The following is a 56,324-nucleotide window of genomic DNA, read 5'->3' as shown; positions in this document are numbered from 1 at the left end:
CGATGCGCCCACCGCGCTGGGAGCCCGGGGTCTCTGGCAACAACCCGCCCGGGCAGGTGCGCCTGTTCAATGCCAGCCTGGCGATGAGCGCGCATGTGGTGTCGGTGGTGGCGCCCGACAGTCTCGTTAAATGGCGCACTGGTGTGGCGCAACTTCATGCCGCGTCAACCGTGTCGGTCGCCGACATCAAAAAGGCTGCAACCTCGCTGCGCGGCACCTTGCCCGCGCTGATTGCAAAAGCGGAGTCGGCCAGCGTCAGCGGGCAGACGGCACGCACCATCCTGCAAGCCATGGCCGAGGCGGGGTTGCAACGCGACTCGGGTGACTACACCGCCGCGCAACAGATCGCGATGGGCATGGAAGGCCTCAACGTCTATCTGGCCAGCAGCGACGCCCCCCGCAGCAAGGCATTGCGCCCGGCGCTGGACCGTGTTTTCAGCGCCGTCGAAACCCCGAACAATTACGATGCCGAAACCTTCCGCGCCGGTCTGGCGCAGGCCCGCGAGGCACTGAAATAAGGGAACGCATCTGTTTTTCAGGCTGTCGGCGCGGGCCAGACGTGGGCGCTGGCAGCGCTAAGGAAGCGCCAAGCCGTACATGTCCGCAGCGCGGGGATTCAAGCTCAGGGCCGCTTGCTGATGGCCCTCGCCTTGCGCGTCCGCGGCCATGATCAGAAGCTCACCCAGCACCCATCGCCACTCGGCAGAGGCCCACCCCTCGGCCGAATGGCGCTTCAGCAGGTCTAGCGCCTTTGGCCATTGACCCGAGAGTACAAGCGCCCTGGCCAAGCCCAGGGCAGGCTCGGCATACGGGCGCTCAGCATAATTCGCGACCGCCAGCGCAAGCGCGCGTGAGGGGTCGAACTGAAGAAAATGGTCAAGCGCATGGCCCGCCGCCGCTTCGGGGAATCGGTTCAAGCGCTGGTCGTAGCGGTCACGGGCGCGGTCAATCCAGGTCTGCGCCTCGTCGTCACGGCCCTGGTCTGTCAGCAGCCCGGCCAACGAATCCATGAACTCGGGCAAGTCGGTGCGCTCGATGATCGACCGATAGCGGGCTTCGGCAGCGGCAGACTCGCCCATTAGCGCCTCGATCTCAGCAAGGTGTTCCTCGATCAGCCACCAACCCGGCAACGCCGAGTCGGCCGACAGATAGACCGCGCGAGCCTCCTCCCAGCGACCCTGATGCAAGGCGACATGCCCGCGCCGAAGCCGCAGCCATGCCCGCTGTGCCGGATCGCCGCTGTGATCGGCATCTTCGGCACTTCGGAAGAGCGCCTTGGCCTCCTCCGGCGCGCCTGCGGCCTCTTGCAGGGTGGCCATCTGCACCAGCAAGCTCACCGATGGATGCGCATTCAGCCGCCCACGAACCCGCGCCAAGGCCCCCGACAAATCGCCCCTCATGAACTGCAGATCGGCCTCAAGGCGTTCGCGCATCTGCGGGTCAGCAAAGGGCCCGCAGCGTTCCAGCGCGGCGGAGGCCAGGCCAAGACGATGCAGGGTGACCTTCAGGCGCGCCTCAACCAGGCAAAACGAGGGCGTCTGGCCTTGGGCATCACGCCCGCGCTGCAAGGCCTGGTCGGCGTCGACAAAATCGGTGTACTGGCCTGAAAGCCACGCCCGTTCGAGCAAAGCTTCCGTCAAGGCGACGGCATTGTCTGCGACCTCGGGGGCCGCTTCCAAAGCCAGGCTGGCGGCCTGAACGTCGGCATCGGCCTGTGCCAGACGCTGGGCAAAAGAAACCGTCGTCGCGCGGTCGATGTTCATTGAGGCCGCCGGCTGGCTCTGCGCCCCGCAACCCGCCAGCAGAAGTCCGGCGAGCACGATCGCCGGACCGAGGCCCAAGGGCGACATCAGCCGGGCGCCGGGGGCGGCGGTGACGGTTCCGGGAATGCAGGGCGCAGGTAGGGGAAGGTGGTGGGCGACTGATCGTCGCGATCACCTTCGTTACCCGGTGGATTCAGTGGAAGCTCGAACAGGGCATCCAGCGGGTGAACATCGAGATCGAGCAAGGCAAATGACAGCAGGCGATCCACCACGGGGTCATCAAAGCCACGACCGTTGGGCCAACCGGTTGGGCGGTCCAGGTCGAAGGTCACAACGTCGGGAACAATGATGGGGGCGACCTGCGACACACATTTATCGATGACGATTGAAGAACCCTCGCCCGTTGAACAGGGCGTCAATCCGGCGACACGCAGCGCGGGTCCGAGCTGTTGAAGCAGCGTCGTCAATGTCGCCAGCATTTCGGGGATGAATGTGGTGTCGTCCGCAGGGTCCGCGCGATTCAGGGCATCGCGCTGATTGTCGTCGCCGGGCCTCGATCCCGGCGCACGCGACAGCAGCGCGGTCCCGACCGCGGGCTGCCCCATGCGATCAACACGGACGAAGCGGGCGGCAGCTTCGGTTCGGACGTTGAAATCGCCCCCGGTCAAGGGCGGCTCAGGTGTCGATGTCGCGCCGCCACCGCCGCCACCGCAAGCGGCGAGACCGATGACCACACCGAGCAAGGCAAAGACGGAGAAGCGACTCAATAAGGCATGGTTGGTCATGGGGATCAATCCTGGAACCGGCTGGTGGTGGTCCAGAACCGCAAGCTGCTGGTGGGCGCGCCCTGGAGCAGCGCAGCCTCGTCCATTTCGAACACGACTGCGGTCACGTTGCGCGCGCCAAACCCGTCGCGTTGAGGGTCAAAGCGAATCTCACCCGTTGGATTATCGGGATCGGCACTGAACGTCATCAGTGTCATGGCCAGTCCCTGCGGATCGAAGAAAAACGGGTCGTCGCGTCGCCCTGAAAAGAACCGCAGCCCACTGGGACTGGTGAACACCGTTTCGGTGCGGCCATCGATGGCGCGCGCCTCGACGCCGGGAACATTCTCGAAGCGGACACCGCAGCGACCGCTGCTGTCGCGCCCGTAGCGGATCAACACGTCGGTGTCCGGGACATCGTCGGCGTTTTTATCGATGTGGACCGTGTAGAGCACATCCCGGTCGCAGTACTCAACATCGATCCGCGCTCTTGGTGCGGGTCGACCGCCGAACGTCACTGCACCAATGATCCGGTCAGGTCGGTCAGGGGCGCGAAACACGAATATGTCGGCGATGTCCGCCGCGCGGTCAAGATCGGCCGCGGGTGATTCCGCATGATCCGCCGCCCAACTTCCCCCTGCGCCCCCCAAGATCCCCGTGATCAGGGCCACTGGCCAAATCGTCCGCCGCATGACGCTCTCCCGTTGTCCGCTCGAAATATCAGCGCGCCCCCGGCGTTTGTCAATCGCAACTTGAAGCGGGACTCATGGGCGCTTGCGCGGCGGTCGAAAGGCGATTGCCCGGACCCGGCACCCATCCCGCCCGGACGAGCCACGCCCCCCGACCGTGGCATTTAGCCAACCGGTGCTGAAGGTTTGCAGGGGCTGCAACGCCATCGCTCTCGCGGCTGCTTCACGCACTGCGAGCCGCAGGTGATGCTGGGTTTCCGCTTCGCTGCAACCCAGCCTACGAGGCTGACATGGCGGGCGGTGCTGGTCGCGGTTGTAGGCTGGGTAGAGCTTGCGAAACCCAGCGTTGCAGCTTCCAGGAGGCCGCTGGGTTTCCGCTGCGCTGCAACCCAGCCTACGGGCTACATACGAGGCTTGCGAAACCTGGCCGGAGGTGCGTTTGAGGGGGTTGTGGGGCGTCCGAGAGGCACAAAAAACAAGGCCCCGAAATCGGGGCCTTGTTGTCACAACGAACCGCTGGGTTGGGCTTAGAAGCCGCCCATACCGCCCATACCGCCCATGTCACCCATGCCACCGCCGGCCGGCATGGCCGGGCCGTCGTTCTTGGCGGGGGCTTCAGCAATCATGGCTTCGGTGGTCAGCAACAGACCGGCCACCGAGGCGGCGTTCTGCAGCGCCAGACGGGTCACCTTGGCGGGGTCGATGATGCCGGCCTCGAGCATGTCACCGTAGGTGTTGTTGCCGGCGTTGTAGCCGTAGTTGCCCTTGCCTTCGCGGACCTTGTTGAGGACCACTGAGGACTCTTCGCCGCAGTTGCGGACGATCATGCGCAGCGGTTCCTGGATGGCGCGACGCAGGATATTGATGCCGACCGTCTGGTCGTCATTGGCACCCTTGAGGCTTTCCAGTGCCGCAGCGGCACGCACCAGCGCAACACCGCCGCCGGGGACGATGCCTTCTTCAACGGCCGCACGGGTGGCGTGCAGCGCGTCTTCGACGCGGGCCTTCTTTTCCTTCATTTCGATTTCGGTGGCAGCGCCGACCTTGATCACGGCCACACCGCCGGCGAGCTTGGCAACGCGCTCCTGCAGCTTTTCCTTGTCGTAGTCGCTGGTAGCGTCTTCGATCTGGCGGCGGATGTGGTTGACACGGTCTTCAATGGCAGCCGACTCGCCGGCGCCGTCGATGACGGTGGTGTTTTCCTTGTTGATCTGGACCTTCTTGGCGGTGCCCAGGTCGTCGATCGTCACCTTTTCAAGCGACAGACCGACATCTTCGGCAATCACGGTACCGCCGGTGAGGATGGCGATGTCCTTGAGCATTTCCTTGCGGCGGTCGCCAAAGCCGGGGGCCTTGACGGCAGCAACCTTGAGGATGCCGCGCAGGTTGTTGACCACCAGGGTGGCCAGTGCTTCGCCTTCGACGTCTTCGGCAATGATCAACAGCGGCTTGCCGGCCTTGGCCACGCTTTCGAGCACGGGCAGCAGTTCGCGAATGTTGGAAACCTTCTTCTCGCTGATGAGGATCAGCGGGTTTTCCAGCTCAACCTGCTGGCTCTGCTGGTTGTTGATGAAGTAGGGGCTGAGGTAGCCACGGTCGAACTGCATGCCTTCGACCACGTCCAGCTCGTTTTCGAGGCCGGAACCGTCTTCAACGGTGATGACGCCTTCCTTGCCAACCTTGTCCATCGCGGTGGCGATGATTTCGCCGATGGCTTCGTCGCTGTTGGCCGACACGGTGCCGACCTGGGCAATGGCCTTGCGGTCTTTGCAGGGCACGGCCAGCTTTTTGATTTCGGCGGTGACGGCTTCAACCGCCTTGTCGATGCCGCGCTTGATGTCCATCGGGTCAACGCCGGCGGTGACGCTCTTCTGGCCTTCGTTGAGGATGGCCTGGGCCAGTACGGTGGCGGTGGTGGTGCCGTCGCCGGCGGCGTCGGAGGTCTTGGAAGCAACTTCCTTGACCAGCTGGGCGCCCATGTTTTCGAACTTGTCCTTCAGTTCGATTTCCTTGGCAACCGACACGCCGTCCTTGGTGACGGTGGGGGCGCCGAAGGACTTGTCGATCACCACGTTACGGCCCTTGGGGCCGAGGGTAACCTTGACCGCGTTGGCGAGAATATTGACACCGGACACCATACGGGCGCGGGCGTCGTCGCCAAACTTGATTTCTTTTGCTGACATTTGAACTTCCTCTTGCTAATTCGGATTGACTTTGTGTGAACGCCGCGCAGGGTTCTTGTTTTCTGTAGGTCGGGCTTCAGCCCGACGAACGAGTCGGGCTGAAGCCCGACCTACAGAACCTCGCGCAGAGCCACTTAGGCGAATACGGCCATGATGTCGTCTTCGCGCAGGACCACGAGGTCCTGGCCATCGACTTTGACTTCGGTGCCGGAGTACTTGCCGATCAACACCTTGTCGCCAACCTTGACGTCAACGGCGTGGGTCTTGCCGTCGTCGGTGCGCTTGCCTGAACCCACGGCAATCACTTCGGCCTTGAGGGGCTTTTCGGCGGCGCTGTCGGGAATCAGAATGCCACCGGCGGATTTTTTATCTTCTTCGAGACGCTTGACGATCACGCGATCGTGCAAAGGACGCAGACTCATAGGGTTTCTCCCGTAATTAATGGTTTAAACAAACAAACGGACTTATCAACTCAACGGGGCAGTTGCCAACGGTTGTTAGCACTCTCCCCCTGAGGCTGCTAACAGTGTGGCACGGCCTTGCGCCTTTCAAGAGGCCCGCGCAAACTTTTTTGGCCTTGGGAAGCGCTGATCAAGTCGCGCGCCTGCGTTGCGAGTCCCAAATCGCGCCGGGCAAGGAAAGTGGCGTGAAGTTTGATCGGCGCTTACCTTGGGCGCTGTCGCTACAGCCAAACGCAGCAGCCGTTTCGAGGCGTATCCTTTTGGTGCACTGCATCATGGCCTGGTCGGCCTCGATGCTGCCCAGTTTCCCTCTTCGCCACCTGCTCAGGAGCATCTCATGGCCCAAGCCCGCAAAGTCGCCATCATTGGCGGCGCCCGCACCCCCTTCGCGCGCTCCAATACCGCCTACGCCACGCAATCGAACATGGCCATGCTGACAGCCTCGCTCAAAGGGGTGGTCGACAAATACCAGTTGCATGGCGAAGCCTTGGGTGAAGTGGCGGCCGGCGCAGTGTTGAAGCATTCCCGCGACTTCAACCTGACCCGCGAGGCGGTGCTGTCCTCCGGTCTGGCGCCGGAAACCTCGGCCTTCGACGTGCAGCAGGCCTGCGGCACCGGCCTGGAAGCGGCGATCGCCATCGGCAACAAGATTGCGCTGGGTCAGATTGATTCGGGTATCGCCGGCGGCGTGGACACGACCTCGGACGCCCCCATCGCCGTCAACGACAAGCTGCGCAAAATTCTGCTTGAAGCCAACCGCGCCAAGACCACCGGGCAAAAGTTGGCGGCCATTGCCAAGATTCGGCCGTCGATGCTGGCCCCGGCCACCCCCACCAACGGCGAGCCGCGCACCGGCAAGTCGATGGGCCAACACTGCGAAATGATGGCGCAGGAATGGGGCATCTCCCGCCAGGATCAGGACCTGCTGGCCTTCCAGAGCCACCAGAAGGCCGCCAACGCCTACGACGCAGGCTTTTACAGCGATCTGCTGGTGCCGTTTTCCGGGCTGAAGCAGGACAACAACCTGCGCACCAACCTGACCCTCGAAAAACTTGCCTCGCTGGGACTGGCTTTCGACAAAACCTCGGGCAAGGGCACGCTCAGCGCCGGCAACTCCACCCCGCTGACCGACGGCGCCTCGGCGGTGCTGCTGGGCTCGGACGCCTGGGCCAAGGCCCACGGCCTGAAAGTGCAGGCTTACCTGACGCATTGCGAAACCGCCGCAGTCGACTTCGTCGGCAAGAAAGAAGGCCTGCTGATGGCACCCGCCTACGCTGTGCCGCGCATGCTCGACCGCGCCGGCCTGACGCTGCAAGACTTCGATTTTTACGAGATTCACGAAGCCTTTGCCGCCCAGGTGTTGTGCACGCTCAACGCCTGGGAAAGCAAAGCCTTCTGCAAAGACCGCCTGAACCGCAGCAGCCCGCTGGGCCGCATCGACCGCGACAAACTCAACATTCGCGGCAGCTCACTGGCCCTGGGCCACCCCTTTGGCGCCACCGGCGGTCGCATTCTCGCCACGCTCGCCAAGATCATCGACGAGGCCGGTGGTGGGCGCGGCCTGATCTCCATCTGTGCGGCGGGTGGTGTTGGCGTCACGGCGATTGTAGAGCGCTCATAAGAGGGCCAAATGCCCCCGAATCAGCCGTGATCGACCCCGAGTCAAGCCCCACTGCTGTCCGGAACGTTTGTGGATCAGAAGTGGCCGTGCTTCCAAGGGCGAAATAATCGAAGTGTCTGGTCGTTTTTCTCCCCTCGCCCGCTTGCGGGAGAGGGGCAACGTATACGTTTGCGGGGAGAAGGCGGCACCCGAACGGGGCCGGTGTTTGCTGGCCAGTCCGCCGCGCCTGCGGCGCGCCCTCTCCCGGCCTTCGGCCACCCTCTCCCGCAAGCGGGCGAGGGGAAACAGCGCGAGCATGAAATCGAGTCTTTAATGGCCGCTCGTACCGCAGCCTTTATAACAGCAGGGTCGGCAGCATCACGAGCAACATTATTCTGGACACCAGTGGGGTCAAGTCCGGGGTGGCGGTGATTGAAGTTGCAAGCACCCTTCGCCATGACCCCCACCGTCATGCCGGACTTGATCCGACATACATGCACGGTTCGCTAAATCCGACAAGCTTCGTCACGCTCGCCGCCATCGGCATCACGTAAAGTTGCGCTCGGCCAATTCCGCTGGCCGGCTCATATCAGGACAGATTGCCCATGCCCCGCACGCTCGGCGTCGTGATGGACCCCATACGGGCCATCAAACCCTACAAGGACACCACCCTCGCCCTGCTGTTGGCCGCGCAACGCCACGGCTACGCACTCCGCTATTTCGAGATGGGGGACCTGTGGGTCCGCGACGGCTTGGCCTTGGGTCGCGGGCGTGCCCTGACGGTGCGGGACGACAACCAAGACTGGTTTACCTTGGGTGACGCCGCCACTGCGCCACTGGGCGATCTCGATGCGTTGTTGATGCGCAAAGATCCGCCCTTCGACATGGATTTTGTCAACGCGACCTACACGCTGGAGTTGGCCGAAGCGCAAGGCTGCCGGGTGGTGAATCGGCCGCAGAGCCTTCGCGACTGCAACGAGAAGTTCTTCATCAGCCGCTTTCCGCAGTGCTGCGCGCCGACGCTGATTGCCAGCGACCCGATAACGCTGCGCGCGTTTCATGCCGAGCATGGCGACGTGATTTTCAAACCGCTGGACGGCATGGGTGGCGCGGGCATTTTTCGCGTCGGCAGCGACGGCCTGAACCTGGGTGCGGTGATTGAGGCGCTCACTGCAGGGCGGCACCTGATCATGGCGCAGCGCTACCTGCCGGCGATCGTCGAGGGTGACAAGCGCATTCTCATGGTCGACGGTGAGCCGGTTCCGTATTGCCTTGCGCGCGTGCCGATGCAGGGTGAAACGCGCGGCAACCTCGCCGCCGGAGGCAGCGGTCGCCCGCAGCCGCTGACGGACCGTGACCGCTGGATCGCCGCCGAAGTCGGGCCGGCGCTCAAGCGTCGCGGCCTGCTGTTTGTCGGGCTGGACGTGATTGGCGATTACCTCACCGAGATCAACGTCACCTCACCCACCTGCGCACGCGAGCTCGACGCCGCTTACAACCTCGACATCGGCGGGCAATTGATGACGGCCATCAGCAAACTCATGGGCGACGCTTGATGGACGAGCGCCTCAAACAATTCTTCAAGCGCGCCGCGTGGGGCATCGCGCTTGCGCTGCTGTTCGTCTGGCTGGCCTTGCGCCAGCCCGACCATGACCGGGTGCACGTGGAAGAGTTTCTCGGCCTCGGCACACTGATCAACGTCAGTGTTTACCTGGAGCGCGGCCAAACGCACGATGATTTTGACGCGGCGATGCGGGACGTGCGGCCGACGATCAAGGCCTACCAGCAGCGTTGGAGCGTGCTGACCGATGGTGAGCTGACCGCGGTCAACCAGGCGCTGGCCAAGGGCGAGGCGGCGACGGTTGCCGCTGAATTGCAACCCCTGTTCGCCCGCGCCGCAGCCCTGTCGACGGCCAGCAAGGGTCTGTTCGACGTGCGTGTCGGGCAGCTCGTCGACCTGTGGGGCTGGAACCGCCAGGAAGCATTCGCCAGCCAACCGCCCGCGACCGAGGCCATCACCACGGCGCTGGCCGCCATCGCCAAAGCGCCCACCCTGCAGGCTGAAAAGGTGGGGCCGGCACCCGGCGTGCAGCTCAACTTTGGCGGCATCGCCAAGGGCGACGCGGCCCACGAGATCGCCGTGCTGCTCGACGCGGCGGGCTTTGAGCACTATCTGGTCAACATGGGCGGTGACGTGGTGGCCCGCGGCAGCAAGGGTGACAAGGCCTGGCGCATTGGCGTGCGGCATCCACGCCCGGCGAAGCCCGACCAGCCGCTGATGGGCATTCTCGAAACCGACGGCAGTGAAACGATTTTCACCAGCGGCGATTACGAGCGTTACTTCGAGTTTGAGGGCCAGCGCTACCACCACCTGATCGATCCCCGCACCGGCCAGCCGGCCGTCGGCATCACCTCGGCGACGGTGATCACGCCCGACGCCGTCCTCGCCGATGCCGCCAGCACCGCCCTGTTCGTCGCCGGACCGGAAGGCTGGCGCAACACGGCGCGGGCCATGGACATCGAACAGGCCATGGTGATGCTCGGCAATGGCGAGGTCTGGGCCACCCGCGCGTTTGCCGAGCGCTTCCAAGCCTCGACCGGCGTCGAGGTGAACGTGCTGCCGTGAGGCGGGGGCCCGTTCTCAATGGGCGCATCACCGCCGCCGACCGCGTGCTGCTGATGCTGTTGTTTGCGGCCATCGGCACCTGCTTTGCGGCACTCTGGACGCCCGGCGGCCCGGCCACCGAGGCCGAGATACGGGTGGGCGGCGAGCTGCGCCAGACGCTCAATCTCAGCCAGCCTGGCGAGCACCATATCGACGGGTATGCCGGCGTGAGTGTGCTGCGCGTCGAGCCCGGCAAGCTGCGCTTTGTTGAAAGCCCCTGCCGCAACCGCGTGTGCATTCACCGCGGCTGGCTCAACACCGCCGGCGACAGCACCGCCTGCCTGCCCAACCGTGTGTCGGTGAGCCTGCGCGGGCATGGGCCCGGCGCAGTCGATGCCGTCAACCACTGACCATGTCGCGCGCCACCCTTTCTGACGCGCAGATTGCCGGCTTTGCCGCCATCGCGGTGTTGGTGCACCTGGTTGAAGCCGGCATCCCGTCACCGGTGCCCGGCATCAAACCCGGCCTGGCCAATGTGGTGACGCTCATCGTCTGGGCACGCTGGGGGCTGGCCAGTGCCGTCTGGGTGACCGGCCTGCGGGTGCTGGTCGGCAGCCTGCTGGTCGGCAGCTTCATGGCGCCCGGCTTCTGGCTGGCGACGGCCGGCGCCGCGCTCAGCCTCGGCGCGTTGGCGCTGGCCAGCGGCTGGAACCGGGCCGTTCCGCGCCTGCCGCTGACGGTGGTCGGCGTGTCGGCGCTGTCGGCGGTGGCGCATGTCAGCGGCCAATTCCTGCTGGCCTGGCGGGTGTTCGTGCCGCATCCCGGCCTGCTCAACCTGCTGCCGCTGCTGCTGGTCATGGCGCTGGCGCTGGGCCTGGTGACCGGCTGGCTGGCCCAGCGGCTGCTGCTGCGGCTGCCGACATTAGCGACGGGCGGATACACTTCGCCTCATGAGTGAGTTCTTCAAAAACCAGTTCCTGATCGCCATGCCGGCGATGCTGGACGAACATTTTTCGCGCACCGTGTCGCTGCTCTGCGAGCACAACGACCATGGCGCGATCGGCCTGGTGATCAACCGCCCGATGGAGCTCAAACTGGTCGACGTGCTCAAGCAGATGGACCTTGAGAGCGACGCGCTGGATGAAGACGCCCCGGTGTTCTGGGGCGGCCCGGTACAGCCGGAACGCGGCTTCGTCATCCACGATGCGCCAGGCGGCTGGGAATCGACGCTGGACCTGCCAGGCGGGCTGCACATCACCACCTCGCGCGATGTCCTGCGGGCGCTGGGCACCGGCACCGGTCCCAAAAATTATGTCGTGGCCCTGGGCTTCGCCGGCTGGGACGAAGGTCAGCTTGAAGAAGAAGTGCTGAGCAATGCCTGGCTCAACACGCCGGTTGATCAGCAGATCCTGTTCCAGACGCCGATTGAAGAGCGCTGGCAGGCAGCCACCCGGCTGCTGGGTGTCGACATCACACAGCTCACCCAGAGCGCCGGACACGCTTGAAGCGATGCGAATCAAGTGATCAGGACCGATACCGAAACGCGCCTGACCCGCACCCCCTGCGTCACCCCGGACTTGATGCGGGGTCCAGCGCGGCCCGTTCGAACCGCAAACTTTGCCCCCGCCGACGAGCGGGCATGGATTTCGGGTCAAGCCCGGAATGACGGGGTGAGGGTGGCGGGCCGATCAGGTCATGGGCGCCGCTGATGGCCACCCTCGCCTTCGATGTCGGGCACAAGCGCATTGGCGTGGCGGTCGGCGAGGCCCTGACCGGCAATGCCCGCGCGCTGCCCACCTTGCATCCGGACGATGTGGCCGCGCTGGACCGGCTGTGGCGCGACTGGGCACCCGATACCGTGGTGATCGGCTGGCCACTAACCGAGGACGGCGAAACCCAGCCCGCCACCGCGCTGGCTGCCTCCTTCGCGCTCGAACTGCAGGCACGCTTTGGCGCGACCATATATTTGTGCGACGAGCGCTACAGCTCGCGCAGTGCCGATGACCGCCTGCGCAGCGCGCGCGCCAGCGGTCAGTTGAACCGCCGGGTGCGCAAGACTGACCGTGACGCCGAATCGGCACGAGTGATTCTGGAGCAGTGGTTTCAGGAGGCGGCCAGCGGTCAATTGAAGCGCTTCAGCGATTCCGCATCGCCCCCGCCTCCCGCATAATCCGCGCCATGAGCGCTGTCTCCCAACTCGATGACCAAGGTCGCCTGCAGCATCTACTGACCCTTGAAGGCCTGCCGGCCGCCACACTGACGGACTTGCTCGACCACGCCGACCAGTATCTGGACGCCGGCCGCAACGGCGACAAGAAGCACGCCAGCCTGCTCGGTCGCACCGTCATCAATCTGTTTTTCGAGCCCTCGACGCGCACCCGTACCACCTTCGAACTGGCTGCCAAGCGCCTGTCGGCCGACGTGCTCAACCTGCAGGTTGCCGCCTCGTCGACGTCCAAGGGCGAGACGCTGTTCGACACGCTGAAAACGCTGGAAGCCATGCAGGCCGACATGTTCGTGATTCGTCATGACGCGTCGGGCGCTGCACACTTTTTTGCCGCGCACGCCGCGCCGGGAGTGGCCATCCTCAATGCCGGTGACGGCCGCCACGCGCACCCGACGCAAGGCCTGCTCGACCTGCTGACGGTTCGCCAGCGGATGGGCCGCATTGCCGGACTCAAGGTGTGTCTGGTGGGCGACATTCTCCACTCGCGCGTCGCCCGCTCGGCGATCCACGGCCTGCGCACGCTGGGCGCGGCAGAGATTCGTGTCGCCGCCCCGCCCACCCTCATTCCCGCAGGCATTTCCGCCCTCGGCGCGCAGGTGTTCCACGACCTCGACGCGGCGCTGGACAGCGTTGACGTGGTGATGCTGTTGCGCCTGCAGAAGGAGCGCATGCTCGGTGCGTTTCTGCCCAGCCTGGGTGAATTTCACCGCGATTACGGCCTGACCCACCAGCGCGCCGCGCGGCTACCGGATCACGCCATCGTCATGCACCCCGGACCGATCAACCGCGGCGTCGAAATTGAAGGTGACATGGCCTACGGGCCGCGCTCGGTGATTCTCGAACAGGTCAACAACGGCATCGCCGTGCGCATGGCGGTGATGGACCGCATTCTCGGGGCCCGCGCATGAGCCGCACGCTGATCAGCAATGTCCGCATTCTCGACCCGGTCAGCGGCTTCGATGGCCCCGGCCACGTGCTGATCGACGGCGGCAAGATCGGCGCAGTGCTGGCCGCCGACGCGCCGCTTGACATGGCCGTCGACCAACATATTGATGCCGCAGGTGGCTGGCTGGTGCCGGGCGCGGTCGATCTGGCTGCGCGCTTCCGCGAACCGGGCCACACCGCCAAGGCCGACTTCGCCAGTGAGACCCGCGCCGCGTTTGCCGGCGGCATCACCCGTTTCGCCCTGCCGCCCGACACCCATCCGGTGCTCGACACCCCGGCGATGATTGTCCGGGTGCTGCGCATCTCCAAGGCGGCGCGCAGCCCCTGGGTGATGCCGCTGGGCGCGCTCACGCAAGGTCTGGCCGGCACGGCACTGGCCGAGATGAGCGCCCTCAAGACTGCCGGCTGTGTCGGCCTGTCGCAGGCCATGGCACCGCTCGACGATCCGCTGTTGGCACGCCGCGCGCTGGAATATGCACAAGGCCTGGGCATGACCGTGCACATCCAGCCGCTGGACGCGCGCATTGCCAACGGCGGCTGCGCCCACGAAGGCGCCACCGCGACCCGACTGGGGTTGTCACCCATTCCAGTGGCGGCCGAGGTGGCGGCGATGCGGTTCTGGATTTCGCTGGTCGAAGACACCGGCGCGCGGCTGCACTTCGGCCGCCTGTCGACCGCGCGCGGCGCCGAGCTTGTGGCCACCGCCCAGGCCCGCGACCTGCCGATCAGCGCCGACGTCGCCGCACATCAACTGTTTCTCACCGACGCCGCGCTGGATGGCTTCGACCCCGCCGCACACCTGATGCCGCCGCTGCGCAGCGAGGCGGATCGGCTGGCCCTGCGCGAGGCCGTCAAGGCCGGGGTGATCGAGGCCATCTGCTCCGATCACCAGCCGCACGAGGCCGACGCCAAGCGCAACCCGTTTCCGCTGACCGCCGCTGGCGCGAGCGGGCTGGAGCTGCTCTGGCCGCTGACGCTGAAGTGGATGACCGAGGATGGTGTCGAGCCGCTGACCGCCGTGCAGCGTGTGACGAGCACGCCGGCCCGGCGTCTGGGTCTTAACCCACCGGTCATCAGCGCCGGACAGCCTGCCGACCTCGCGCTGATCAGGCCGGAAACCTGGACCCTGGACCCGAAACAGTTGCTGAGCCGCGGCCGCAACACGCCGCTGGCGGGCATGAGATTCACGCACCGGGTCGCCGCCTGCTGGCATCTGGGTGTCGCACGCCACCGCCTTTCCGACTGAATCTCGCACGCCTGCCGCAGCCCCAGTTCAGTCCGGTATAGTCAGGTCGGTACAGGCTCGCACACGGGCCGAATGGCGGCGGCGACCGTCGGCGGCAAAGCAAAATTCAGATCGACAGGGGCTAGAAAGGGATGGCGAAGATCATGGTGGTGGATGACTCACCCACCGACGTGGCAAACCTGAAACGCATCCTCGAAAAAGCGGGGCACGTGGTGCTGGTGTCGGCCGATGCCGGCGACGCCTTGGCCCGCATCCGCGAGGAACACCCGGACGTGGTGCTGATGGACGTGGTGATGCCGGGCGTCAACGGTTTTCAAGCGACGCGTACCTTGTCACGCGACACCGCCACGGCACACATTCCGGTGATCGTGGTCAGCGCCAAAAATCAGGAAACCGACCGCGTCTGGGCGCTGCGTCAGGGGGCCAAGGAGTACCTGGTCAAGCCGTTCAAAGACGCTGAGCTGCTCAACAAGATCGCACAGGTGCTGGGCAGCGGCTGATCACCTTCCGGCATCGCGGATTGCGGCACCACATTGAGGCGGGGATAAGCAGATGGCAGAGGCAACCGGGCAGGACGTCGGGGCGGGTCTGCGGCGACGCGATTACATCTTGCTGGGCGGCGCAATCGCCCTGCTGGTGGCGGCGCTGCTGATGGCGCTGATCACGCAAACCGCTCAAACGCGTGGCAGCTACTGGTTGGAAACGGTTCGCGGCATTCCCGACAGCGTCGCGCGCATCGCCCTGGTCAGCGGCGAGATCAACCGCGGGGTGACCCCTGACCTGCAGGTGATCAGCACCCTCACCGCCGACGTTGACGAATTGACGCTGGGCCTGATCGAAGGCAACGAGATCTATGAACTGCCGGCCCTGCCGGCCTTGATGCAAGAAGACGCCGAAGCGCTGCGCGCCGCCTGGGGCCGGCTGCAAACACCCTTGAGCACCATCATTCGCTTGACGCCGGACTTTGACATCGGCGTTGGCGAGGCACGCGGTCTGGTCGAGGCAGTGCGCGGTCCCGAGGGGCTCTACCCCATGCATCTGGAGCTTGCGGAGAACCTGGTCGCCCGCCAGGCCCGGCCAGCCGCCAGCGTCATGCTCGCACAGCAGATGGCCAGCCTCGATCGCTTCGCCGGTACGGCAGCACGCCTGTTCACCGAAGGCCGCGAGGCGCGCAACTTCTACGAGCAACTGGTCGCCCTGCTGGCCGACATCACGGCGCGCAACGAAGAAATGCTGCGCGAAGCCGCCACCCGGGATCTGGCCGAGACGGTGGCACCCGATCTGGCGACACTGACCACCACGGTCAACGACATGATCGTTCGCGTCGGCAGCATCGCCACGCTTCAGGAACTGGTCGCCGACCTGCCCAAGGAAGTGCCCAACGTCACCGGGGCGGCCGGCGTGTTGGCCGGCCAGTTGGTTCAGCGTGACGCGCAGTTGGCGGCCTACCCGGTCATCAGCGCCATCGCCGTGGCCTTGGCCATCGCCCTGCTGGTCGCCTACGGCACGCTCGCCTCGCGCAACGTGCGCGGCCGCATGGTCAGGGCCGAATCTCAGGACGCCCAACGCCAGCAGGCGATTCTCGGGCTGCTGGATGAAATCACCAACCTCGCCGACGGCGACCTGACGGTCGACGTCACGGTGACCGAAGACTTCACCGGCGCCATTGCCGACTCGCTGAATTACACCGTGCAGAACATGCGCGAGTTGGTCGGCACCATTACCCGCACGTCCGAGCGCGTCGCCGCAGGCGCCGGCGCCACCCAGCAGCTGGCACAGAACATGTCGGCGGGCTCGGAGCGACAGGCCAGCGATATCGCGTCGCTGACCCTGCAGATGAACGAGACCGCAAACACCCTGACCGGCGTGGCCGAGCGCGCCGAGTCGGTGGCCGAACAGGCCGGTGAGTCGGTCGATGTCGCCCGTAGTGGTTCCGAGACCGCGCGCGGTACGATCAACGTCATGGCCGCGCTGCGCGAGCAGATTCAGGACACCTCGAAGCGCATCAAACGCCTCGGTGAGTCGTCGCAGGAAATCGGCAACATCATCGAGCTGATCAACGACATTGCCGAACAGACCGGCACCCTGGCCCTCAACGCGGCCATCCAGGCCGCCATGGCGGGCGAGCAGGGACGGGGTTTCGCGGTGGTCGCCGAAGAAGTGCAGCGCCTCGCCGAGCGCGCCTCGACCGCCACGCGTCAGGTCGAAACCCTGGTCAAGACGATTCAGGCCGACACCAACGAAGCCATCATTTCGATGGAGCGTTCGACCCACAACGTGGTCAATGGAGCCCGCAGTGCCGAAGAGGCCGGCGGTGCGCTGAGCCGCGTGCAGCTGAGTTCGCAGACCATGGCCGAGCTGATCGGCGCCATTGCCGGCGATGCGCGTCGCCAGTCGGCCAGCACCACCGATGCCGCCAGACGGATGCAGGGTGTTCGCGAAATTTCGACCCAAACCTCGCGCGCCTCGGCCGAAACCGCGAAGGCGGTCGAAGAACTCACGGCGCTGTCAGCGCAACTCCGACAGTCAGTAACCGGCTTCAAGTTGCCTGAAGGAAGCTGAGCGGTCTCAGCTTGGGTCGTCCAGCGGCCGGGTGAGCGTCACGTAAGGCGCATCGACCGCATCGCCACGGCGAGCTGCCGGGGTTGTGGCGGATTGCGGCGGCGGCGGCGGAATCTCGACGAAGCGCCCGATCGGCATGCCCTTGAGCACCGGCACCGTGCCTTCCTGGTCGCGGCTGAAGTTGTGGCGACGAAACTGACCCTGGCTGGGATCACCAAAATGACCCTGTCCCGGGTCGCCGAAATGGCCTCTGGCAGGGTCGCCATAGGCTTCGACGACACGATTGGGCTGCGCGCCCAGTGCCGAGCAAAACACCAGACAGAACACGCCCAAAGCGTTCGATTGACGTGTCATTCACAGCGCTCCAAGGTCCGTTCGCGGGCCAGTATATAGGCCGGCGCAATCACCAAAACGCCTCACGCATGGTTGCGGAGCGCCGCCGGTCTGCTTACCATTTGCGGTTCTCCGCACCCGGCGACACAAGGACACCGAATGAGCTTTCAGGCTGATCTCGAACAACTTTTTGGACTCAGTAACGTCAACTACAAGGCCAATCTGAGCAAGCCCGAGTTGTTCCATGAGGCCATTGCCAACGACCGGGGCCGCGTGCGTCGCGGCGGTCCGTCCGACGAGCAGAAAGCCTTCCCGACCAAGCTTGGTGTCGACGGCCCCTTGGTTTATTACACCGACCCCGACTGCACTGGTCGTCGCACCAAGGACACTTTCGCCGTCAAATGGCCGGAAGTGGCCGACGAAATCTGGTTCAAGGCCGACCTCGGTGGCTACGACCCTGAGAAATACGAAGGGCTGCTGAAGCGGGTCGTCGCACATTTGAACGAAAAGAACGCGACGCTGTACGTCAAAGACCTGTTCATGGGCTCAGACCCCGATTTCGCGGTGCCGTACCGCTTTGTCGGCGAATACGCCACCCACGCATTCTTCTGCGACAACATGTTCCCCAAGGATCTGCCGGGTGTGCAGGACGTGGACGGTCGCCGCTGGACCATGCTCAACGTGCCGAGCTTCGTCTGCGAACCCGAGCGTGACGGCAGCCGTTCCGAAGCGGCGGTCATCATCGACGCCCGCAACCGCATCTGCCTGGTCGCCGGCCGTGCCGACTACTGCGGCGTCAACAAGAAGACCATTTTCACCGTCGGCAACTATTTGCTGCCCAAGCAGGGGCGCCTGAGCATGCACTGCTCGGCCAACGTGGGCGCCAAGGGTGACGGCGCCATCCTGTTCGGCCTGTCGGGCACCGGCAAAACCACCCTGTCGGCCGATGCCTCGCGGCGCCTGATCGGCGATGACGAGACCATCTGGTCCGACAACGGCCTGTGCAACCTTGAAGGCGGTTGCTACGCCAAGCTGATCAACCTCGACAAGGCCGCCGAGCCGGTGATTGCCGCCGCGCTGTCGCAGCCCGGCACCATCATTGAAAACGTGCCGCCGCTGCCCGGCAAGAAGATGGAAGAATGCCATCCCGACGAGCTCGACCTGAACGACGGCTCGATTGCCGAAAACACGCGCTTCAGCTATCCGCTGAGCGTGGTGCCGAACACCATGCCCAATGGCCGCGGTCCGCACCCTGAAACCATCGTGCTGCTCACCGCCGATGCCTTCGGGGTGCTGCCGCCGATCTCGATGCTCGAACCCAAGGACGTGATGTATCACTTCGTCTCGGGCTTCACCGCGCGCGTCGCGGGCACCGAAGTCGGCGTCACCGAGCCGCAACCGACCTTCTCGGCATGCTTTGGCGGCCCGTTCATGGCGCACAAGCCCAACGTCTATGCCGAGCTGCTGGCGAAGAAAATGCAAAAGCACAACGTGCGCTGCATCCTGCTCAACACGGGGTGGAGTGGCGGCCCCTACGGCACCGGCAAGCGCATGAGCCTGAAGGTGACGCGCGCGCTGCTCAATGCCGCGCTCAACGGTGAGCTCGACAACGTTGAGACCGCCGTGCAGCCGACGCTGAACCTGAAAATGCCCAAGCGCTGCCCGGGTGTCGACAGCGCCATTCTCGACCCGCGTAACACTTGGGCCGACAAGGACGCTTACGACGCCACCGCCACCAAGCTTCGTGACATGTTCCGGGAAAACTTCAACAAGAAGGGCTTCGGCAGCTTCGGGATTGAGGCGCGCATTTAAGCCGAGCGTCCGAGACACGGTTTGATCACAAAGCCCGGCCCCGCGCCGGGCTTTTTGATGTCGGCGACTGGCACACTATGACGCCCCCGCCCCGCTCACCGGATTGGTACCTGCTATCGCCATGAATCCCGCCCGCATCTTCTGCATCGGTCGCAACTACGCCGAACACGTGGCCGAATTGGCGCAGCCGGGGGCGGCGGACGATGGTGACTGCGTGATCTTCATGAAGCCGGCCTCAGCGGTGGTGCCCGAAGACGAGCCCATCGTGCTGCCGCGCGGGCTCGGCAGCGTGCACTTTGAAGCCGAGCTGGTGGTCGTCCTCACCGGCGGCGGCCGCGATATTCCCGAAGACGAGGCGCTGGACTGCGTTGCCGGCCTCACCCTCGGGCTGGACCTGACCCTGCGCGACCTGCAGACGCAACTTCGCAGCCGGGGGGAACCGTGGGAGCGCGCCAAGGCCTTCGACGGCAGCGCGCCGCTGGGCGACTTCAAGCCCTACCTCGAACAGGACCTGCAGGCGTTGAGCTTCACCTGCCATGTCAACGGCCGGTTGCGACAGCACGGCCAGACCCGCGACATGCGCGTTACCGTGGCGCGGCAAATTCACCTGCTGTCACAACTCTGGGCGCTGGCGCCCGGTGACGTGCTGTTCACCGGCACCCCGAAAGGCGTCGGCCCCCTCAGTCCCGGCGATCAGATCACGCTGGCCGGCCCGACCCTGGGCACTTACACCTGGACCTGCTCATGAGTACCGAACCGCTGATTTCCACCCGCTCTAGGGTCCGCCTGCGCAAGTTCACCAGCACCTTTCTGGCCGGTTTGCTGGCGGTGTTGCCGATCGTGATCACCGCCGCCGTGGTGGTGTGGCTGATCGGTGCCGCCGAGTCGCTGCTCGGCGGCCTGCTCAGTGTGCTGCTGCCCGGACCGCTGTACCTGCCCGGCATGGGGCTGATTCTGGCGGTGGTGCTGATCTTCCTGATCGGGGTCGGCATTCGCGGTGTGGTGTTCCGCCAGGTGCTGCAGTGGGTGGAAACGGCGATGAACCGCATTCCGCTGGTCAAGACCGTTTACGGCGCCGTCCGTGACCTCACCCGCTTGATGTCGGGCGACAACAATCGTCGCTTCAGCCAGGTGGTCACCGTCAAGCTGCCCAACATGCCGATTCGCCTGGTCGGCTTCGTCACCATCAGCGATCTCGCCGACACGCCGATGTCGGGCGCCGAAGACGAGGTCGCGGTGTACCTGCCCATGAGCTATCAGATCGGCGGGTACACGCTGATGTTGCCGCGCAGCCTGCTGACGCCGCTGGACATGAGCTTTGAAGAGGCCATGCGCTTTGTCATCACCGCCGGTCTGTCGCGCGCCGGCGAGGCGCCTGTTGACGTCGAAATGCCTGCAGCGTCACCCACCGCGACGCCGCCAACCCCGCCACCGCCCAGCGGGACCTGACGCCCGGGTGAGCACCCGCCGGATGTTCTTGCTGCTGGCCGCGCTGTATTTCGCGCAGGGCCTGCCCTACGGCTTCTTCACCCAGGCCCTGCCGGTGCTGATGCGCGAACAGGGTCATTCGCTGACCGCCATCAGCAGCGTCAGCCTGCTGTTCATTCCCTGGGCGGTGAAGTTTCTCTGGGCGCCGTGGGTCGACCATCGCGGCAGCCGACGCGACTGGTTGCTGCCGCTGCAGGTTGCCGGCGTGCTGCTGGCACTGGGCCTGACCGCACTGCCGCTGGACGGCAGCTTCGCGGCCCTGTTTATCGCCCTGTTCCTGTTCAACTGCGTCGCCGCCACCCAGGACATTGCCACCGACGGCCTCGCCGTGCGCCTGCTGACCGCACCACAACGCGGGCTGGGCAACGGCATCCAGGTGGGGGGTTACCGCATCGGCATGATTCTCGGCGGCGGACTGCTGCTGTGGCTCTACGCCATCGCCGGCTGGGCGACCATGCTGCTGACCATGGCCGGGCTGCTGGCCCTGACGGTGATCCCGGTGCTTTTCATACGCGAGCCGCTGCCGCTCACCGCCATCCCTGCGGATACCACGCGCCGTGACCTGCTGCTGGGCTGGTGGACACGCCTGCGTCGCCCCGGCCTCGCCGGGTTTATCGGCCTGATCGCGGCTTACAAGTTTGGCGACACCATGGCCTCGGCGCATATCGGCCCGATGATGGTCGACCTGGGCCTGACCAAGACCGACATTGCCTTGATCAAAGGCACTGTCGGGTCGCTGATGGCCCTGGCCGGCGCGGCCCTCGGCGGCGTCCTTGCATGGCGGCTGCCGCGTCGCACCACCCTTTATCTGTTCGGTCTGCTGCAGGCCGTCAGCATCACCCCCTACCTGCTCGCCGCATTGGGCGTCGCACCGCTGGCCATGCTGTGGACCGGCAGCCTGCTGGAAAGCTTTTTTGGGGCCATGGCCACGGTTGCCCTGTTCACGCTGATGATGGACGCCGCCGACCCTGAACATGGCGGCACCGACTACACCCTGCTGGCCTGCATCATCGTGCTGGTGATGGGCAGCGCGGTGTTTGCTGGCGGCCTGGTCGGGGATCACCTCGGTTACGTGGCCCTGCTGGCGCTGGGCATGGCGGTTTCGGTGATCGGCTGCCTGTGGTTGGTGTGGGCGCTGGACCGCGGCAGCCCGCTGACGCGTCTCAATCAGGCTTGGGCGATGCCGAAGACCCTGACGCCTTGAGCATCTCACCGATGCGAACGTCCTTTTCGTGCCACAGATCGGCCACCCAGCGCTGAAAGCCGGCTCGGAAACGCTGGTCGGACTCGTAGTTGCCGTCGAACCACTCGTCGTCCATCCGCAGTTGGCGCACGTGGATGCGCACCTGGCGCACGCGGCCGCAGAGAAACGGCCAGAACCCCTGCGCACCGCCGGGATAAACGATGGTCACGTCGAGCAGCGCATCAAGATTGCGCCCCATGGCGCCCAGCGCGAAGGCGAAGCCGCCGGCCTTGGGTTTGAGCAAGTGGGTGTAGGGCGACTTTTGACGACGGTGCTTGTCCGCGGTGAAGCGTGTGCCTTCCAGAAAATTGAGAATCATCACCGGCTGGCCCTTGTAGCGGGCGCAGGCGCGCTTGGTGGTTTCGATGTCGCTGCCGCGCAACGCCGGGTTCTTCGCCAGGTCCTGACGCGAGTGCCGCTTCATGAACGGATAGTCCAGGCCCCACCACGCCAGGCCCAGCAGCGGCACCCAGATCAGCTCCTGCTTCAGGAAGAACTTGAAAAACGGCGCACGGCTGCCGAAGGCGTACATCAGCATGAAGATGTCGTTCCAGGTCTGGTGGTTGCAGCAGACCAGGTACTGCCCTTTAGGGCTCAGATCGGCGTCGATATTGACCTCGACGTCAACCGCCATGAGCACCTTCGACAGCACCACGTTGCACATCGCCCAGCGCTGCGCCAGCCAGGCGATGGCGCGATCAAGGACGCGCCGCGGCGCGGTGCCACCCGGCGTCAGCAGTTTGAGCAGAATCAGCGCGTAGACCGGCACCACCCAGAACACGGTGTTGATCAGCAGCAGCAGCGCCATGATCGCACCGTGCAGCGGTGCGGGCAGTCCATTAAGCATGTGTCAGCGTCCTTCTCGGGGTGACGTCGGTGCGCGGCGATCAATCCTGCTCGAACGGATGCGCTGACCAATGAATGTGGGCAATCTTCCAGCCGTCGGCGTACTGCCGCAGGATCATGGTTTCGGTCTGCCGCAGGGCAATCGGGTCGGTGCCGGGCTTGCTGGTCAACTCCGAACGGGTCAACACCCAGGCGATCTTCTCCTCAACGCGCTCGACCTGTTCGACGATGCGCCGGTTGGTCACCACCGCAAAGGCCAGGTCCATCGCCAGATTGTTGTCGGCATACGCGCGCGGATGCGCTTCGGCAAAGCCGGTCTCGAACACCACCAGATCCGGCGCCAGTTGCAGGATTGCAGTCTCCGGGTCACTGGCCTTCAGGGCTTCGTGGAAGCGTTGCACCGCCTCGATAGGCGTGGCGGCCCCCTCGCGCTCGGCCTGGGCGGTGGCCCATGCCGGCAACAGGATCATCAACAGGCCGAACAGCGCGGGCAAACGGTTCATGCCTGGGGCTCCAATGTCAGGGTGGCGCGGCGGTCGCCGTCCTCGTCAATCAGCTCGATGGTTTCAAGGGCCATGTCAGGCAGCTTGATCAACGAGCACGGGCTCACCGCTTCGCCGCCCGGATCGGTACCGGCAGCCGGCTCAATGAAGGTGGCGCGCAGGGTCAACAGACCGCGCTTGGCTGTCGCCGCCGAGCTGATCGCCATGCCGTAGCCCTCAAATTTACGGCGGCCCATTTCAACCAGCAGATACTGGCCGGCTGGCAGCGTCGCATCGCCATAGAGGTGGGCACCGCGTTGCGATTCCCAGGCGGCATACTCGGCAGGGCTGGACATCAGCGTCAATGCCACCTCGTCTTGCGTACTGCCGCAGGCGAGCGCGCGCCGCACTTCACGCACCTCGACCGGGTCGGACTGGCCAAGCGACGAGAAAAAACCACCGGACACCGCGCAGCCCGAAAGGCCTGCTAGCACGACGACAAGGGCCAGCCCTTTCACTCTCGGTTGTTGTGCCACCCATCCTCCTGATTCGGACTCACGCCGCCAGAGGAACCGCCTCCGGCTGCCGCGCTGCGTCCTCGATGATCATGCGAGCCCCATTTTCACCGATCACGGTGGCCGGTGCGTTGGTATTGCCGCCGATCAAGGTGGGCATGATGGAGGCATCGATCACACGCAGACCCGAAACCCCGCAAACCCGAAGGCGCGGATCGACCACTGCCGCTGCGTCGACCCCCATTTTGCACGTGCCCACCGGGTGATAAATCGTTTCGGCGCGGGCGCGAACGTAGTCGCGCAACTGGGCGTCGCTCTGCACCGCGTCGCCGGGATCAAGCTCGGCGCGATAGTGACGGGCGAATGCCGGCTGGCGCAGCACCTCACGTGCCTTGCGAATGCCGGTCACCAAGACGGACAGGTCACGCTCGGTGGCCAGGTAATTGGCCTCGATCTGCGGCTTGACCAGTGGATCGGCACTGGCCAGGCGTATACGTCCACGCGACTCCGGCCGCAGAAAACAGCTCATCAGCGTGAACGCGCGATGGCGAAACAAGGGCCCCAGCTTCTGCCCGTGATTGGCATACACAAACGGCACCATGTGCCACTGAATGTCGGGCACCGGCTGCGCCGGGTCACTCTTGATGAAGCCGCCCACCTGCGCAAAATTTGAACTCAGCTCGCCCTGCCGGCCGCGCAGGTAGGCCCAGAGCATCTTCAGCGAGCGTAACCAACCACTGGGATGCAGGGTGATCGCGAAGCTGGTTTTCTCGGTCACGGTGACGTGGATGTCGAGGTGATCCTGCAGGTTTTCACCCACCCCGGGCAGCTCGTGAACCTGCACGATGCCGTGGCGGTCCAGCTCGGCTTTGGGTCCCACGCCAGACAACAAGAGCAACTGTGGCGAACCGACCGCCCCGGCACTCAGGATGACCTCGCGGGTTGCGCTCAAGATCTCGACGCGGCCTTTGCGCTGCACCTCAACCCCCACCGCGCGCTTACCGTCGAACACCACCCGGCGCGCATGCGTGTCGGTGATCACCGTCAGGTTGGGGCGTTCGCGCACCGGGGTCAGAAACGCGCGCGCATTGCTGCAACGCTCGCCATCCTTCTGCATCACGTGATAACGGCCGATGCCTTCCTGTTCGGCGCCATTGAAATCGTCGTTGCGGGCATGTCCGGCTTGCTGCGCGGCCTCAATGAACGCGCTCATCAGCGGGTTCATGTAGCGCGGCTCAGCCACATTGAGACCGCCGCCAACCCCATGAAAGGCGTTGGCGCCAGGCTCGAAATGCTCAATGGATTTGAACAGCGGCAGCAGCGCGTCGTAGGACCAACCCTGACAACCGAGGCTGGCCCAGTGGTCGTAGTCGCTGCGATGACCGCGGATATAGCACATGGCGTTGATCGCCGAGCTGCCGCCCAGCGTGCGTCCGCGCGGCCAGAACAAGCGGCGCTTTGCGCAGCCGGCTTCCGGCTGGGTCTCGAACTTCCAGTTCAGGGTGTTGCTGCGGATCACCGGAATGATGCCGCCGGGAATATGGATGAACGGATTGGTGTCATCCGGCCCGGCTTCCACCAGGGCCACCTTGACTGATGCATCGGCGCTGAGCCGATTGGCCAGCACGCAACCCGCCGAGCCGCCGCCCACAATCACATAATCGAACCGCATGCTGGATCTCCTCCGTCTACCCTTCGCCCGATTGTAATTGATCGCTCGTTCGATTACATCCCGGCGACCGGCGGCGGATGCTAGCGTTGCGGCCATGAACCGGACCGCTCCCCGACACGAAGTGCTGCCCCGTGGCCGTCTGCAACTTCGTGACTTGCTTGATGCGCTGGTTGCCGCCGAATGTATTGACACCGCGAGCGCCAAGACTTGCTGGGTGCGGCAGTCGCAGCGCGCGGCGACGCGGCATCCGGCCCTGGCGATCGACGCCGAGCAGTTGCCGGATCTTGGCCGCCCAGGCGCGGTCTGGACCGCCGACCGGCTGATGCAGTGGCTGGCCGAGCAAAGCGGCCTGCGTTACCAGAAGATCGATCCATTGGGCCTTGATGTGCGGCAAATCACCGCGCTTGTGCCGTTCGCCTACGCCAGCCGCGCCAGAATCCTGCCGCTGGCGGTGCGTCACGACGAGGTGGTGATCGCCACCGCCGAACCGTATTGGAACGACTGGCAGGTCGATCTCGGTGCCGCCATCGGTCGACGCATCGAGCGGGTGCTGGCCAACCCGCTGGACATCGAGCGCTACCTGGCCGAGTTTTATGCGCTGGCCCGTTCGGTGAAGGGCGCCGAGCACCAGCGCGGCCAGATCCTGCCGGGCGGGCTGCAGAACCTCGAACAACTGGTCGAGCTGTCGCGCAGCGGGCAACTCGACGCCGAGGCGCAGCCCATCGTCGCCATCGTCGACTGGCTGCTGCAATACGCCTTCGAGAGCCGCGCCAGCGACATTCATCTGGAGCCGCGTCGCGAGCATGGTCGCGTGCGGTTTCGGATCGACGGCGCGCTCAACGACGTTTACCAGATTCCCGCTGCCGTCATGCCACCGGTCACCAGCCGCCTGAAAATGCTGGCGCGCATGGACCTTGCCGAAAAGCGCCGCCCGCAGGATGGCCGCATCAAGACCCGCGCACCCGGCGGCACCGAAATCGAGCTGCGCTGTTCGGCACTGCCCACTGCATTCGGCGAGAAGCTGGTGATGCGCATCTTCGACCCCGACGTGCTCAAGCGCGACTTCCACTCGTTAGGCCTTGACGATGCTGACGCCGCGCAATGGCGGGCGATGGCCGAACAGCCGCACGGCATCGTGCTGGTCACCGGCCCAACCGGGTCGGGCAAAACCACGACGCTGTAAGCCACGCTGAAGCACTGCGCGCGGCCCGAAGTCAACGTCTGCACCATCGAAGACCCCATCGAACTGGTCGAGCCCGCCTTCAACCAGATGCAGGTGATGCCCGGCATCGGCCTGGGCTTTGCCGAGGGTGTGCGCGCGCTGCTGCGGCAGGACCCCGACATCATCATGATTGGCGAGATTCGTGATTTGGAAACCGCCGAGGTCGCCACCCAGGCGGCGCTCACCGGACACCTGGTGTTCTCAACGCTGCACACCAATGACGCCGTGGGCGCCATCACACGGCTGATTGATCTCGGCGTGGCGCCGTATCTGCTGCGCGCCACCCTGGTCGGCGTGGTGGCGCAGCGGCTGGTGCGGCGGCTGTGTGACGACTGCAAGGCCCCCGTGCCGGCACGCGCCGCGCAGTGGGCGGCGCTGGTCGGTGCCGACAGCGCGTTGCCCTGCCCCGAGACCTTCCACGCACCGACCGGCTGCGAACATTGTCGACACACCGGCTATCGGGGCCGGGCCGGTGTCTACGAAATGCTTCGCATGACCGCGCCGCTGCAGGCGGCCATTCATGCCGATGTCGACGACGTCAGCCTGCGCAGCCTGGCGCGGAGCCAGGGCATGACGACGCTGCGCGCCGCCGCGACCGCGCGCGTGCTGGACGGCGTGACGAGCATTGAGGAAGCGCTGAGCGTGGTGCCCCCACAGCCGTAGCGCTGAAGCGGTTGGCGTAACGGCCACGTTCAGGCGCCGGAAGGTGCGGCAAGCTCGGCGTTCCAGCGGTCAGCAATTGATGATCGGGTAAGCTCGAATCTGACCTGCGGGCCCAACCATGACGTGCTTCCGAGACGTTGCCGTGCCACTGAGTGACCAAGTAGACCCCGTTGACCGCTATGTTGCCCGCCTCTATCGCTGGGCCCTCTCGGTCGCGCCCGAAAAGTACCGCGCCTGGGCGCTCAACGAACTGCGCAATGTCGTGCCGCACGACTTCGCACTGTGGGGCACGGGTCTGGTGTCGGACTGGCGCTTTCACACCGTCACCGTCACCGGCGGTCTGCCGCGCAGCTTCCCGCAGGTGCTCGAAGAAACCCGCAGCATCAACCCGATTTTGCCGGTGATTCTCAGCCGCCTTGACGAGCCCATCGATCTGCAGACCGTGGTGCCTGATGCGGCGCTGTTCAAGTCTGCGTTCTACCAGCGGACCTTCGCGCCGTACGGCATCACCCGTGTGCTGGCGACGGCGCACCTCGACCAGCGCAGCGGCCTGTACTCCCTGATCACGCTGTACCGACGCGATCCGGCGCAGGCCTGGACCGACACCGACCTCGCCCGTCAGCGCCGGCTGCCCTATCACCTGGTCAATGCCGCCTCACATCTGTTCTTCCTGCACTTGGCCAAAACCCACGAAAAGCTGCCGTCCGGCGCTGCCGCCGTGGTCGATGCGCAGGGACGCTTTCACGAGTCGCAACCGAAGTTTCTCGATTTTCTCGAACGGCATTTCCCTGATCGGGCCGACCCCCAGGCCCTGCCCTTCGAGCTGCCACCGCCAGCCACCCAGAAGATCATCAACGACGGTCTGTGCGTCCGTTGCGAGCCGCTGGGCGAACTGTGGGTGGTGCACCTGTGGCCAGCTGGCCCGCTGGACCGGCTGACCGCCCGCGAGCGGGAGATCGTGCTGGCGGTGTCACAGGGCCTGTCGTTCAAGCAGGCGGCACGCAAGATCGGCGTGGCGCCGTCAACAGTGGCCAATCACCTCTACCGGATTTATCGCAAGCTCGGGGTTTACAGCCGCACCGAACTGGCGTCGCTGGTGTATCCCGACAGCGACGACGAGACGCCAGAAGTCATTGCAGCCGCGCCCAAACTCACCGATGGATCACTCTGACACACGCGGCTTTGGTGGTTTCAAGACAAACGCTTCAACGCAAAGGCGCAAAGAACCGCCCAGAAAGGACGCAAAGCAGGCCCAGAAATCAAGCCTTTACAGGAGGTGGTCCTCCCAGCATTCCTTTGCGTCCTTGCTTTTTCCCTTCGCGCCTTTGCGTTAAGCCTTTAAGACGGTCCGCAGATCTCAGCGACGGCTTTTCTTCGAGCGCTCGATCATTCGCTTCTTTTTCTTGATCTGTCGCCCGGTCAGCACATTTTTCTTGCCCTTGAACGGGTTGTCGCCGGTCTTGAACTCAAGGATCAGTGGCACGCCCTTGAGCGCCAGCGCATCGCGAAAATGGTTGGCCAGATAACGCTTGTACGACACCGGCAAACGTTCGGTCTGGTTGCCGTGGACGATGATCCGAATCGGGTTGCGCCCGCCCTGGTGGGCATAACGCAGCTTGATGCGACGCCCGACCACTGCCGGCGGCGCGTGCTTGGCGACGGCCGCCTCCAGCTCGCGATTCAGTGCCGGGGTCGGCAGGTCACGCAGAGTCGCATCGGCGGCGTCGATCACGTCGCGCATCAACACCCCGACGCCGGAGCCGTGCCGCGCCGAGATGAAGTGCAGCGGCGCGTAGTCGAGAAATGGCAGCTTGAGCTCGGCCTGGTAGCGCACCTGTTCACGCTGGTCGACGTCGAGCCCGTCCCACTTGTTGACGGCCAGCACGATGGCGCGACCGCGCTGGGCGATCAGGCCGATCAGCCGCGCGTCCTGCTCACCGATATCGCTATGGGCATCGACCACGGCAATCACCACGTGGGCGTTTTCGATTGCCTCCAAGGTCTTGACGATGGAGAACTTCTCGATGGTTTCGCTGACCCGTGCACGGCGCCGGACGCCGGCCGTGTCGATGAGGGTGAAGACCCGGCCTTCGCTCTCGAAGGGCACTTCGATGGCGTCGCGGGTGGTGCCCGGCATGTTGGCGGCGAGCACCCGCTCTTCACCCAGCAGGCGATTGATCAGGGTCGACTTGCCGACATTGGGACGGCCGACGATAGCGACGCGAATACGCCCGTCTTCGGGCAGGTCGGCCGCCTCGGGTGAGGTCGGCGCATCCGCCAGCACGTGCTGCATCAAGCGGGTGACGCCGTCGCCCTGCTGCGCCGAGATCGACCACGGGTCGCCCAGGCCAAGGCGGAAGAAATCGGTGCCGGCGACGCTGGGCACCTGCCCTTCACTCTTGTTGACAACCATGATGATCGGCTTGCCAGACTTGCGAAGCTGGCGGGCGATGGCCTCGTCACTGGGGTGGCGACCGGCACGACTGTCGACCATGAACAGCACGGTGTCGGCTTCGCTGAGCGCGAGTTGGGCCTGGCCTTCGGCAAGCGCTGCCAGCGGATCTTTCGACTCGGGCATGAGACCGCCGGTATCGACCACGACAAACGCCTTGTCATCGATGCGGCCGGTGCCGTACTGACGGTCGCGGGTCAAACCGGCGTAGTCGGCCACCAGCGCCGCGCGGGTGCCGGTGAGGCGGTTGAACAAGGTCGACTTGCCGACGTTGGGCCGCCCAACGAGCACCACGCAAGGCAGGCGCGAGACGGGAATAACTTCCTGAAAGCTGAGCCCGGATTCGTCGGGGGACGACGGCACGTCGGTCATGATGGGGGCGACACTCTTAAGGACGACAAGGTTGATCTCAGCCAGCAGTGATCAGCTCGTCCCTCGCAGGCGCTGCCGTGTGCCGCATCAAGACGCGAGGCGTGAAGGTGCGCTGACGTTGCGCCCCTCCACGCGGGTAATGCAACCCCCACCACCTGCGGGGCCAAGCGACTACTGAACTTGCAGCACACCAACCCGGCCATCGCCGCGCTGGACCACCAGTTGGTCATCAAGTGTGGCGAGCACACCCTGAAAACCCTTGCTGCCGAAGCGGCCACGGCCGACAAATGCGCCCGTGTTGGGGTCGAGCCAATGCAGGTAGCCCTTCATGTCACCGACCACGACCAGGCTGCCCTGCTGGGTCGGCGCAGTGGTCCCGCGGTACTGAAGACCTTCCTGCGTCCAGTCGGCGCTGCCGGTGCGGGTGTCGAGACCCCAGACCACGCCATTGGTATCGGTCACGATCAGACGCTCGCCGACGGTCACCATGCTGGTCGTGGTGCGCACCGGTCGGCGCCACAGAATCTGCCCGGTCTCGGCATCGACGGCGACCACTTCACCCCCGGCACTGGCCACGAACAGCTCGTTGGCTGAAGCGGCAATCGGGGCATCGATGTCGGCAATGCGTTCGAGCTCGGTGCGGCCACTGGGTGCCGCGATCAACTGTTCCCAAACGACTCGTCCGGTCAAGCCGTCGAGGCTGGCCATGCGGCCGCTGTCGAGACCGACATAAACCTTGCCGGCCAACAGCGTCGGCTCGGAGAGGCCACGCAAGGTGAGGTTGGGCACCGTACGTTCGAACTGCCAGATTTCTTCGCCCGTGTCGGCGTTAAGGCCGTAGGTGCGACCATCAACCGTACGCACCACCAGCAGCTGGCCGGCGCCCACTGGCACCGCCATGACTTCACTGTTGACGTTCTTGCGCCAGCGTTCGCTGCCATCAGCACGCGACAGGGCGACCACTTCGCCGTCGAGGGTACCAACCACCACCAGCGCGTCGAGTACGCCGGGGCCCGCGCTGGCACGAACGTCGAGCGCGTTGCGCCAGATGCGCTCGCCCGAACTCGGGTCCAGTGCCTGAACTTCGCCGTGCCGGTCAGAGACGAACACCGCATCCGGCTCGGCCGCAACCTGCAGCTGCGAAAAATCCGACCCCAGCCAGGTGTGACGCGACCAGACGGTCGATGAGGAGGCCTGGGATTCTTCCACCGGCTGCAGCGGCGTTGGTTCGCGCACCTTGCCCTTGCCCGAGCAGGCGGCAAAGGCCACAACCAGCGGCAATAACCACGCTAATTTCATATTCATGAGCTGGACGCCTCGTTCAGATCGTCACGTTTTCGTTGCAGTTGCCCGCGATAGGGGGCGTTGGGCTCGACCGCCGCCAGCGCTTCGTCGTAGGCGCCGCGTGCATCGGCGCGCTCGCCTTTGAGCAACAGCGCGTCGCCTCGCGTTTCAAGGTACAGGCTTTCAAAACCGCTGGGGACCGGCGTAAGCGCGGCCAGCGCGGCGTCGGCGTCACCGGCCTCGAGACTGATCCGCGCCAGGCGCAGACGTGCCACGGCCTTCAAGCCGTCGTCGCTGCTGTTGTTCACCACCCAGTCGAGCGCGTCGCGGGCCTCGTCGAGGCGCTCATCCTTGAGCGACTGTGCCGCCCACTTGAGTTGCGCGAGCGCGGCATAGGGCGTCTTGGCGTAGTCGCTGACCAAGGTGCCGCGAATCTCGGCCACCGCCTCGGTGCGCGAATCCGCCTGGGCATTGCGCAGATCGGAGTACATCTGCGCCGCGCGGTCGGCGCGACCCTCGCCCGACTGCTGATAGGTCTGCCAACCAAAGATCGCCGCCAGGCCCAAGCCCAGGCCACCGACGAGCGCCAGCCAGTTTTCCTTCCACCAGCTTTTGATCGCGTCGACCTGTGCTTCGTCGTCGTAGTGCGTTGCCACGGTTTTATCCTTCTAAATTTAGACGCGCCGCGAGGGCGACTGCGAGCCCGTCGATGGCCACTGTTTGGTCAGCGGCCTCGGGGTGAACGAATGATTTTACGTGAACCTTGCCGTCCTGCCGTTCGGCCTCGCCCATCACCACGGCGAAGCGCGCACCGGCTTTGGCGGCGCGACTCAACTGTGCCTTGAGCTTGCCGCCCAACGACAGTTGCACGCGGGCGTTGGGCAGGTCGTCGCGCAACTGTTCGGCCAGCCGCTGCAGCGTGCGGGCCGAGTCCGGATCCGCAGGGCACAGCACCAAATCGGGCGCCGCATCCGGCAGGGTCAGCCCCTGCGCCTTCATCAGCAGAATCAGCCGTTCGATGCCCGATGCCCAGCCTATGGCCGGGCTAGGCTGGCCGCCGAGCTGCGCGACGAGACCGTCGTAACGTCCGCCGGCACAGACCGTGCCCTGGGCGCCCAGCTCGGTAGTGGTCCACTCGAATACGGTGTGGCTGTAGTAATCGAGCCCGCGGACGATACGCGGATTCATGACGTAGTCGATGCCCAGATCGCTGAGCCCTTGCTGCACGCCATCGAGGTGGGCGCGGTCCTCGGCACTCATGGCGTCGAGCAGGCTGGGCGCGTCACGGACAATCGCCTGGGTGGTTGGCACTTTGCTGTCGAGGACCCGCAGCGGATTACTGACCAGGCGCCGCTTCGAGTCATCGTCGAGCGCATCGATGTGACCTTCAAGAAAGGTGGTCAGCGCCGCGCGATAGCGCGCGCGGCTGTCGCCGCTGCCCAGCGAGTTGAGCTCCAGCGTCAGATCACGCAGGCCAAGGCGCTTGAGCAGCCGCGCCGACAGGGCGATGACCTCGACGTCGATCTCCGGCCCGGGCATGCCGAAGGCTTCTGCGCCGAGCTGGTGAAACTGACGGTAGCGGCCCGCCTGCGGGCGCTCGTGGCGAAACATGGGGCCGGCATACCAGAGCCGCTGCTGCTGGTTGTGCAGCAGGCCGTGTTCCAGCCCGGCGCGCACGCAGCTTGCGGTGCCTTCAGGACGCAGACTGAGGTTCAGGCCTTCTCGGTCGTCGAAGCTGAACATCTCTTTTTCGACGACATCGGTGACCTCGCCGATGGCGCGCTTGAACAGCGCGGTCTGCTCCAGCAGCGGCGTGCGGATTTCCTGGTACGCATAGGCGGCGAAGGTGTCGCGCGCCACCTGCTCAACGTGCTGCCACACGGCGGTTTCGCCGGGCAGGATGTCGTTGAAACCGCGCAGTGACTGCAACTTCATTCGGCCGCCTCGGCGCGTGCCGCGCGGCGCGCGGCGAGCTTGGCGCGCACCAGCGTCTCCAGCCGGTCAACAAGCTGATCGTTGTGAATCTTGTGGGCGATCTTGCCGTCCTCGTAAACCGAATTGGGGTAGCCCCCAGCCACACCCAGCGCCGCCTCGCGCGCTTCACCAGGACCATTGACGACGCAGCCGATCACCGCCAGATCCAGCGACTCGTCGATGTCGTCAAAGCGACTTTCGAGTTCGGCCACGACCTTGACGACGTCAAAGTTCTGCCGCGAGCAACTCGGACAGGCCACCAGATTGATGCCGCGATTGCGCAGGTGCAGCGATTTGAGAATGTCCCAGCCGACCTTGACCTCTTCGATGGGATCGGCCGCCAGTGACACGCGCAGGGTGTCGCCGATGCCTTCGGCCAGCAACATGCCGAGCCCGATGGCGCTCTTGACCGCGCCGGCACGCAAGCCGCCCGCCTCGGTGATGCCGAGATGCAGCGGCTGCGCGATCTGGTGGGCGAGCTTGCGATAAGCCTCGACGGTCATGAACACGTCGGATGCCTTGAGGCTGACCTTGAAGTCCTGAAAATCGCGCTTGAGCAGCAGGTCGATGTGGCGCATTGCCGACTCGACCAGCGCGTCGGAGTTGGGCTCGCCATATTTCTCCTGCAGGTCGGCTTCCAGCGAGCCGGCATTGACGCCGATGCGGATGGGAATGCCGTGATGCCGGGCGCAGGCCACGATCTCGTCAACCTTGCGCTCATTGCCGATATTGCCGGGATTGATGCGCAGGCAGTCGGCGCCGGCTTCAGCGGCGGCAAGGCCGCATTTGTAATTGAAGTGAATGTCGGCGATCAGCGGCATATAGCCGACCGCCTTCTTGATCTCGCCAAAGGCTTTTGCGGCGGCGATGGTCGGCACCGAGACCCGCACCAGATCGGCGCCGGCCTTCTGCGCCGACTGGATCTGCGCAACCGTGGCAGCGACGTTCTCGGTGTCGGTATTGGTCATGGTCTGCACGGCGATCGGCGCGTCGCCGCCCACCGTGACGCGGCCGACGCGAATCGGGCGCGAGACTCGGCGCTGAATCTGATGGTCGCTGCGCATCACCATGACCCGGCCTGCGTCAGTTGGTCGGCGGCAAGGTCAGCCGCGCGGTGCTGTTGCTTTGCGTGTAAGGGCTCAGGTCCACACGCTGACCGTTGAACTCCAGCGCCACGCCCGGGGCGTTGCCGAAAAACAGGCTCAACGGCGGCGCGCCGCTGATGGTCTGTGAGGTGCCGCCATCCATGAGGCCATTGAGCAGAGCCTGCCCCTCGGCGTCGTTGATGCGCACCCACGAGGTCTCGCGAAACTGCAGACGCACGGTTGGTTCGCCCGCAACGGCATCCGGCGCGTCGGTTGCCGACGGCGCCTCGGTAACCGCCGCCGGCGCGCTGGGCACCGCGGGCACGGCCTCGAGCGGCGCCTCGGTCGGCGCGGGTTCGGTCTCGGCCAGCGCATCGACTGCGGGCGTCGTGGTGATGGCCGCTTCAGGCACAGCCTGCCCGTCAGCCTCGCCCACCGACGGAGCGGCGTCGGGCCGGGTCAACCATAAGTAGGCGAGCAGACCGACGATGATGGCGAAGATCAGTAGCCCGAGCAGTCGACCAAGTCCGCTGCGGCTCTCGGCCGTGCCGGATGAGAGGCGGATGCGCGCCGGTGCCTGCGGCTGTGTCTGCTTGACGCGCGCGTTATAGGCCTCGATCAGCGCCTCCTCAGACAAGCCCAAGAGCCGAGCACATTTGCGGTAGTACCCACGCACGTACACCGGCTCGAGCAGGGCGGCAAAGTCGTCGGCCTCCAGCGCCTGCAAGGTGCCGAGCGCGAGCTTGGTCTGCGCGGCGAAATCTTCGAGGGTGAGATGGGCGTCCTCTCGGGCACGGCGCAGCTGGGTGCCGGGTGATGGTGGCGACACGGGCGGGCTCGGCGGCTGTGGCACGGCGCCGGGGTCACGTTCGTCAGGTGAAAGATCGGGATCGGAGGAGGTCATTCTCGGGCGGCCTGCTCGGCTTCAGGCGATTCGGGGAAAGTGGTCAGCAACTGCTGCTCGTACTTGCGCGCCGCTTGCACATCCCCCAGCGCACGTTCAATGCGGCTGCGCATCAACAGGGATTCAGGCAGCGGCGGCCCGAGCGATTCGTAGCGCGAAAGAAAGCCCCGGCCGCGCAGATATTCCTGCTGCGAGAGACTGATCGACGCCATTTGCAGCAGCGCATCGGGAAACAAGGGGTTGACGCTCAGTGCCTGCCGCAGATAACCCTCGGCACGATCGGCGGCGAGCGGCCGTATGCAGACAGCGGCGTTGGTCCACGCCGCCTCCGGCGTGACATAGCGCGCCGAACGGGCGGCCTTGAGCAGCAACTGCTCGCCTTCATCGCGCTGGTCACGCTCGCAGAGAAAAACGCCCAGGTTGTTCTGTACTGCCGGGTTGTCGGGCGACAGCGTCAGCGCACGGCGGAACGATTTTTCGGCGTCGTCGGGGCGGCTGGTCTGCTGGTAAAGCACGCCCATGGCGGTGTGCGTGTCGGCGCTGCGATCATCGAGCGCCAGCGACCGACGCAGGTTGGTTTCGGCCTTCCCGTACTGGTTGCGTCGCAGGTGCTCGACACCGAGCTGGAAATGGATACCGGCGGACTCGCGTTCGGTCTCGGCATCCAGCGACGGTGTGGTCGCGCAGCCGACCAACAGCACGGTGCACATCGCCATGATCGGCAGCCATACGCGCCTCATTGCGTCACCACCGGAATGCCGCGCAGTCGATTCTTTTGCCGCGACTGCACTTCGCCCACCAACTGCCCACACGCGGCGTCAATGTCTTCGCCGCGGGTCTTGCGCGTGGTGGTGACAATGCCCTTGTGGCGAAGGATGTCGGCGAAAGCCTTCACATTTTCGGGTCGTGACGTGCGGTATGCGGCGCCGGGGAACGGGTTCCAGGGAATCAGGTTGACCTTGGCCGGCATGTTGCCAAGCAGCTTGGCCAGATCGCGCGCCAGGGCCGGCTGGTCGTTCACACCGTCGAGCATCACGTACTCGTAGACGATGTGCGACTTGCGATCTTTGCCAGCGGTGTAGCGGCGGCAGGCCTCCATCAGATCGCGGATCGGATACTTGCGGTTGATCGGCACCAGCGTGTTGCGCAGTTCATCGACCGGCGCGTGCAGCGAGACGGCCAAGGCCGTGTCGACGTCTTCACGCAAGCGGTCCATGAACGGAATCAACCCACTGGTGGACACCGTGACGCGACGTTTTGACAGACCGAAGCCGAAGTCATCCAGGAGGATGCGAATGGCCGGCAACACCGCGCCGTAGTTGGCCAGGGGTTCACCCATGCCCATGAACACGACGTTGGAGATGTCGCGCTCATTCTGAAAATCACAATGCAACTGCTTCGCCGCGAACCAGACCTGGGCGATGATCTCGGCCGTGGTCATGTTGCGGTTCAGGCCCTGCTGGGCGGTGGAGCAGAAACTGCAGTCCATCGCACAACCGACCTGCGACGACACGCACAAGGTGCCGCGATAGCGCGGCTGGCCACTGGCCACCGGCGGCGCATCATGATCACCTTCGGGGATGAACACGGTTTCGATGGCATTGCCACCGGCCAGTCTCAGCCCCCACTTGCGCGTTCCATCCTTTGATTTTTGCTCGGCCACGGCGTCGGGGGTGCCGACCACGAAATGCTCGGCCAGGCGCTGACGTAGTGCCTTGCTGAGGTTGGACATGGCCTCGAAGTCGCCAACGCCGCGCCGGTAGATCCACTGCATGACCTGATCGGCGCGGAACGGCTTTTCGCCCATGCTTTCGAAGGCATCGCGCAACTGCACGCGATCCATGCCGAACAGGTTGCGCCGCCCGTCCGCCGACGGCTTGACCGCCGCCGGCATGGGCACCACAAGGATTGGTTCGGTGGTCATGGCGCGCGGCAGTGCGGTCAAGGCCTTAGCGGGTCCGCGGGCTAAGTTCGATGGCCCGGAAGAAGTAGGCGATCTCGCCCGCCGCATTCTCGAGGCTGTCGGAACCGTGCACGGCGTTCTCATCAATGCTTTCGGCGAAGTCGGCGCGAATGGTGCCGGCTTCAGCCTTCTTCGGGTCAGTGGCCCCCATCAGGTCGCGGTGGGCGGCCACGGCGTTTTCACCTTCAAGCACCGACACAAGCACTGGACCACTGGTCATGAAGCTGACGAGATCCTTGAAGAAGGGTCGTTCGGCGTGCACGGCGTAGAAACCGCCAGCTTCGCGGTCGGTGAGGTGCATCATGCGACTGGCAACCGGCTTCAGGCCGGCTTTTTCAAAACGCGCGATGATCTCGCCAATGTGATGCTTTGCCACTGCGTCGGGCTTGATAATCGACAGCGTACGTTCAACAGCCACGGGTCACTCCTTGGGGATTGGAAACGGTGAAGGCGGCAACCCGAACAGCGCGGTGCCGACAAGAAAGCCCCAAAGTATAACCGGCGGCCTCCCCGCCACGGGCCGATAGACCGCGAAACGCCGGAAAAACCTCGCAAACCGGTGGCCGTTCAGACCGCGAAACTTTCACCACACCCGCAGGTGCCCTTCACATTGGGATTGATGAAGGCGAACCGCTCATTCAGGCCGTCACGTTGAAAGTCCACGGTGATGCCGCCGAGCTGTTCAAGATGTGATCGGGCCACGACCACTTTGGCGTCGTGCGACTCGAACACCGCGTCGTCAGCGCCCACCGTGTCGGCGTAATCGAGCGTGTAAGCCCAGCCTGAGCAACCCGAGCGCTTGACGCCCACCCGCAGGCCGACACCGCTGCCGCGCTGCGCCAACTGCTTGTGGATGCGTGTGGCTGCCGCCGCCGTCAGGGAAACCGCTTCGGTGGCAAAAACTTGGGGGTCATCCATGGCAAAACTCCATTCACGTTGGCGTGGCCATCAGGGCCTGCGCCAGATCGTCGATCATCACTGCACAGTGGGACTTCTCGGGGGCGATTTCAAGCGCCGACCGTACCGCCGACAGCCAGTCTCGATGCAAGGCTGAGACGTCACAGCCACGAATTTGTTCCACCCACCACTGCCCGGCCGCCAGGGTGACCGGACACCCCAGACCCCGATAGCGGGCCTCGACCACGCGGCCGTCGATCACCCGGACGCTGACCGACAGCCAGGCCGCGTCGCTGCGCGAGCGGGCCACCAAGGTGCGCACGTCGTCCCCGGACAGTTCACCCACCGCATCCGGACGGCAAAAGCGCGCCCAGACTGCCGGGATGTAAGCAAACAGGTTGTCGAGTTCCGGCGTGGCCGCGGGATTCTGGCCCGAGGCGAAGCCGCGCAGCCGCCACGCCGCCGCCGCGATCAGGTCGGCGCCGGCCTCCACATCGGCCTCGGTGCTGCCTTCTCCCAGCGACAGCCGCAGCGAGGCATCGGCCAGTGCGTCGTCGTGCCCCAGTGCACGGAGCACGAACGACGGCTCGCGCGTCGCCGACGAGCACGCCGAACCGCTGGACAGCAGGACATCCGGCACGCTCGCCCGCAGACTCTCGCCGTCCACTCCGGGAATGCTGACATTGAGAATGTGCGGACTGCCGTTGATCGGGCTGTTGCGCTGCAATTTGGGCACGTCGGCCATCAACCGTGCGGCCAACTGCTCGCGCAAGCTGACGGTGCGGGCCGCCAGCGCCTGGCGCTGCGGCAGTCTGTGGATCGCCGCCGCACCGAAGCCGACAATCTGATGCGTGGCCAGGGTTCCCGAGCGCATGCCCTGCTCCTGACCGCCGCCGTGCAGCAAGGGGCTGAGCCGCACCCGCGGGCGCCGCCCGACCACCAATGCGCCAATGCCTTTCGGCCCCCCGAGCTTGTGCGCCGACAACGACAGCAGGTCGATGGGCGTTTCAGCCAAGTTGATCGGCAGCCAGCCCGCCGCCTGGGCGGCATCGATGTGCAGCAGCACGCCGCGCGCGCGCAGGGCGGCGGCCAGGGTCGGCACGTCGGTACAGGTACCCAGTTCGTTGTTGACCCACATCAGACTGACCAGCCGCGTCGCCGGCGTCAGCGCCGCCATTACCGCGTCGACGCTGATCTGGCCGTATCGGTCGGGGCTCAGCAACGTCACTTTGTGGCCCTGTGTCGCGACCCAGCGCAGGGTGTCGAGCGTGGCGCGATGTTCGATTCGCGAGCTGACCACGTGCGCTTGCGTATCGCCATGGAAGGCGAGCACACCCTTGATCGCGAGGTTGATCGACTCGGTGGCGCCGCTGGTCCAGATCAGGCTGTCGGCCGGGGTGCCGACCAGCTCAGCCACCGCCTCGCGCGCCGACTCCACCGCGGCCCGCGCCGCACGACCGGCGCGATGATCGGATGCCGGATTGCCCACAGCGTCCTCGAGCCACGGCCGCATGGCGCTGAAAACGCCGGGCGCCAACGGCGTCGTGGCAGCGTGGTCCAGCGCAATCCAGGCGGGGGGCATCAGCGCGCGCCCTGCCGGGCCAGCCCGGTTAGCGCGGCGAGCAGGCGGTCCACGTCATCGTCGGTGTTGGCCTCGCCAAAACTGATGCGGATGGCGCCGATGGCCAGCGCATCGGGCACCCCCATGGCCACCAGCACATGGCTGGGCGCACCGTGCCCAATGGCGCAGGCCGAGCCGCTGGAGACACAGAAGCCCTGCCGGTCCAGCGCCATCAGCAAGGTCTCGCCGGCCCAGCCCTGCAAGGCCATCTGCACGGTGTTGGGCAAGCGCAGGCTTTGCGCGGCGAAGTGCGTGACGCCGGGTATTGCCGCCAGACCGGCCTCGAAGCGCTCACGCAGCCGCTGCAGATGGACCGTCCGCGCATCCAGGCGCGTCTGGGCCAACCGCGCCGCCGCGCCGAAGCCGACGATGGCCGCGACGTTCTCGGTGCCACCGCGCAAACCACCTTCCTGGGCCCCGCCGTGATGCAAAGGCCACAAGTCCACCGGGGCGGTGCGCAGCAACGCACCAACCCCTTTGGGGCCGTAAAGCTTGTGACTGGAGACCGTCAGCAAGTCGGCGCCCATGCGCTGCACGTCAACCGCCATTTTGCCCGCCGCCTGCACGGCATCGACATGGAAAAGGGCCTCGGCGTCGGCATGCACGGCGCGTGCGAGGCCCGCCACGTCCTGAATGACGCCGGTTTCGTTGTTGGCCGCCATCACCGAGACCAGGGTCACCGGCGATTGCGCAAGCTGCGCCCGCAGGCGGTCAAGATCGATCAGCCCCCCCTCATCAACGCCGATGGCTTCGACCTGGGTTCGCGCATCACTCAGCGATTCGGCGCACTCCATCACCGCCGGGTGCTCGGTGGCCGCATAGAGCAATCGACCGCCATCGTGCATCACGCCCTTGATGGCCAGGTTGTTGGCCTCGGTGCCGCCGGAGGTCCAGATCACCTGTGACGGTTGCGCGCCCAAAAGCTCGGCCACCTCGGCACGCGCGGCCTCGATCGCATCGCGTGACGCCCGACCAAGACGGTGCAGCGACGAGGCGTTGGCGTAGGGCCCGCGCAGATAGGGCAGCATCGCCTCCAGCACCTCGGGCGCCATCGGGGTTGTCGCGTTGTGGTCGAGATAGGTGGCCATTCCCTATTTTAGGCGCCGGGCAATAAAAAACCCGGCGCGGCGGCCGGGTTTTGGATCTGCTTGCCAGCAATTAGCGAATCAGGAAGGCGTCACGCGATTGACCTTTGGCCTCGGCATCGGCGAGCCAGCGCGGCGCGCGACCGCGACCGGTCCACGTCTGACCACCCGCCGGGTTGCGGTACTTCGGCGCAACCGTGGTTTTCTTCTTGCCACCGCGACCCATCGCCGATTGCAGATCCGACAGGGTAATGCCGTACTTCTCCATCGACACCTTGATTTCGTCGATGACCGACTTCAGCTCTTGACGACGAACATCTTCAGCTTGCCGCTTCAGTGCTTCAATCTGATTAATAAGCTCGTTGTAGCTCGGCATGACGTTCCTCTAATTAATATCCGGGACCGGCATCATAAAGCCTGTTAACCCGAAAAACCAAGGGGATTTATAGAAAATCCCTGCTTTGATTATCAGGGCGTTTCGTCAACTTCTTCCTGCGCAGGCAACATGTCCTCGCGCGTCACGCCCAACAAGATGACCATGCTGCTGGCAACGAACACCGACGAATAGGTGCCCACAATGATCCCGACGATCAAGGCAATCGAAAAACTGTGAACCGCAGCACCGCCGAGGAAAAACAGCGCCGAAAGGACAAACAGTGTGGTCCCGCCAGTGACGATGGTGCGTGCCAACGTTTGATTGACAGACAGATTGACCACATCAACCGCGTTTGACCGACGGGCATCAATGAAATTTTCACGAATGCGGTCATAAACAACGATGGTGTCATTCAACGAATAACCAATCAGCGCCAGAATCGCGGCAAGCACGGTCAGATCAAATTCAATGCCGAACAAGGCAAAGAAGCCCAGTGTCAGCACCGCATCGTGCACGGTGGCGGTGATTGCACCGAGCGCAAATTTCCATTCAAACCGGAACGCGACATAAATGAGGATGCCGATGATGGCGAACAAGGCCGCCAATGCACCGTCAGTGGCCAGCTCGTCGCCCACCTGTGGGCCAACGAACTCGACGCGTCGCAACTCGGGGGCAAGGTCGGCGTGCGCCGCCAGTGTGTTAATGATTTGCGTCGACACTTCGTCCGCGTCGGCGCCGGCGTCAGGGGCCGCACGAATCAGCACATCTGAGGACGTGCCGAAATACTGCACCGTGGCGCCTTCGAGGCCAATCTCGGCCATCTGGCTGCGAATCGGGTCCAACTCAACCGGGCCGTCGAAGCTCACTTCAACAAGGACACCGCCGGTGAAGTCGAGGCCAAACGCCAGACCCCGCGCGATCACCAATCCGATGCTGACGACGGTGACCAAGGCTGCAAACACCATCATCGGCTTGCGGATGGCCATGAAATCGATACGCGGAACCCGCGATAAAAAACGCATGGTGATTCCTTAAACCGGAACGCCGGAAAGTTTGCGACGCGCGAAAAACAGATGAACCAGCGCACGGGTCACGACAATGGCCGTGAACATGGAGGTGGCAATGCCCACCGTCAGGGTCACAGCAAAGCCCTTGACCGGTCCGCTGCCGAGCGCAAACAGCACGACCGCCGCAATCAGCGTGGTCAATTGCGAGTCGGCGATGGTCAGAAAGGCCCGGCTAAATCCCGACTCGATGGCCTCATGCGGACTGACTTTGTCGGCGAGGTCCTCGCGGATACGCTCGAAAATCAGCACGTTGGCGTCCACCGCCATACCCAGCGTCAGAATGATGCCGGCGATACCAGGCATGGTCAGCGTGGCCTGCAAGATCGACATGATGGCCACGATCAAAATCAGGTTCACCACCAAAGCGATATTGGCCAGCATGCCGAAGGCGCTGTAATAAATCGCCATGAACACGACCACCACCAGCAAACCAATCACCGCCGCCAATTGCCCCTGCGAAATATTGTCGGCGCCCAGGCTCGGGCCCACGGTACGTTCTTCCACAATGTCGACCGGCGCGGCCAACGCGCCCGCACGCAGCAGCAGCGACAAGTCATGCGCCTCGGCGCTGGAAAGCCCGGTGGTCTGAAAGCGCTTGCCGAAGACGCCGCGAATGGTGGCAATGGAAATAACTTCTTCGATCTGCCGCGTTTCGCGAATCGGTTCGCCTTTGGCGTTGTAATTGGTGATGACCTCGCGCTCGCGGAACAACACCGCCATGGGCTTGCCGACATTCCGTTCGGTAAAGCTCAGCATGCGCCGTGCGCCGCTGCCATCAAGTGTCACGCTGACCGCAGGCTGGCCGTTTTCGTCAATGGTTGCCGAGGCGTCGATCAGTTGTGAGCCGGCGGCGATGGTGTCGCGCATCAGCAGCACGGGGCGTTCGTCGTCGCGCGTGTAGAACAGCTCAGTGCCGACCGGGGCGACCCCGGTGCGGGCAGCCAGAAATGCGTCTTCTTCAGACACCGCGCGATATTCCAGGGTCGCAGTCGCACCAAGGAGGTCCTTGACCCGGGTGGTGTCCTGCACGCCAGGCAACTGCACGACGATGCGCGACGGACCCTGACGCTGGACGATCGGCTCAGCCACGCCGAGCTGGTTGACGCGATTGCGCAACGTGGTGAGGTTTTGCTGTACCGCAAAATCGGCAAGTCGCTGCGCCTCGGCTTCGCTCAGCCGCGCCTCGAGTGCGAATTTGCTGCCGGCGCCCTGAACGACGAGGTCGACTTCGGGAAATTCCTCGGCGATGGCGGCCTGGGCGACGGCCTGACGCTCGGCGTCGTCAAACTCGATGACCACCGCATTGCCCGCCTCGCGGCGGCCGGTGTAGCGAATGTTCTCGCGCCGTAGCAGCACCGGCAGGTCGTTGAGATAACGTTCCTGGGCCTTCACGTTGATGTCATCGAAGTCCACTTCGAGCAAAAAATGCACGCCGCCGCGCAGGTCCAACCCCAGGTTCATCGGCTTGGCACCGATCTCCATCAGCCAGGTGGGGGTTTTCGGCATGCTGCTCAGGGCCACCACGGGGCCCCGCCCCAAGGCCCGGCGAAGGACCTCGGCGGCCTCGAGCTGGCTGTCGGCATCGGCGAAGCGCACCACCCACCGGTTGCCTTCAACCCGGCTGCTCAGCGGCGTCAGTCCAGCCTCGTCCATGGCCGTGGCGATTGGCGCATCAAGGGCCGAGAGCTCACCCTCGGCAACCGAGATCTGTACGGCAGGATCGTCGCCAAAAAGATTCGGCGCGGCGTACAAGGCCCCGAACACAAGGGCGAGCACGATGACAACGGTTTTCCAAAGCGGAAAGGGCTTCATAACGCGATACGGGCGGTCAACCCGCCCGCATTCCATGACAACCGCGACAAATTAGAGCGCCTTGAGCGTGCCCTTGGGCAACACACTGCTGATGGCGGGCTTCTGCACCTTGACTTCGACGCCGTCGGCCACTTCGATACCGACATAAGCCTCGCCCAAAGTCACCACGCGTCCGGCGAGGCCGCCGCTGGTGATCACCTCATCGCCCTTTGCCAATGACGAGATCAACGCCTTGTGTTCCTTGTTGCGCTTCATCTGCGGACGGATCAGCAGAAAATAAAACACCACAACCAAGAGAATCAGCGGAATGAACTGCACAAATGCGTTCGGCTGTGCCGCCTGCTGGGCGTGAGCCACCGGAATCAACCAATCGAGCACTGGACGCTCCCATCCTGAGAATTGAGGGCGCGGAGTATCGCATACCCCTTCAGGACCGGGCCGTTTGTGCCTGCCAGCTCAATAACCGGCGGCGACCGCCCATCCATTGCGACTCTTCTGGTAAACCGCGTCCGGCCCCAACCACAGCGCCTGACCGTTCCATTCTGCGGTGACCAGCCGCAGGCGGGGCGCCTTGCGGCCCACCGACGCCAACTGCAGCGCGCAGTCCGGAAGGCTTGCGGTGGTCAGCCGATACCACTGCTGATCGACCTGAACGCCGCAGCCGCCACCCTTGGGCGAACGCGCCTGAAAGCCGTGGCTGATCAGCGCCCGCTGCAGCAAGCGCAGGGTGTCGGGCACGGGCTTCAGGGCGGGCGCTACCGGCGCGGGCAGCGGTGCGGCCAGCGCGGCCTCCAGCGCTTCGGCAAACGTTGGCCGCCGCGCGCCGTGCGTGCGTGCCGGCGAGGTCATCGCCGTCGGCTGTGCTGACGCAGCGTCGGTTGGCAGAGCAGGCGTCTGACCGATGGCGCTTCGTGCCCTGGCAACGCGAACCGGCGGCTTTGCAGGGCTTCGGCCGATCCAGCCGCCGTGGCCTTGCAGCACTGACCAGGTGTGGCTGTCGTCATAAAAGCGCAGCGCCCGGCGCGGCGAGACGGCCAGGCGGATGGGTCCGTACTGCCCGTAAATTCGCCCATCGGCGTCAGGAACGGCTTCGGCGCGCTGCAGGCGCGCGACGCAATCACCCAGCGTCGCCGCCAAGTGCGTCTCTGGCCCCACCTGCGTGGCCACGGTGCACGGCACCACGGCCTGCGCGCCCGGCGCCAAACTCATCAATCCCAACAACGCCAAGCCAAGGGCCGGCGACCTGCCGAGCATGCGTAGACCAAGCATGAGCGTTACCTCGTTCCCGAAACCGCAGCAGTCTGGCGAACCAAAATGAACGCCTGCAGACAGACTCGGGAACCCTTTGCGAATGTACCCCTGCGCGAAGCAAGGATCGTGCCCCGGGGCGCAAGGGCCCTCGCGGGGCGCGCAGCCTACCGCAGGCGGTCGAACAGAGACAGTGACGACACCTGCAAATAGGCCGTCTGTGCGGCCGACAACTGCGTGCTGTGCTGACTCAAGCGGGTGGCCGCATCGATCAGGTCGGTGTCGCGCAGGCGGGCCAGCGACTGCGTCAGTTCGGACGTCGCGGTGTCTCGCCAGGTTGCCGCACGATCCAGCGCGGCACGCTGCACGCCCACTTCGGTGCGGCGTGATTCGGTGTTGAGCGCCATCGCGGCCACCCCGGTCTGCACCTCGTCCAGTGCCAGTTTGCGGGCAGCCGGGTCGGTTTCACGCACCGCCAGCACGGCAGCGTCGAGCCAGGCGAAGCTGCTCTGGCCGCCGATGTCGCCGAACACCTGGTCGCCGGGAATGCCGTCACGCACCTGCTGGCCGTCGGCGACTTCGACGCGTCGATTGTCCGGGCTGCCTCGGTAAACCCCGGCGGCGTCGAATGCATTGCCCAAGGCGGTGCCGCCAAACAGGGGCTGGCCGCTGCCATCGTCACGGTTGGCGAGCGTCCGCCAGTCGGCCGCCAGGCCATCCAGCTCGACCGCGACCAGGGCGCGATCCTGATTGTTGAAGGCACCGTTGCCCGCCGAAACCAGCAATTCCTTGACGCGCTCGGTGATCACTCGTGCATCGTCCAGCGCGTTCTCGGTCAGCCCCAACCGATGCCCGGCACGCCCCGCGGCGGCGCCCTGGGCGTCGATACGGGTCAGCGCAGCCTCCCATTCCATGACGCTGGCGGACGCGGCAGGCGCCTCGTGCGCATGCTGAAACTGTCGCCCGCTGCTGATCTGCTGCTGGACCTTGGCCAACTGCGTGGTGTGCGTCTGCATCGAGCCGGTGGAGGTGCGAAACAGGGTTTCGGTGGCAACGCGCATGGCTTATCTCCGCACCGCTGACAGCAAGGTCTGAAACACCGTGTCGGCGGTGGCAATCATTTGGGCAGCCGCCTGATACGCCTGTTGGTAGCGCAGCAGGTTGGCTGCCTCTTCATCCAGGTTCACGCCGGAGACCGACTCACGGGCCGTCAGGGCTTGTCCAGCCAACGACTCGGCGGCCGAGGCACGTGCGTCGGCCTGCTGCGTCGAGACGCCCAACTGGCCGACGACCTCGGCCGCACGCGCGCTCACGGCGGCGCCACTGAAGTCCGCCGCCGAGTTCCATGCGCTGTTGTCCGCCACGCCGGCGGGGGGCGGACCGGCCGGGGCCAGCTGGCGAGGGTCAGTGAGGGCAAGCCGCAAGGGCGGATCGCTGAACAGGGCTGCGCCTGGATTGCCGTCGAGGTCTTGTCCCGCCGACTGCGCCGCGTTGAACGCAGTGGCGATTTCGCTGGCCAGCACGCTCATGGCCGCGCGCGGCGCATCGACGGCCTGGGCGCGCGCGTCCAGAAGGCCGGCCATCACGCCGCCCGCTGGCCGCCCAACCGGGACCGGACCCCCGGGGGCGTCCAGCTCAAGGCGATAACGGCCGGTCGCCGTGGTGGCGACCAGGTTCAGGTGACGCGCCTGACCGTCGAGCACCAGCGGCTGGCCGTCCTCGAGAAACACCGACAGCGCGCCGCTGTCCTGCACCAGGGTGGTGACGCCAATCTGTTCGGCGAGTTGGCGGACCGCTTCGTCGCGCTGGTCAAGCAGGTCACCCGGCGGCAGCCCCCCGGCCCCGCCGGTGCTTTGCGCGATGCGTTGGTTGAGCTTGGCAATGTTGTCGATCAGCCCATTGGCGGCGCTGACCGTGCTGGCCATACGCCCGTCGATTTCGCGGTCCAACTGGGCGAAGCCGGTGTCGAGCTGGGCGAAGCGGTCGGTCATGCCCTGCGCCTCGGCGAGCACCACACGGCGCGCCGACAGCGACGCCGGATCGGCCATCAATCCCTGCACTGCCGTGTTGAAGGTCTGCAATGGTGCCGCGAGCCCCGCGAGCGGATCAGAGAGCATCTTGTCGGCGCGGATCAGCAGGTCGCGCGCGGTGCCGTGGCGACTTGCCGCCGCGCCGTCATCGGTGAGACGCGACTGCAGATAGGTGTCGTTGATACGCCGCACCTGCGCTGCCTGCACACCGTTGCCGATGGCGCCATTGGGCGGCTGGTTGACCAGGTCAACGCGCTGGCGGCTGAAGCCCGGCGTCGCGGCGTTGGCGACGTTGTGGCTGGTGGTGGCCAGCGCCGTTGAATAGGCATTCAGCGCCGAGCGGCCAATGCTGAATAAATCACTCACGGCACCCACCCCTCACGCACGATGCGCTGGGCGATGTCGGTGATTTTGCGGGCGTAGTCAGGGTCGGTGGCATACCCGGCCTGCTGCAAGCCGCGTGCAAAACCGGCCACATCGGCGCCGGTGTTCCGAGCAGCGGTATAGCGAGGCTGGCTGAGCAGCGCCACGTAGTCGCCAACACTGTCGCGAACGCTGTCGTAAGCGCGGAAGGCAGCCGATTCGGTTTGCGTGTGCCCGGCCCGCACTTCGATGGTCTCGGCCTGCACCTTGGCGCCGCGCCAACTGGCAAACGCCTTGATGCCGAACAGGTTGTTCGACTGCCCGCCCGGCTGGTGACGACCGAAGCCGGTTTCCAGCGCCGCCTGGGCGATGATCGCCTGCGGCGCGACGCCCAGCTTTCCGGCCGCTTCGCGCGCCAAGGGCAGCAGGTCCTCGACAAATTTTCGTGCCCGTGATTGCCACGAGGTCGTGGGGTCGGGCGCCGCCGGCATGACGCGCGCAGGTCCGGTCCCCAGTGCTGAAAGCACGTGGCGGGTCTCGCCCGCGACGGGTGCCGCCACCTGCCCCAACTGTTGCCACTGCTGCATCAATTGTTCGGCCAGACCCAGGCCCTTGCCGTGGGTCAGCAGCGCGCCCATCTGTTGATCGAGCATCGACTGCATGGGGCCCAAATCCTGCACACCGCTGCCCGGGACCTGCGCGGTGCTGCGCAAACCCGACAGCAGTTGCTGGGCAAACAGGGCCTCAAATTGCCGCGCCACTTCGCGCGCGGCTTCGGGGGTTTGCGCCTTCGCGGTCACGCGAAGATCGTCGACGCGACCGTCAAGCGGCGTCGCGAGCATCAGATGACCACCAACTCCGCACGCAAGGCCCCGGCCTGCTTCAGCGCTTCAAGAATGGCGATGAGGTCGCCCGGCGCTGCGCCCACCTGGTTCACCGCCTGGACGATTTCGGCAAGGCTCACGCCGGCATCGAACAGGAACATGCGGCCGTCGCCCTGCTGCGCAACGCTGATTTCGGTGTTCGGCACCACCACCGTGTCGCCGCCACCGAAAGGGTTGGGCTGGCTGACCTCGAATCGCTCGGCGATGGTGACCGACAGCGAGCCGTGCGCCACCGCCGCGGGGCGCACGCGCACGCTCTCGCCAATGACGATGGTGCCGGTGCGGGAGTTGACCACCACCCGCGCCGGCGCCTGCCCGGCTTCGACCCGCACGTTTTCCAGTTCGGACAAAAACGCCACACGCTGATCGGGGTGTGGCGGCGCCAGACGAATGGTGACGGCATCTTCGGCCTGCGCGGTCCCCGCGCCGTAAACCGCATTCAGGGTGCTGGCAACGCGCGCGGCGGTGGTGAAGTCGGGGGTGTGCAACTGCAGCGCCACACGACCATCGGTAAAGGCGGCGGGGGCGGCGCGCTCCACCGTCGCGCCATTGGGAATACGGCCTGCCGACGGCACGTTGACCGAAATTCGCGAGCCATCACGGCCTTCCACTCCAAAGCCGCCGACGATGAGGTTACCCTGCGCCACGGCATACACCTGGCCGTCGGCGCCTTTGAGGGCGGTCATCAACAGGGCGCCGCCGCGCAGCGACCCGGCGTTGCCAATCGAGGCCACGGTGATGTCGATCATCTGCCCGGGACGGGAAAACGCCGGCAATTCCGCCTGCACCATCACCGCCGCCGCGTTCTTGAGTTGCGGGTTCACCCCCGGCGGAATGGTCACGCCCAGTTGCGTGAGCAAATTGCGCAGCGCCTGCACGGTGAACGGCGATTGGCTGGTCTGGTCACCCGAGCCGTCGAGCCCCACCACCAGGCCGTAGCCCATCAGGCCGTTGCTGCGCACGCCGGCGATGCTGGCGAGGTCCTTGATGCGCTCTTCCTGGGCGAACGAGGGCACGCTGATCACCGCCAGCAGCACGCCCACGACCATCAGGACACGCAGCAGCCGTTGCCGTTGCAGTCGTTTGTTGCGCTCATTGCGTTTCATGGCGAGACCTCAGAACGGGAAGAACGGCGAATTGAAGAAGCGGCTCAACCAGCCCTGGGCATTGGCATCGCCCAGCGCGCCGCGCCCGGCGTACTTCACCTGGGCACTGGCCACCCGGTCGGAGCGCACGGTGTTGTCGGGGTTGATGTCTTCGGGGCGCACCCAGCCCGACAGCTCGAGCATTTCGTCGCCACGGTTGAGCGCCAACTGCTTACGCCCGGCGACGCGCAGCAGTCCGCGCGAATCCCGCTCAATCACCCGCACCGACAGCGCGCCGGTGAGGCGGTTGGATTGGGTGGAGTCGCCGCCGCCTTCAAAGCTGCGGTCGCCGCCGAGGCTGCCGGAGAGAATCTCGACACCGCCACGGGTCACCGGTCGCCCGAACACATTGGGGCCGGTCAAGGTGGCGCTGCTGGTTTTGCCAGTCGTCGTTGCACTGCTGGTCTGCGCCTGGGTTTGCTCAACCAGCAACACGGTGAGCACGTCGCCCACATCACGCGCACGGGTGTCGGCAAACCAGTCCAGCGCGATGCCGTCGTTGTAGATGGCGCCGGGCTCGGCCTGCGGCAACGGCGGCAGTTCGGCCTCGGGCATGGGGTCTGGCGCCACCGGCCGGGCGGCGCAGGCGGTCAGCAGCAGAACCAGAGGCAGTAGCGCTTTCATGGCCGATCAGAGCTGGTTGGTGATGAAGCGCAGCATGTCGTCGGCGGCCGAGATGGCTTTGGAGTTCATCTCATACGCGCGCTGGGTTTCGATCATCGCCACCAGCTCTTCGACGACGTTGACGTTGGAGCTTTCCAGCGCGCCCTGCACCAGACCGCCAAGGCCGTTGAGCGTGGGGGTAGATTCGTTTGCCGGGCCACTGGCGGCGGTTTCCACCAGTAGGTTTTCGCCGCGTGCCTGCAAGCCGGCGGGATTGATGAAATCGGAGAGTGTCAGTGTGCCGATCTGCACCGGCTGCGCCTGTCCCGGCAGTTGCGCGGTGACGGTGCCGTCGGCACCGATGGTCAAACTCTGGGTGGTGTCGGGCACAACGATGCCGGGCTCCAGGGTGTAGCCCTGTGCGGTCACCAGCTCACCCTGCGGATTGGTCTTGAACGAGCCGTCACGGGTGAAGGCGGCATTGCCGTCGGGCATCAGCACCTTGAAAAAGCCGCGGCCGTCGATGGCGACATCGAGGCTGTTGCCGGTTTGCTGCAGGTTGCCCTGCGCGTATTCCTTGGCGGTGGCGACGGTGCGCACGCCGGTGCCGAGCATCAGGCCGGTGGGCGAATCGGTTTGCTGGCTGGTCGCCCCACCCGGCTGGCGAATGGTCTGGTACAGCAGGTCTTCAAACTGGGCACGGCCGCGCTTGAAGCCGGTGGTGCCGACGTTGGCGAGGTTGTTCGACACCACCGACAGACGGGTCTGCTGGGCGTCGAGGCCGGTTTTGGCAATCCAGAGTGCAGGGTTCACGAAGAATTCCTTTAACGAATGCGCATCAGTGACTGGGCGATTTCGCCGTGGCTGTCGGCCGTTTTCATCGCCTTGGTCGCCAGTTCAAAGCGGCGGCTGTGTTCGATCAATGCCACCAGTTGTTCGGCGGCATTGACGTTGGAGGCTTCCAACATGCCGCTGACCATCACCGCGCCGGCTGCCGGGCGTGCTTCGACGCCTGCCATCGGCTCGAACAAACCGTCGGGTCGGCGGCGAAGTTCGTTCGGCGCCGCCTCGATCACGTTCAGGCGGCCGACCTGGGCACGCACGTTGGCCTCGCTGCCCTGCGGCGTCAGGCTGACAGTGCCATCCGCCGCAATCATCAATTCACTGTGCGGCGGCAGCGTCAGCGGGCCGTTGTCGCTCAGCACCAGGCGGCCTTCGCCGTCCAGCACCTGGCCGTTGGCGGTCATCTGCAGCGCACCGTTGCGCGTGTAAGCCACCCCGCCCGCTTCGGTCTGCACGGCCAGCCAGCGGTCGTCGGCCAGCGCGATATCCAGATCACGACCGGTGTTCTGCAGCGCGCCACCCCGGGCGTTCCAGGTTTCGGGCTGCAGCACGCCGTTGACCCGCGAGTGCCAACCCGGCCCGTCGACGTTCTTCGCTTCGGTGTGGGTCAGCAACGCCTTGAAGCCGGAGGTGCCGGTGTTGGCGATGTTGTGTGCCGTGATCGACTGCGCGCGCAGCGCTTCCGAAGCGGCATTCATGGCGATGTAGGCGGCGCGGTCCATAGTGAGCTCCTACCTGCAAGCCGGCTTAGCGCAGGTTCAGTGCGGTCTGGGTGATCTGATCAGTGGTCGTGATCATTTGCGCGTTGGCCTGAAATGCCCGTTGCGCGCTGATCATGTGCACCAGCTCGGCGGTGAGATCGACGTTCGAGGTTTCCAGCGCGCCAGCCTGAATGGCACCGAAACTGCCACTGTCGGCGACGCCGCGCAGCGCCGGGCCCGAGGAAAAGGTTTCGGCCCAGACCGTGTCGCCCAGCTCCTGCATGCCTTGCGGGTTGGCGAAGGTCGCCATCGCCACCTGACCCAGCGCACGCGCCTGGCCGTTGGTGAAGCGCGCCTGGGCAATGCCTTCGGGGGTGACTTCGATGCCGGTCAGGCGCCCGGTGGCATAACCGTCCTGGGTCAGGGCGGCGACGTTGAAACGATCCCCAAACTGGGTGGCGCCCGAGAGATCAACGGTCAGCGCCAGATCAGTCGCGCCGTTGGTCTGCGGGACCGGCGGCAAGACGAAGCTGCCGCCGGCGGGTGTGAGCAGATTGCCATCGGCATCGAAGCTGGCCTGGGTGGCCGCCCCGGTCACGGCGCCGTCAATCACGGTGTGCACGTCCCAGGTACCCGGCGTGGCAGTGGGCGCGAAGTACAGGCTGGCGGTGTGCGCCGAGCCCAACGAGTCGTACACCGTCAGGCTGGTGGTGTGGGCATAGCTGTCGGCATTGGCGGGATCGAATGCCACGGCGGGCGCGGTGCCCGACGCAGCCGGCAGGTTGATGTCGGCCTCGATGCGCGACGTGCGCTGCGGCGGCGCGTCGCCCACCTGCAGTTGCAGGTCGGTGAGGCGGCCGGTGTCGAAGCCGCCACTGGCCAGCGGCGGATACACCTGCAATCGGTGGCCTTGCGGATTGGTGACGTAGCCCTCACGGTCCGGCCCAAACGCGCCGGCGCGGGAATACACCGTCTCGCCATTGGCATTGAGAGTGAAGAAACCCTCGCCGTTCACCGCCAAGTCCAGCGCGTTGTTGGTGAAGTCGATGTTGCCCTGACTGAATTGCTGCTGGATGCCCGCCACCCGCACGCCGCTACCGGCCTGCGTCGACGACAGGCCCAGCGACGACGACGCGTACACATCGGCGAACTGGGTGCGGGCCATCTTGAAGCCGGTGGTGCCGGCGTTGGCGATGTTGTTGCCGGTCACGGCCAGATCGCGGGTGGAGGCGTTGAGACCCGAAAGCGCGGTGGAAAAGCTCATGGCGATACTCCTCGGAACAAAGGGGTGCGGGCTAGCGCGCCGCGCGGATTTGAGTGATGTCGTTCAGCGATGCACGGGTGCCGTCATCGAGCATCAACTGCATGCCCTCGGGTGACGGAATGACCCCGGTGACGATGGCCTCGGTACGCGGCGTCAACGACGCGCTGGCGTCGGCACCGACGGCCCGTGCCTGCAATGAATAGGTACCCGCCGGCGCACGCGTGCCGTCGGTCATGCGGCCGTCCCACGCAAGGTTCAGCTCACCGCTGGCCGGGTTGTCCCTGACCAGTTGCGCAACGCGCACGCCGTTGGCATTGACGATGTCGACCTCAACACGTTGGGCGCCGGCGGGCACGTCAAAGCTCATCGCCGCACTGGCGTCGTCATCGAGGCGCAGCGCGTCGCTGTAGCGCTGCACCGGCTTGCCGAGCAGGCTGGCGCCCTGCAACACCTGGTCGCCGGTGAGTTGGGTGGCGAAGTCCTTGAAACTGCTGTCGAGCTGCTGCACGCCAGAAACCACCGAAAACTGCGCCAGCTGGCCAATGAACTCGGTGTTGCCCAAAGGCTCCAGCGGGTTTTGCGCCTGAAACTGGGCGATGAGCAGGCGCATGAAATCCTGCTGGCCCAACGACGGATTCGCTTGCGTGGCGCCACCGGCGCTGCCGGAGGTGAGAGCGGAAAGGGCGTCCATGGTTATCGACCGATGTTGAGGGTGCGGGTCATCAGCTCTTTGGCCGTATTCATGGCCTCGACGCTGGACTGGTAAGAACGGCTGGCCGACATCATGTTGACCATCTCTTCCACGGCATTGACGGCGGGTGCGTAGACATAGCCCTGCGCGTCGGCCAGCGGGTGACCCGGCTGAAAGCGGGCTTCGGCCGGGCGAGTGGATTCTGCAATGCGCTGCACGCCAACACTGGCGCCGTTCTCTGCATCGAGCATTGCCTGAAACACCGGCATGCGCGGCTTGTAAGCGTCTTCGGGGCGGGTCGCCACCGAGTCGGCGTTGGCGAGGTTGGACGCCACGGTATTCAGCCGGACCGACTGCGCCTGCATGGCGCTGCCGGCAATGTCGAAGATGCGGAAGCTGCTCATGGCGAGGGGCCTTATTGACCGGTGAGCGCGGTCATCAGGCCGCGCACCCGGGATTCAAGAAATTGCAGGCTGGCCTGGTAGCGCAGCGCGGCATCGGCAAACGCCGCCTGCTCCATGGGCAGATCAACCTGGTTGCCGTCCAGCGAGGGCTGGGCCGAAAAACGCTGATAGTCGTGTGCGCCGGTGCGCAGCACGTTGGCGGGCTGCTGTTGGCTAAGCGCCTTGGCGAAGTCGACATCGCGCGCCTGAAACCCGGGGGTGTCAGCGTTGGCGATGTTGGCGCTGATCAGCTCCAGCCGGCGTGACTGCAAACCCAGTGCAGCCTCGTGAATGCCGAACAGCGGTGTTGCCAGGGGTCCACTCATTGCCGGGTGCCTCGACGGAAAAACCTGTGTCGGGTCCTGCAAAGGGGCGGCGACGGGGGCGCCAGCGGCGCGATCAGACCGCTGAAAGGTCTTCGAGAATGGCCTTGGCCAGGGCCTCTGACGAAAACTTGGGCACGAAACGGTCGGCACCGACCTTGGCCACCAGGTCGGTGTTGAAGCGACCCGACAATGAACTGTGCAACAGCACCCGCAAATGCTTGAGCTGTGGGTGTTCCTTGATGCGCGCGGTCAGCGCGTAGCCGTCGAGCTGCGGCATTTCCAAGTCGGAGATGACGAGCTTCACACGCGCCAGGCGTCCGCTTTCCGACGCCTGCAGCAGCCACGCCAGCGCCTGGGCACCGTCATTGAGCAGAATCGGCTGCGCGCCCAAGGCCGTCAGCGTGCGTTGCAATTGGCCGCGTGCCACTGACGAATCGTCGACGACCAACACTTCCGGCGCGTCACTGCCGAGCTTGCCCTGCCACGCTTCGGGCAGCTCGGCAGGCTCCCCGATGATGCCGGCCAGTACGTGCTCGAAGTCGAGCAAGTGCAGCCAGCCCTGCGGGGTTTCGACCAAGCCGGTCAGCGCCTCGCCGGCATCGGGGCCGGGCGCCTGCAGGCGTGCAACATCGACATGCACGATGCGTTCGACGTGGGCGACGATGAACGCCTGTCGGCGCCCGTTGAATTCGGTCACCACCCACTGCGGCTGGGTCGGCGCCACCCCGCCCAGCCATTGCGGCAGGGCGATCACCGGCATCAGCTGCCCGCGCAGCTCCGCCAGCCCCTGGACCAGCGGATGCACCCCCGCGACGGGCGTCAGGGTGCCGGGCCGGGTCACCTCCAGCACCTTGAACACGTTGACGGCATAGCGCACATCGCCACCCAGGCCAAAGATCAACAGCGCCAGACGGTTATGGCCGGCAAGGCGGGTCTGCTCGTCGATTCGATCAAGTAATGCGCTCATGGACGGCCTATCGGCTGACGGGCCCGACACTTGAGGGCCAACGGCGCAATTTTTCGCGGTCGCCCATTGGTCGGGCCAGCCGCACCGCAGCGCCCAGAGATGCACGCCAGCCGCAGAGCGATGCGCATGAAAGCATGGCTGATCCTCTGCATCGTTGTGGGCACCTCGGCGGCGCAGGCAACCATGCCGCTCGATGTTTTGCGGTCCACCGCCGAGCAGGCTGCACCCTTTGCGCCGGCCACTGCCAGCCTTGATCCGAGGGTGCAGGTCGCACGCTGCGAACAGCCCCTGACGCACGAACGGGTCAGCGTTCGCGACCGACAGGCCACGGTGGTGTTGCGCTGCGGGCAGCCCAGTTGGCAGCTCTACGTGCCGGTACGCGCCAGCGGAGGCACTGCGGTGGTGGTGCTGAAACGCAGCGTCGCCGGCAACACCACGCTGGGTGTCGATGATGTCGAACAGGTCACGCGCGATGCGACTGCAGCCGGCTACGGCACCTTTGACGACGTGGCATCGGTGCTCGGCCTTCAAACCCGCCGCGCCCTGCCCGCTGGACGCGTGCTGGGCCCAGCCGACGTCATTCGGGCGCCAACCGTGCGGCGT

The 56,324-nt window shown here is 65.3% G+C and carries 57 protein-coding genes and 1 pseudogene (2 of these 58 running past the window's edge); 19 read left to right on the top strand and 39 right to left on the bottom strand.

Annotated features, from left to right (window positions below; translation table 11 throughout):
- Window positions 1-518, top strand: the 3' end of a protein-coding gene (locus U741_RS18345; RefSeq protein WP_052378640.1) for a multiheme c-type cytochrome. Its footprint begins 805 nt before the window's first position; only the last 518 of its 1,323 coding nucleotides appear in the window; its start codon lies off the left edge, out of view; it ends in the stop codon at window positions 516-518.
- Window positions 519-575: 57 nt separating this feature from the next.
- Here U741_RS18345 and U741_RS0108530 read toward each other — a convergent pair whose 3' ends face one another.
- The 5 genes from U741_RS0108530 to U741_RS0108510 form a co-directional block, all read right to left on the bottom strand.
- Window positions 576-1,850 (bottom strand): tetratricopeptide repeat protein, encoded by a 1,275-nt coding sequence (locus U741_RS0108530; protein WP_029890059.1) that lies wholly within the window; start codon window positions 1,848-1,850, stop codon window positions 576-578.
- Window positions 1,850-2,548, bottom strand: coding sequence for a hypothetical protein (locus U741_RS18340; protein WP_029890058.1), 699 nt, complete (start codon window positions 2,546-2,548; stop codon window positions 1,850-1,852). Before U741_RS18340 ends, U741_RS0108530 begins: the two co-directional genes overlap by 1 nt.
- 5 nt (window positions 2,549-2,553) lie before the next feature.
- Window positions 2,554-3,219 carry a DUF4331 family protein gene (locus tag U741_RS0108520; RefSeq protein ID WP_029890057.1) on the bottom strand — a complete coding sequence of 222 codons (666 nt, stop codon included), beginning with the start codon at window positions 3,217-3,219 and terminating at the stop codon, window positions 2,554-2,556.
- 524 nt (window positions 3,220-3,743) lie between these two features.
- On the bottom strand, window positions 3,744-5,399 hold the full coding sequence (groL, locus tag U741_RS0108515) for a chaperonin GroEL (protein ID WP_029890056.1): 1,656 nt from the start codon (window positions 5,397-5,399) through the stop codon (window positions 3,744-3,746).
- A gap of 134 nt (window positions 5,400-5,533) precedes the next feature.
- Window positions 5,534-5,821 carry a co-chaperone GroES gene (locus U741_RS0108510; RefSeq protein WP_029890055.1) on the bottom strand — a complete coding sequence of 96 codons (288 nt, stop codon included), beginning with the start codon at window positions 5,819-5,821 and terminating at the stop codon, window positions 5,534-5,536.
- A gap of 376 nt (window positions 5,822-6,197) precedes the next feature.
- Here U741_RS0108510 and U741_RS0108500 point away from each other — a divergent pair, with 376 nt between their 5' ends.
- From U741_RS0108500 to U741_RS0108450, 11 genes are all read left to right on the top strand, one after another.
- Entirely contained in the window at window positions 6,198-7,481 is a 1,284-nt protein-coding gene (locus tag U741_RS0108500; RefSeq protein ID WP_029890053.1) for an acetyl-CoA C-acetyltransferase, read from the top strand.
- A gap of 584 nt (window positions 7,482-8,065) precedes the next feature.
- Window positions 8,066-9,016, top strand: coding sequence for a glutathione synthase (gene gshB, locus U741_RS0108495; protein WP_029890052.1), 951 nt, complete (start codon window positions 8,066-8,068; stop codon window positions 9,014-9,016).
- A complete protein-coding gene (locus U741_RS0108490) occupies window positions 9,016-10,086 on the top strand; it encodes an FAD:protein FMN transferase (RefSeq protein WP_052378639.1) in 1,071 nt (356 codons plus the stop codon). Before gshB ends, U741_RS0108490 begins: the two co-directional genes overlap by 1 nt.
- Window positions 10,083-10,475, top strand: a complete 393-nt coding sequence (locus U741_RS18335; RefSeq protein ID WP_052378638.1) for a NusG domain II-containing protein — start codon at window positions 10,083-10,085, stop codon at window positions 10,473-10,475. The genes U741_RS0108490 and U741_RS18335 overlap by 4 nt, the downstream gene beginning before the upstream one ends.
- A 2-nt stretch (window positions 10,476-10,477) precedes the next feature.
- Entirely contained in the window at window positions 10,478-11,023 is a 546-nt protein-coding gene (locus U741_RS0108480) for a Gx transporter family protein (RefSeq protein WP_029890049.1), read from the top strand.
- The gene (locus U741_RS0108475) at window positions 11,016-11,570 is read left to right on the top strand and encodes a YqgE/AlgH family protein (protein ID WP_029890048.1); all 555 of its coding nucleotides are present in this window, start codon (window positions 11,016-11,018) and stop codon (window positions 11,568-11,570) included. The genes U741_RS0108480 and U741_RS0108475 overlap by 8 nt, the downstream gene beginning before the upstream one ends.
- Window positions 11,571-11,773: 203 nt before the next feature.
- Complete coding sequence (ruvX, locus tag U741_RS0108470) at window positions 11,774-12,235, top strand: Holliday junction resolvase RuvX (protein WP_029890047.1); 462 nt, start codon at window positions 11,774-11,776, stop codon at window positions 12,233-12,235.
- An 8-nt stretch (window positions 12,236-12,243) separates the two neighbouring features.
- The gene (locus U741_RS0108465) at window positions 12,244-13,200 is read left to right on the top strand and encodes an aspartate carbamoyltransferase catalytic subunit (protein WP_029890046.1); all 957 of its coding nucleotides are present in this window, start codon (window positions 12,244-12,246) and stop codon (window positions 13,198-13,200) included.
- A complete protein-coding gene (locus U741_RS0108460) occupies window positions 13,197-14,483 on the top strand; it encodes a dihydroorotase (RefSeq protein ID WP_052378637.1) in 1,287 nt (428 codons plus the stop codon). The genes U741_RS0108465 and U741_RS0108460 overlap by 4 nt, the downstream gene beginning before the upstream one ends.
- A 131-nt stretch (window positions 14,484-14,614) precedes the next feature.
- On the top strand, window positions 14,615-14,983 hold the full coding sequence (locus U741_RS0108455; protein WP_029890044.1) for a response regulator: 369 nt from the start codon (window positions 14,615-14,617) through the stop codon (window positions 14,981-14,983).
- 52 nt (window positions 14,984-15,035) lie between these two features.
- The gene (locus tag U741_RS0108450) at window positions 15,036-17,045 is read left to right on the top strand and encodes a methyl-accepting chemotaxis protein (protein ID WP_052378636.1); all 2,010 of its coding nucleotides are present in this window, start codon (window positions 15,036-15,038) and stop codon (window positions 17,043-17,045) included.
- A 6-nt stretch (window positions 17,046-17,051) separates the two neighbouring features.
- Here the strand turns inward: U741_RS0108450 and U741_RS0108445 are convergent, their stop codons facing one another.
- On the bottom strand, window positions 17,052-17,399 hold the full coding sequence (locus U741_RS0108445) for a hypothetical protein (protein ID WP_152551548.1): 348 nt from the start codon (window positions 17,397-17,399) through the stop codon (window positions 17,052-17,054).
- Between the two features lie 138 nt (window positions 17,400-17,537).
- Between U741_RS0108445 and U741_RS0108440 the strand changes: the two genes are divergently transcribed.
- The 4 genes from U741_RS0108440 (at window position 17,538) to U741_RS0108425 (ending at window position 21,882) form a co-directional block, all read left to right on the top strand.
- Window positions 17,538-19,190, top strand: coding sequence for a phosphoenolpyruvate carboxykinase (ATP) (locus U741_RS0108440; RefSeq protein ID WP_029890041.1), 1,653 nt, complete (start codon window positions 17,538-17,540; stop codon window positions 19,188-19,190).
- A 121-nt stretch (window positions 19,191-19,311) separates the two neighbouring features.
- Window positions 19,312-19,938, top strand: coding sequence for a fumarylacetoacetate hydrolase family protein (locus U741_RS0108435; protein WP_029890040.1), 627 nt, complete (start codon window positions 19,312-19,314; stop codon window positions 19,936-19,938).
- Between the two features lie 38 nt (window positions 19,939-19,976).
- Complete coding sequence (locus U741_RS0108430; RefSeq protein ID WP_084155061.1) at window positions 19,977-20,639, top strand: DUF502 domain-containing protein; 663 nt, start codon at window positions 19,977-19,979, stop codon at window positions 20,637-20,639.
- A 7-nt stretch (window positions 20,640-20,646) separates the two neighbouring features.
- Window positions 20,647-21,882 (top strand): MFS transporter, encoded by a 1,236-nt coding sequence (locus tag U741_RS0108425; RefSeq protein WP_029890038.1) that lies wholly within the window; start codon window positions 20,647-20,649, stop codon window positions 21,880-21,882.
- Here the strand turns inward: U741_RS0108425 and yihG are convergent.
- The 4 genes from yihG to U741_RS0108405 all read right to left on the bottom strand — a co-directional run bounded on the left by yihG (window position 21,842) and on the right by U741_RS0108405 (window position 25,436).
- A complete protein-coding gene (gene yihG / locus U741_RS0108420) occupies window positions 21,842-22,768 on the bottom strand; it encodes a 1-acylglycerol-3-phosphate O-acyltransferase, YihG family (protein WP_029890037.1) in 927 nt (308 codons plus the stop codon). The two genes, U741_RS0108425 and yihG, sit on opposite strands and share 41 nt — an antisense overlap.
- A 40-nt stretch (window positions 22,769-22,808) precedes the next feature.
- Complete coding sequence (locus tag U741_RS0108415; RefSeq protein WP_052378634.1) at window positions 22,809-23,270, bottom strand: YybH family protein; 462 nt, start codon at window positions 23,268-23,270, stop codon at window positions 22,809-22,811.
- A complete protein-coding gene (locus tag U741_RS0108410) occupies window positions 23,267-23,743 on the bottom strand; it encodes a hypothetical protein (RefSeq protein WP_161776166.1) in 477 nt (158 codons plus the stop codon). Before U741_RS0108410 ends, U741_RS0108415 begins: the two co-directional genes overlap by 4 nt.
- 61 nt (window positions 23,744-23,804) lie before the next feature.
- Window positions 23,805-25,436 (bottom strand): GMC family oxidoreductase, encoded by a 1,632-nt coding sequence (locus U741_RS0108405; protein ID WP_043110235.1) that lies wholly within the window; start codon window positions 25,434-25,436, stop codon window positions 23,805-23,807.
- Between the two features lie 94 nt (window positions 25,437-25,530).
- Between U741_RS0108405 and U741_RS19695 the strand changes: the two are divergent.
- Window positions 25,531-27,321: pseudogene (locus tag U741_RS19695) on the top strand (GspE/PulE family protein).
- Window positions 27,322-27,463: 142 nt separating this feature from the next.
- Entirely contained in the window at window positions 27,464-28,492 is a 1,029-nt protein-coding gene (locus U741_RS0108395; protein WP_235200191.1) for a helix-turn-helix transcriptional regulator, read from the top strand.
- A gap of 186 nt (window positions 28,493-28,678) precedes the next feature.
- On the opposite strand, the gene der is transcribed toward U741_RS0108395, so the two are convergent.
- The 29 genes from der to U741_RS0108250 all read right to left on the bottom strand — a co-directional run bounded on the left by der (window position 28,679) and on the right by U741_RS0108250 (window position 55,721).
- Window positions 28,679-30,145 (bottom strand): ribosome biogenesis GTPase Der, encoded by a 1,467-nt coding sequence (gene der / locus U741_RS0108390; RefSeq protein ID WP_084154751.1) that lies wholly within the window; start codon window positions 30,143-30,145, stop codon window positions 28,679-28,681.
- A 171-nt stretch (window positions 30,146-30,316) separates the two neighbouring features.
- Window positions 30,317-31,450, bottom strand: a complete 1,134-nt coding sequence (gene bamB, locus U741_RS0108385) for an outer membrane protein assembly factor BamB (RefSeq protein WP_029890031.1) — start codon at window positions 31,448-31,450, stop codon at window positions 30,317-30,319.
- Window positions 31,447-32,085 carry a YfgM family protein gene (locus tag U741_RS0108380; protein ID WP_029890030.1) on the bottom strand — a complete coding sequence of 213 codons (639 nt, stop codon included), beginning with the start codon at window positions 32,083-32,085 and terminating at the stop codon, window positions 31,447-31,449. The genes bamB and U741_RS0108380 overlap by 4 nt, the downstream gene beginning before the upstream one ends.
- 4 nt (window positions 32,086-32,089) lie before the next feature.
- On the bottom strand, window positions 32,090-33,364 hold the full coding sequence (gene hisS / locus U741_RS0108375) for a histidine--tRNA ligase (RefSeq protein WP_029890029.1): 1,275 nt from the start codon (window positions 33,362-33,364) through the stop codon (window positions 32,090-32,092).
- A complete protein-coding gene (gene ispG, locus U741_RS0108370) occupies window positions 33,361-34,467 on the bottom strand; it encodes a flavodoxin-dependent (E)-4-hydroxy-3-methylbut-2-enyl-diphosphate synthase (RefSeq protein ID WP_029890028.1) in 1,107 nt (368 codons plus the stop codon). The genes hisS and ispG overlap by 4 nt, the downstream gene beginning before the upstream one ends.
- Before the next feature lie 19 nt (window positions 34,468-34,486).
- Entirely contained in the window at window positions 34,487-35,392 is a 906-nt protein-coding gene (locus tag U741_RS0108365) for a helix-turn-helix domain-containing protein (RefSeq protein ID WP_029890027.1), read from the bottom strand.
- Window positions 35,389-36,132, bottom strand: coding sequence for a type IV pilus biogenesis/stability protein PilW (gene pilW, locus U741_RS0108360; protein ID WP_084154750.1), 744 nt, complete (start codon window positions 36,130-36,132; stop codon window positions 35,389-35,391). The genes U741_RS0108365 and pilW overlap by 4 nt, the downstream gene beginning before the upstream one ends.
- Window positions 36,129-37,286, bottom strand: a complete 1,158-nt coding sequence (gene rlmN / locus U741_RS0108355) for a dual-specificity RNA methyltransferase RlmN (RefSeq protein ID WP_029890025.1) — start codon at window positions 37,284-37,286, stop codon at window positions 36,129-36,131. Before rlmN ends, pilW begins: the two co-directional genes overlap by 4 nt.
- 55 nt (window positions 37,287-37,341) lie before the next feature.
- Entirely contained in the window at window positions 37,342-37,773 is a 432-nt protein-coding gene (gene ndk / locus U741_RS0108350; protein ID WP_029890024.1) for a nucleoside-diphosphate kinase, read from the bottom strand.
- A gap of 149 nt (window positions 37,774-37,922) precedes the next feature.
- Complete coding sequence (locus U741_RS0108345) at window positions 37,923-38,273, bottom strand: HesB/IscA family protein (RefSeq protein WP_029890023.1); 351 nt, start codon at window positions 38,271-38,273, stop codon at window positions 37,923-37,925.
- 13 nt (window positions 38,274-38,286) lie between these two features.
- Window positions 38,287-39,834 (bottom strand): aminotransferase class V-fold PLP-dependent enzyme, encoded by a 1,548-nt coding sequence (locus U741_RS0108340; protein WP_161776164.1) that lies wholly within the window; start codon window positions 39,832-39,834, stop codon window positions 38,287-38,289.
- Window positions 39,834-40,961: a cysteine desulfurase family protein gene (locus tag U741_RS0108335; protein ID WP_029890021.1), complete on the bottom strand. Its 1,128-nt coding sequence runs from the start codon at window positions 40,959-40,961 to the stop codon at window positions 39,834-39,836. Before U741_RS0108335 ends, U741_RS0108340 begins: the two co-directional genes overlap by 1 nt.
- 70 nt (window positions 40,962-41,031) lie before the next feature.
- A complete protein-coding gene (locus tag U741_RS0108330; RefSeq protein WP_029890020.1) occupies window positions 41,032-41,334 on the bottom strand; it encodes an H-NS histone family protein in 303 nt (100 codons plus the stop codon).
- Between the two features lie 92 nt (window positions 41,335-41,426).
- Window positions 41,427-42,356 (bottom strand): protein translocase subunit SecF, encoded by a 930-nt coding sequence (gene secF / locus U741_RS0108325; RefSeq protein WP_029890019.1) that lies wholly within the window; start codon window positions 42,354-42,356, stop codon window positions 41,427-41,429.
- Window positions 42,357-42,365: 9 nt separating this feature from the next.
- Window positions 42,366-44,213 (bottom strand): protein translocase subunit SecD, encoded by a 1,848-nt coding sequence (secD, locus tag U741_RS0108320; protein WP_029890018.1) that lies wholly within the window; start codon window positions 44,211-44,213, stop codon window positions 42,366-42,368.
- A 51-nt stretch (window positions 44,214-44,264) separates the two neighbouring features.
- Entirely contained in the window at window positions 44,265-44,591 is a 327-nt protein-coding gene (gene yajC / locus U741_RS0108315; RefSeq protein ID WP_084154749.1) for a preprotein translocase subunit YajC, read from the bottom strand.
- Window positions 44,592-44,669: 78 nt separating this feature from the next.
- Window positions 44,670-45,482 carry a hypothetical protein gene (locus U741_RS0108310; protein WP_152551545.1) on the bottom strand — a complete coding sequence of 271 codons (813 nt, stop codon included), beginning with the start codon at window positions 45,480-45,482 and terminating at the stop codon, window positions 44,670-44,672.
- 146 nt (window positions 45,483-45,628) lie between these two features.
- Window positions 45,629-46,522: a flagellin N-terminal helical domain-containing protein gene (locus U741_RS0108305; protein WP_029890015.1), complete on the bottom strand. Its 894-nt coding sequence runs from the start codon at window positions 46,520-46,522 to the stop codon at window positions 45,629-45,631.
- A 3-nt stretch (window positions 46,523-46,525) separates the two neighbouring features.
- Window positions 46,526-47,857 carry a flagellar hook-associated protein FlgK gene (flgK, locus tag U741_RS0108300; protein WP_161776162.1) on the bottom strand — a complete coding sequence of 444 codons (1,332 nt, stop codon included), beginning with the start codon at window positions 47,855-47,857 and terminating at the stop codon, window positions 46,526-46,528.
- Window positions 47,854-48,696, bottom strand: a complete 843-nt coding sequence (gene flgJ, locus U741_RS0108295; RefSeq protein ID WP_052378632.1) for a flagellar assembly peptidoglycan hydrolase FlgJ — start codon at window positions 48,694-48,696, stop codon at window positions 47,854-47,856. The genes flgK and flgJ overlap by 4 nt, the downstream gene beginning before the upstream one ends.
- Window positions 48,696-49,844, bottom strand: a complete 1,149-nt coding sequence (locus U741_RS0108290) for a flagellar basal body P-ring protein FlgI (protein WP_052378631.1) — start codon at window positions 49,842-49,844, stop codon at window positions 48,696-48,698. Before U741_RS0108290 ends, flgJ begins: the two co-directional genes overlap by 1 nt.
- A 9-nt stretch (window positions 49,845-49,853) precedes the next feature.
- A complete protein-coding gene (locus tag U741_RS0108285) occupies window positions 49,854-50,507 on the bottom strand; it encodes a flagellar basal body L-ring protein FlgH (protein WP_029890011.1) in 654 nt (217 codons plus the stop codon).
- Window positions 50,508-50,513: 6 nt separating this feature from the next.
- On the bottom strand, window positions 50,514-51,299 hold the full coding sequence (gene flgG, locus U741_RS0108280) for a flagellar basal-body rod protein FlgG (RefSeq protein WP_029890010.1): 786 nt from the start codon (window positions 51,297-51,299) through the stop codon (window positions 50,514-50,516).
- Window positions 51,300-51,310: 11 nt separating this feature from the next.
- Window positions 51,311-52,051: a flagellar basal body rod protein FlgF gene (locus U741_RS0108275; protein WP_029890009.1), complete on the bottom strand. Its 741-nt coding sequence runs from the start codon at window positions 52,049-52,051 to the stop codon at window positions 51,311-51,313.
- Between the two features lie 25 nt (window positions 52,052-52,076).
- Entirely contained in the window at window positions 52,077-53,294 is a 1,218-nt protein-coding gene (flgE, locus tag U741_RS0108270) for a flagellar hook protein FlgE (RefSeq protein WP_029890008.1), read from the bottom strand.
- 31 nt (window positions 53,295-53,325) lie between these two features.
- The gene (locus tag U741_RS0108265; RefSeq protein ID WP_052378630.1) at window positions 53,326-53,985 is read right to left on the bottom strand and encodes a flagellar hook assembly protein FlgD; all 660 of its coding nucleotides are present in this window, start codon (window positions 53,983-53,985) and stop codon (window positions 53,326-53,328) included.
- A gap of 2 nt (window positions 53,986-53,987) precedes the next feature.
- Window positions 53,988-54,389, bottom strand: a complete 402-nt coding sequence (gene flgC / locus U741_RS0108260; protein ID WP_029890006.1) for a flagellar basal body rod protein FlgC — start codon at window positions 54,387-54,389, stop codon at window positions 53,988-53,990.
- 11 nt (window positions 54,390-54,400) lie between these two features.
- Window positions 54,401-54,754, bottom strand: a complete 354-nt coding sequence (gene flgB / locus U741_RS0108255; protein ID WP_029890005.1) for a flagellar basal body rod protein FlgB — start codon at window positions 54,752-54,754, stop codon at window positions 54,401-54,403.
- A 73-nt stretch (window positions 54,755-54,827) separates the two neighbouring features.
- On the bottom strand, window positions 54,828-55,721 hold the full coding sequence (locus U741_RS0108250; RefSeq protein ID WP_029890004.1) for a chemotaxis protein: 894 nt from the start codon (window positions 55,719-55,721) through the stop codon (window positions 54,828-54,830).
- A gap of 126 nt (window positions 55,722-55,847) precedes the next feature.
- On the opposite strand from U741_RS0108250, the gene flgA reads away from it, so the two are divergent.
- Window positions 55,848-56,324: the 5' portion of a flagellar basal body P-ring formation chaperone FlgA gene (gene flgA / locus U741_RS0108245; protein WP_161776160.1), read on the top strand. Its footprint extends 171 nt past the window's final position; only the first 477 of its 648 coding nucleotides appear in the window; it begins with the start codon at window positions 55,848-55,850; the stop codon falls past the right edge of the window.

It is taken from the genome of Polycyclovorans algicola TG408, from assembly GCF_000711245.1.
Taxonomy (GTDB): Bacteria; Pseudomonadota; Gammaproteobacteria; order Nevskiales; family Nevskiaceae; genus Polycyclovorans; species Polycyclovorans algicola.
Note: the sequence above shows the minus strand (reverse complement) of the source record. Positions and strands in the feature narration are given on the sequence as shown.

Bases quoted from the DNA above. Each gene is read 5' to 3' on its own strand.
- U741_RS0108530 (WP_029890059.1), bottom strand. From the start codon at position 1,850: ATGTCGCCCTTGGGCCTCGGTCCGGCGATCGTGCTCGCCGGACTTCTG.
- U741_RS18340 (WP_029890058.1), bottom strand. From the start codon at position 2,548: ATGACCAACCATGCCTTATTGAGTCGCTTCTCCGTCTTTGCCTTGCTC.
- U741_RS0108520 (WP_029890057.1), bottom strand. From the start codon at position 3,219: ATGCGGCGGACGATTTGGCCAGTGGCCCTGATCACGGGGATCTTGGGG.
- groL (WP_029890056.1), bottom strand. From the start codon at position 5,399: ATGTCAGCAAAAGAAATCAAGTTTGGCGACGACGCCCGCGCCCGTATG.
- U741_RS0108510 (WP_029890055.1), bottom strand. From the start codon at position 5,821: ATGAGTCTGCGTCCTTTGCACGATCGCGTGATCGTCAAGCGTCTCGAA.
- U741_RS0108500 (WP_029890053.1), top strand. From the start codon at position 6,198: ATGGCCCAAGCCCGCAAAGTCGCCATCATTGGCGGCGCCCGCACCCCC.
- gshB (WP_029890052.1), top strand. From the start codon at position 8,066: ATGCCCCGCACGCTCGGCGTCGTGATGGACCCCATACGGGCCATCAAA.
- U741_RS0108490 (WP_052378639.1), top strand. From the start codon at position 9,016: ATGGACGAGCGCCTCAAACAATTCTTCAAGCGCGCCGCGTGGGGCATC.
- U741_RS0108480 (WP_029890049.1), top strand. From the start codon at position 10,478: ATGTCGCGCGCCACCCTTTCTGACGCGCAGATTGCCGGCTTTGCCGCC.
- U741_RS0108475 (WP_029890048.1), top strand. From the start codon at position 11,016: ATGAGTGAGTTCTTCAAAAACCAGTTCCTGATCGCCATGCCGGCGATG.
- ruvX (WP_029890047.1), top strand. From the start codon at position 11,774: ATGGCCACCCTCGCCTTCGATGTCGGGCACAAGCGCATTGGCGTGGCG.
- U741_RS0108465 (WP_029890046.1), top strand. From the start codon at position 12,244: ATGAGCGCTGTCTCCCAACTCGATGACCAAGGTCGCCTGCAGCATCTA.
- U741_RS0108460 (WP_052378637.1), top strand. From the start codon at position 13,197: ATGAGCCGCACGCTGATCAGCAATGTCCGCATTCTCGACCCGGTCAGC.
- U741_RS0108455 (WP_029890044.1), top strand. From the start codon at position 14,615: ATGGCGAAGATCATGGTGGTGGATGACTCACCCACCGACGTGGCAAAC.
- U741_RS0108450 (WP_052378636.1), top strand. From the start codon at position 15,036: ATGGCAGAGGCAACCGGGCAGGACGTCGGGGCGGGTCTGCGGCGACGC.
- U741_RS0108445 (WP_152551548.1), bottom strand. From the start codon at position 17,399: ATGACACGTCAATCGAACGCTTTGGGCGTGTTCTGTCTGGTGTTTTGC.
- U741_RS0108440 (WP_029890041.1), top strand. From the start codon at position 17,538: ATGAGCTTTCAGGCTGATCTCGAACAACTTTTTGGACTCAGTAACGTC.
- U741_RS0108435 (WP_029890040.1), top strand. From the start codon at position 19,312: ATGAATCCCGCCCGCATCTTCTGCATCGGTCGCAACTACGCCGAACAC.
- yihG (WP_029890037.1), bottom strand. From the start codon at position 22,768: ATGCTTAATGGACTGCCCGCACCGCTGCACGGTGCGATCATGGCGCTG.
- U741_RS0108415 (WP_052378634.1), bottom strand. From the start codon at position 23,270: ATGAACCGTTTGCCCGCGCTGTTCGGCCTGTTGATGATCCTGTTGCCG.
- U741_RS0108405 (WP_043110235.1), bottom strand. From the start codon at position 25,436: ATGCGGTTCGATTATGTGATTGTGGGCGGCGGCTCGGCGGGTTGCGTG.
- der (WP_084154751.1), bottom strand. From the start codon at position 30,145: ATGACCGACGTGCCGTCGTCCCCCGACGAATCCGGGCTCAGCTTTCAG.
- bamB (WP_029890031.1), bottom strand. From the start codon at position 31,450: ATGAATATGAAATTAGCGTGGTTATTGCCGCTGGTTGTGGCCTTTGCC.
- hisS (WP_029890029.1), bottom strand. From the start codon at position 33,364: ATGAAGTTGCAGTCACTGCGCGGTTTCAACGACATCCTGCCCGGCGAA.
- ispG (WP_029890028.1), bottom strand. From the start codon at position 34,467: ATGCGCAGCGACCATCAGATTCAGCGCCGAGTCTCGCGCCCGATTCGC.
- U741_RS0108365 (WP_029890027.1), bottom strand. From the start codon at position 35,392: ATGACCTCCTCCGATCCCGATCTTTCACCTGACGAACGTGACCCCGGC.
- pilW (WP_084154750.1), bottom strand. From the start codon at position 36,132: ATGAGGCGCGTATGGCTGCCGATCATGGCGATGTGCACCGTGCTGTTG.
- rlmN (WP_029890025.1), bottom strand. From the start codon at position 37,286: ATGCCGGCGGCGGTCAAGCCGTCGGCGGACGGGCGGCGCAACCTGTTC.
- U741_RS0108345 (WP_029890023.1), bottom strand. From the start codon at position 38,273: ATGGATGACCCCCAAGTTTTTGCCACCGAAGCGGTTTCCCTGACGGCG.
- U741_RS0108340 (WP_161776164.1), bottom strand. From the start codon at position 39,834: ATGCCCCCCGCCTGGATTGCGCTGGACCACGCTGCCACGACGCCGTTG.
- U741_RS0108335 (WP_029890021.1), bottom strand. From the start codon at position 40,961: ATGGCCACCTATCTCGACCACAACGCGACAACCCCGATGGCGCCCGAG.
- U741_RS0108330 (WP_029890020.1), bottom strand. From the start codon at position 41,334: ATGCCGAGCTACAACGAGCTTATTAATCAGATTGAAGCACTGAAGCGG.
- secF (WP_029890019.1), bottom strand. From the start codon at position 42,356: ATGCGTTTTTTATCGCGGGTTCCGCGTATCGATTTCATGGCCATCCGC.
- secD (WP_029890018.1), bottom strand. From the start codon at position 44,213: ATGAAGCCCTTTCCGCTTTGGAAAACCGTTGTCATCGTGCTCGCCCTT.
- U741_RS0108310 (WP_152551545.1), bottom strand. From the start codon at position 45,482: ATGCTTGGTCTACGCATGCTCGGCAGGTCGCCGGCCCTTGGCTTGGCG.
- U741_RS0108305 (WP_029890015.1), bottom strand. From the start codon at position 46,522: ATGCGCGTTGCCACCGAAACCCTGTTTCGCACCTCCACCGGCTCGATG.
- flgJ (WP_052378632.1), bottom strand. From the start codon at position 48,696: ATGCTCGCGACGCCGCTTGACGGTCGCGTCGACGATCTTCGCGTGACC.
- U741_RS0108290 (WP_052378631.1), bottom strand. From the start codon at position 49,844: ATGAAACGCAATGAGCGCAACAAACGACTGCAACGGCAACGGCTGCTG.
- U741_RS0108285 (WP_029890011.1), bottom strand. From the start codon at position 50,507: ATGAAAGCGCTACTGCCTCTGGTTCTGCTGCTGACCGCCTGCGCCGCC.
- U741_RS0108275 (WP_029890009.1), bottom strand. From the start codon at position 52,051: ATGGACCGCGCCGCCTACATCGCCATGAATGCCGCTTCGGAAGCGCTG.
- flgE (WP_029890008.1), bottom strand. From the start codon at position 53,294: ATGAGCTTTTCCACCGCGCTTTCGGGTCTCAACGCCTCCACCCGCGAT.
- U741_RS0108265 (WP_052378630.1), bottom strand. From the start codon at position 53,985: ATGGACGCCCTTTCCGCTCTCACCTCCGGCAGCGCCGGTGGCGCCACG.
- flgC (WP_029890006.1), bottom strand. From the start codon at position 54,389: ATGAGCAGCTTCCGCATCTTCGACATTGCCGGCAGCGCCATGCAGGCG.
- flgB (WP_029890005.1), bottom strand. From the start codon at position 54,754: ATGAGTGGACCCCTGGCAACACCGCTGTTCGGCATTCACGAGGCTGCA.
- U741_RS0108250 (WP_029890004.1), bottom strand. From the start codon at position 55,721: ATGAGCGCATTACTTGATCGAATCGACGAGCAGACCCGCCTTGCCGGC.